Annotated in this window: 45 protein-coding genes and 3 pseudogenes (1 of these 48 running past the window's edge); 9 read left to right on the forward strand and 39 right to left on the reverse strand. The window is 62.1% G+C overall.

Features of this window, described 5'->3' with window-relative positions; genetic code table 11:
- A pseudogene (locus I9P22_RS02385) lies at positions 1 to 82 on the forward strand (IS5/IS1182 family transposase); the annotation flags it as partial.
- 203 nt (positions 83 to 285) lie between these two features.
- On the opposite strand, the pseudogene I9P22_RS24460 reads toward I9P22_RS02385, so the two are convergent.
- Positions 286 to 753 (reverse strand): annotated as a pseudogene (locus tag I9P22_RS24460) (SMODS domain-containing nucleotidyltransferase); the annotation flags it as partial.
- A gap of 512 nt (positions 754 to 1,265) precedes the next feature.
- Here I9P22_RS24460 and I9P22_RS02395 point away from each other — a divergent pair.
- The 3 genes from I9P22_RS02395 to I9P22_RS02405 all read left to right on the forward strand — a co-directional run bounded on the left by I9P22_RS02395 (position 1,266) and on the right by I9P22_RS02405 (position 4,148).
- On the forward strand, positions 1,266 to 1,910 hold the full coding sequence (locus I9P22_RS02395; protein ID WP_199257813.1) for a ceramidase domain-containing protein: 645 nt from the start codon (positions 1,266 to 1,268) through the stop codon (positions 1,908 to 1,910).
- A 182-nt stretch (positions 1,911 to 2,092) separates the two neighbouring features.
- Positions 2,093 to 2,275 carry a hypothetical protein gene (locus tag I9P22_RS02400; RefSeq protein ID WP_233253156.1) on the forward strand — a complete coding sequence of 61 codons (183 nt, stop codon included), beginning with the start codon at positions 2,093 to 2,095 and terminating at the stop codon, positions 2,273 to 2,275.
- Between the two features lie 19 nt (positions 2,276 to 2,294).
- Positions 2,295 to 4,148, forward strand: coding sequence for a recombinase family protein (locus I9P22_RS02405; protein ID WP_233253157.1), 1,854 nt, complete (start codon positions 2,295 to 2,297; stop codon positions 4,146 to 4,148).
- A gap of 19 nt (positions 4,149 to 4,167) precedes the next feature.
- On the opposite strand, the gene I9P22_RS02410 is transcribed toward I9P22_RS02405, so the two are convergent.
- The 13 genes from I9P22_RS02410 to I9P22_RS02470 all read right to left on the reverse strand — a co-directional run bounded on the left by I9P22_RS02410 (position 4,168) and on the right by I9P22_RS02470 (position 30,601).
- On the reverse strand, positions 4,168 to 6,708 hold the full coding sequence (locus tag I9P22_RS02410; protein WP_233253158.1) for a DEAD/DEAH box helicase family protein: 2,541 nt from the start codon (positions 6,706 to 6,708) through the stop codon (positions 4,168 to 4,170).
- Positions 6,708 to 8,510: a phospholipase D-like domain-containing protein gene (locus tag I9P22_RS02415; RefSeq protein ID WP_199257814.1), complete on the reverse strand. Its 1,803-nt coding sequence runs from the start codon at positions 8,508 to 8,510 to the stop codon at positions 6,708 to 6,710. Before I9P22_RS02415 ends, I9P22_RS02410 begins: the two co-directional genes overlap by 1 nt.
- The gene (locus I9P22_RS02420) at positions 8,510 to 9,724 is read right to left on the reverse strand and encodes a hypothetical protein (RefSeq protein ID WP_199257815.1); all 1,215 of its coding nucleotides are present in this window, start codon (positions 9,722 to 9,724) and stop codon (positions 8,510 to 8,512) included. The genes I9P22_RS02415 and I9P22_RS02420 overlap by 1 nt, the downstream gene beginning before the upstream one ends.
- On the reverse strand, positions 9,724 to 12,927 hold the full coding sequence (locus I9P22_RS02425) for a UvrD-helicase domain-containing protein (protein ID WP_199257816.1): 3,204 nt from the start codon (positions 12,925 to 12,927) through the stop codon (positions 9,724 to 9,726). Before I9P22_RS02425 ends, I9P22_RS02420 begins: the two co-directional genes overlap by 1 nt.
- The gene (locus I9P22_RS02430) at positions 12,924 to 15,470 is read right to left on the reverse strand and encodes a PD-(D/E)XK nuclease family protein (protein WP_199257817.1); all 2,547 of its coding nucleotides are present in this window, start codon (positions 15,468 to 15,470) and stop codon (positions 12,924 to 12,926) included. The genes I9P22_RS02425 and I9P22_RS02430 overlap by 4 nt, the downstream gene beginning before the upstream one ends.
- Positions 15,471 to 15,594: 124 nt before the next feature.
- On the reverse strand, positions 15,595 to 17,676 hold the full coding sequence (brxL, locus tag I9P22_RS02435; RefSeq protein ID WP_199257818.1) for a BREX system Lon protease-like protein BrxL: 2,082 nt from the start codon (positions 17,674 to 17,676) through the stop codon (positions 15,595 to 15,597).
- A gap of 7 nt (positions 17,677 to 17,683) precedes the next feature.
- Positions 17,684 to 20,191, reverse strand: coding sequence for a BREX-1 system phosphatase PglZ type A (pglZ, locus tag I9P22_RS02440; RefSeq protein WP_199257819.1), 2,508 nt, complete (start codon positions 20,189 to 20,191; stop codon positions 17,684 to 17,686).
- On the reverse strand, positions 20,184 to 23,714 hold the full coding sequence (gene pglX / locus I9P22_RS02445; RefSeq protein ID WP_199257820.1) for a BREX-1 system adenine-specific DNA-methyltransferase PglX: 3,531 nt from the start codon (positions 23,712 to 23,714) through the stop codon (positions 20,184 to 20,186). The genes pglZ and pglX overlap by 8 nt, the downstream gene beginning before the upstream one ends.
- On the reverse strand, positions 23,714 to 27,253 hold the full coding sequence (gene brxC, locus I9P22_RS02450) for a BREX system P-loop protein BrxC (RefSeq protein ID WP_199257821.1): 3,540 nt from the start codon (positions 27,251 to 27,253) through the stop codon (positions 23,714 to 23,716). The genes pglX and brxC overlap by 1 nt, the downstream gene beginning before the upstream one ends.
- Before the next feature lie 3 nt (positions 27,254 to 27,256).
- Entirely contained in the window at positions 27,257 to 27,862 is a 606-nt protein-coding gene (locus I9P22_RS02455) for a DUF1788 domain-containing protein (RefSeq protein ID WP_010336175.1), read from the reverse strand.
- Positions 27,862 to 28,464 carry a DUF1819 family protein gene (locus I9P22_RS02460; protein WP_199257822.1) on the reverse strand — a complete coding sequence of 201 codons (603 nt, stop codon included), beginning with the start codon at positions 28,462 to 28,464 and terminating at the stop codon, positions 27,862 to 27,864. Before I9P22_RS02460 ends, I9P22_RS02455 begins: the two co-directional genes overlap by 1 nt.
- Complete coding sequence (locus tag I9P22_RS02465) at positions 28,461 to 29,363, reverse strand: WYL domain-containing protein (RefSeq protein WP_009450526.1); 903 nt, start codon at positions 29,361 to 29,363, stop codon at positions 28,461 to 28,463. Before I9P22_RS02465 ends, I9P22_RS02460 begins: the two co-directional genes overlap by 4 nt.
- A gap of 266 nt (positions 29,364 to 29,629) precedes the next feature.
- Complete coding sequence (locus I9P22_RS02470) at positions 29,630 to 30,601, reverse strand: LysR family transcriptional regulator (RefSeq protein WP_199257823.1); 972 nt, start codon at positions 30,599 to 30,601, stop codon at positions 29,630 to 29,632.
- A 207-nt stretch (positions 30,602 to 30,808) separates the two neighbouring features.
- Between I9P22_RS02470 and I9P22_RS02475 the strand changes: the two genes are divergently transcribed.
- On the forward strand, positions 30,809 to 31,438 hold the full coding sequence (locus I9P22_RS02475; protein ID WP_199257824.1) for a TetR/AcrR family transcriptional regulator: 630 nt from the start codon (positions 30,809 to 30,811) through the stop codon (positions 31,436 to 31,438).
- Here I9P22_RS02475 and I9P22_RS02480 read toward each other — a convergent pair.
- The 22 genes and pseudogenes from I9P22_RS02480 to I9P22_RS02585 all read right to left on the reverse strand — a co-directional run bounded on the left by I9P22_RS02480 (position 31,433) and on the right by I9P22_RS02585 (position 51,610).
- A complete protein-coding gene (locus I9P22_RS02480) occupies positions 31,433 to 31,654 on the reverse strand; it encodes a DUF2274 domain-containing protein (RefSeq protein WP_038148826.1) in 222 nt (73 codons plus the stop codon). The two genes, I9P22_RS02475 and I9P22_RS02480, sit on opposite strands and share 6 nt — an antisense overlap.
- A 2-nt stretch (positions 31,655 to 31,656) precedes the next feature.
- Complete coding sequence (locus tag I9P22_RS02485) at positions 31,657 to 32,790, reverse strand: TrbI/VirB10 family protein (protein ID WP_199257825.1); 1,134 nt, start codon at positions 32,788 to 32,790, stop codon at positions 31,657 to 31,659.
- On the reverse strand, positions 32,787 to 33,800 hold the full coding sequence (gene trbG / locus I9P22_RS02490) for a P-type conjugative transfer protein TrbG (RefSeq protein WP_199257826.1): 1,014 nt from the start codon (positions 33,798 to 33,800) through the stop codon (positions 32,787 to 32,789). Before trbG ends, I9P22_RS02485 begins: the two co-directional genes overlap by 4 nt.
- Complete coding sequence (gene trbF / locus I9P22_RS02495; RefSeq protein WP_020818572.1) at positions 33,797 to 34,486, reverse strand: conjugal transfer protein TrbF; 690 nt, start codon at positions 34,484 to 34,486, stop codon at positions 33,797 to 33,799. The genes trbG and trbF overlap by 4 nt, the downstream gene beginning before the upstream one ends.
- Positions 34,483 to 35,841: a P-type conjugative transfer protein TrbL gene (gene trbL, locus I9P22_RS02500; protein ID WP_199257827.1), complete on the reverse strand. Its 1,359-nt coding sequence runs from the start codon at positions 35,839 to 35,841 to the stop codon at positions 34,483 to 34,485. Before trbL ends, trbF begins: the two co-directional genes overlap by 4 nt.
- Positions 35,842 to 35,844: 3 nt before the next feature.
- Positions 35,845 to 36,132, reverse strand: coding sequence for a putative entry exclusion protein TrbK-alt (trbK-alt, locus tag I9P22_RS02505; RefSeq protein WP_199257828.1), 288 nt, complete (start codon positions 36,130 to 36,132; stop codon positions 35,845 to 35,847).
- A 20-nt stretch (positions 36,133 to 36,152) separates the two neighbouring features.
- Positions 36,153 to 36,935, reverse strand: coding sequence for a P-type conjugative transfer protein TrbJ (gene trbJ, locus I9P22_RS02510; protein WP_199257829.1), 783 nt, complete (start codon positions 36,933 to 36,935; stop codon positions 36,153 to 36,155).
- Positions 36,932 to 39,439, reverse strand: coding sequence for a conjugal transfer protein TrbE (gene trbE, locus I9P22_RS02515; protein ID WP_199257830.1), 2,508 nt, complete (start codon positions 39,437 to 39,439; stop codon positions 36,932 to 36,934). Before trbE ends, trbJ begins: the two co-directional genes overlap by 4 nt.
- A gap of 10 nt (positions 39,440 to 39,449) precedes the next feature.
- Entirely contained in the window at positions 39,450 to 39,731 is a 282-nt protein-coding gene (locus I9P22_RS02520) for a VirB3 family type IV secretion system protein (protein ID WP_009450537.1), read from the reverse strand.
- Positions 39,731 to 40,063: a TrbC/VirB2 family protein gene (locus tag I9P22_RS02525; RefSeq protein WP_009450539.1), complete on the reverse strand. Its 333-nt coding sequence runs from the start codon at positions 40,061 to 40,063 to the stop codon at positions 39,731 to 39,733. The genes I9P22_RS02520 and I9P22_RS02525 overlap by 1 nt, the downstream gene beginning before the upstream one ends.
- On the reverse strand, positions 40,060 to 41,004 hold the full coding sequence (gene trbB, locus I9P22_RS02530) for a P-type conjugative transfer ATPase TrbB (protein WP_456299607.1): 945 nt from the start codon (positions 41,002 to 41,004) through the stop codon (positions 40,060 to 40,062). Before trbB ends, I9P22_RS02525 begins: the two co-directional genes overlap by 4 nt.
- Before the next feature lie 194 nt (positions 41,005 to 41,198).
- Complete coding sequence (locus tag I9P22_RS02535; RefSeq protein ID WP_009450541.1) at positions 41,199 to 41,660, reverse strand: ribbon-helix-helix domain-containing protein; 462 nt, start codon at positions 41,658 to 41,660, stop codon at positions 41,199 to 41,201.
- Positions 41,661 to 41,674: 14 nt separating this feature from the next.
- Positions 41,675 to 43,663 (reverse strand): conjugal transfer protein TraG, encoded by a 1,989-nt coding sequence (locus I9P22_RS02540; RefSeq protein ID WP_199257832.1) that lies wholly within the window; start codon positions 43,661 to 43,663, stop codon positions 41,675 to 41,677.
- 175 nt (positions 43,664 to 43,838) lie between these two features.
- Positions 43,839 to 45,911, reverse strand: a complete 2,073-nt coding sequence (locus I9P22_RS24910) for a relaxase/mobilization nuclease domain-containing protein (RefSeq protein WP_199257833.1) — start codon at positions 45,909 to 45,911, stop codon at positions 43,839 to 43,841.
- A gap of 310 nt (positions 45,912 to 46,221) precedes the next feature.
- Complete coding sequence (locus I9P22_RS02550) at positions 46,222 to 46,902, reverse strand: lytic transglycosylase domain-containing protein (RefSeq protein ID WP_456299606.1); 681 nt, start codon at positions 46,900 to 46,902, stop codon at positions 46,222 to 46,224.
- Positions 46,902 to 47,237 (reverse strand): DUF736 domain-containing protein, encoded by a 336-nt coding sequence (locus I9P22_RS02555; protein WP_199257834.1) that lies wholly within the window; start codon positions 47,235 to 47,237, stop codon positions 46,902 to 46,904. The genes I9P22_RS02550 and I9P22_RS02555 overlap by 1 nt, the downstream gene beginning before the upstream one ends.
- Positions 47,238 to 47,271: 34 nt before the next feature.
- Positions 47,272 to 47,817, reverse strand: coding sequence for a S26 family signal peptidase (locus I9P22_RS02560; protein ID WP_199257835.1), 546 nt, complete (start codon positions 47,815 to 47,817; stop codon positions 47,272 to 47,274).
- The gene (locus tag I9P22_RS02565; protein ID WP_199257836.1) at positions 47,814 to 48,332 is read right to left on the reverse strand and encodes a DUF2840 domain-containing protein; all 519 of its coding nucleotides are present in this window, start codon (positions 48,330 to 48,332) and stop codon (positions 47,814 to 47,816) included. Before I9P22_RS02565 ends, I9P22_RS02560 begins: the two co-directional genes overlap by 4 nt.
- Entirely contained in the window at positions 48,329 to 48,511 is a 183-nt protein-coding gene (locus I9P22_RS02570; RefSeq protein WP_199257837.1) for a hypothetical protein, read from the reverse strand. The genes I9P22_RS02565 and I9P22_RS02570 overlap by 4 nt, the downstream gene beginning before the upstream one ends.
- On the reverse strand, positions 48,508 to 49,545 hold the full coding sequence (locus I9P22_RS02575; RefSeq protein WP_233253159.1) for a replication initiator protein A: 1,038 nt from the start codon (positions 49,543 to 49,545) through the stop codon (positions 48,508 to 48,510). Before I9P22_RS02575 ends, I9P22_RS02570 begins: the two co-directional genes overlap by 4 nt.
- Before the next feature lie 114 nt (positions 49,546 to 49,659).
- Positions 49,660 to 49,941 carry a helix-turn-helix transcriptional regulator gene (locus tag I9P22_RS02580; RefSeq protein ID WP_199257839.1) on the reverse strand — a complete coding sequence of 94 codons (282 nt, stop codon included), beginning with the start codon at positions 49,939 to 49,941 and terminating at the stop codon, positions 49,660 to 49,662.
- A 636-nt stretch (positions 49,942 to 50,577) separates the two neighbouring features.
- Positions 50,578 to 51,610: pseudogene (locus tag I9P22_RS02585) on the reverse strand (IS110 family RNA-guided transposase).
- Positions 51,611 to 51,835: 225 nt separating this feature from the next.
- Here I9P22_RS02585 and I9P22_RS02590 point away from each other — a divergent pair.
- Genes I9P22_RS02590 through arsH form a run of 4 tightly spaced genes read left to right on the forward strand, consistent with a single transcriptional unit; the run spans position 51,836 to position 54,330 of the window.
- Positions 51,836 to 52,159 carry an ArsR/SmtB family transcription factor gene (locus tag I9P22_RS02590; RefSeq protein ID WP_199257840.1) on the forward strand — a complete coding sequence of 108 codons (324 nt, stop codon included), beginning with the start codon at positions 51,836 to 51,838 and terminating at the stop codon, positions 52,157 to 52,159.
- Positions 52,156 to 53,175 carry an ACR3 family arsenite efflux transporter gene (gene arsB, locus I9P22_RS02595; RefSeq protein WP_199257841.1) on the forward strand — a complete coding sequence of 340 codons (1,020 nt, stop codon included), beginning with the start codon at positions 52,156 to 52,158 and terminating at the stop codon, positions 53,173 to 53,175. Before I9P22_RS02590 ends, arsB begins: the two co-directional genes overlap by 4 nt.
- Complete coding sequence (gene arsC, locus I9P22_RS02600; protein ID WP_199257842.1) at positions 53,172 to 53,603, forward strand: arsenate reductase (glutaredoxin); 432 nt, start codon at positions 53,172 to 53,174, stop codon at positions 53,601 to 53,603. The genes arsB and arsC overlap by 4 nt, the downstream gene beginning before the upstream one ends.
- Positions 53,604 to 53,616: 13 nt before the next feature.
- Positions 53,617 to 54,330, forward strand: a complete 714-nt coding sequence (gene arsH / locus I9P22_RS02605) for an arsenical resistance protein ArsH (RefSeq protein WP_199257877.1) — start codon at positions 53,617 to 53,619, stop codon at positions 54,328 to 54,330.
- Between the two features lie 36 nt (positions 54,331 to 54,366).
- On the opposite strand, the gene I9P22_RS24470 is transcribed toward arsH, so the two are convergent.
- The 3 genes from I9P22_RS24470 to I9P22_RS02620 all read right to left on the reverse strand — a co-directional run.
- Positions 54,367 to 54,888: an MFS transporter gene (locus tag I9P22_RS24470; RefSeq protein ID WP_233253160.1), complete on the reverse strand. Its 522-nt coding sequence runs from the start codon at positions 54,886 to 54,888 to the stop codon at positions 54,367 to 54,369.
- A 595-nt stretch (positions 54,889 to 55,483) separates the two neighbouring features.
- Positions 55,484 to 57,238: a PHA/PHB synthase family protein gene (locus I9P22_RS02615; RefSeq protein ID WP_199257843.1), complete on the reverse strand. Its 1,755-nt coding sequence runs from the start codon at positions 57,236 to 57,238 to the stop codon at positions 55,484 to 55,486.
- Positions 57,239 to 57,321: 83 nt separating this feature from the next.
- On the reverse strand, positions 57,322 to 57,671 hold the 3' portion of the coding sequence (locus tag I9P22_RS02620) for a LutC/YkgG family protein (protein WP_199257844.1). It continues 298 nt past the right edge of the window; only the last 350 of its 648 coding nucleotides appear in the window; its start codon lies off the right edge, out of view; the stop codon is at positions 57,322 to 57,324.

Genomic DNA, 57,671 nt, shown 5'->3' on the forward strand with positions numbered 1-57,671 from the left:
CTACGACAAAACCGCAGACAGTTTCCTCGGCTTCATCGACATCGCCTGCATCAGGCTCTGGCTTCGCCATTTGTCAACATGACCTAAGAACTTGAAGAAGTCCCGACACATCCAGTCGTAATAGTGGTAGCTCTTGGTATTGTAATCGTCCGTTGACTCTAGAAAGTTGTAAGCCAGCGTATCTATTAAAAGGCCGCCCATGGCGACACCGTGCTTATTCTTCCAAGCACGGGCCATCTTGCACAAGCGACGCAAATTACGGTTCTTCCGCTCATTGGCCGCTCTGATCTCATCAAGTTCAGCTTGGGGCTTTGTGATCTTCCATGATCCGCCATTTGCTGTGTCAGGATACTTGTAGCTTCCGTCTGCCAGCTTAAAAGCTGGCATTACCTCAATGTGAAAGTCCTTGTAGAGAACCCTGACTACCAAGCGATCAACCTTTACGGTAGTCGAAGGGTATCGCCGCTGGATTGCAGCCTTGGCATCCCTGAGGAGTTCATACTGCCGACCGTCACTGTACGCTTCCCACTTCCCTGCAGGCATGATGTAGATCATGTCGAGGTCCGAGATACCCTTAATCGCTGTCCACCGCCCATATGAACCAACTTGGAGACTGTTCGCTGTCTTCGAATCCGTGTCGCGAAATTCCTTATTTAAGGCGGATGTCACTTCGCCGTAGCGCAACCCGATAGTATCGCCATTTGCGATCTTGATGTTGTCGAGGAAAGCCTTGAAATCGTCCGAAATGCTCATAGGTGCCTCGATAGTGGTTTCGGCCCCAAGGAGCGCAACGGCTTCTTCACTTCCGATTGTGGGCCAGCCCTGACTAGATACAACATATAGATAATGAGTTCGATGCTGCAAGGGTGTGTTTCCCTATGTCGCCAACTGCTCGCCTGCTCGGGCCTCGGCTCCTGCTCCTTGGCACTCGCTAGCGCCATTTGAATCGCAGGGAGCTCTGTCTGACCGCCCGCGAAGAGCTCATGTCTCGCGGCGGACTTTGGGTTTGCCTAGGTGGGCGCAACTGTCCGGTCCTGCATTTTTCAGCCGCCGCGATGCTGCATCACCTTCAGGCAGCTTTCCGCCCAGTGCGACGATCCACCTTCACTACAGCGCAGCACTTACCTTCCTCCGCCTGCGTCCGTATCCTGCACGGGGACGATGAGCCTGGATGGACGACAATGGATGATCACGGATACCGCCCCGGCCTCGCGGGCACTGCGCCCCGCACAGCTGCATCCTGACCTTTGTCCGGAAGGATTCCGATGACCTGGCTTTCTCCTGTCGACGCCTATTGCGAGCGGACCAGCCCGGACTACTGGTCCGAGCCGATCAACGCGGTGACCAACCTCGCCTTCCTGATCGCCGCCCTCGCCCTCTGGCCGCGGCTGCGCGGGCCGGAGATGGCGATGGGCCGGGTGCTGGCGGCGGTGCTGTTCGTGATCGGCCTCGGATCCTGGCTGTTCCACACCCATGCCAACCGGCTGACCGGGCTGATGGACGTGCTGCCGATCCTCGCGTTCATCCTGCTTTATGTCTTCGCCGCCACGCGGGACTATTTCGGGGCACGACCCTTGGTGGCCGCCCTGGTGACGGCGGGCTTCGTCCCCTATGCCGCCGCGACGGTGCCGATCTTCGCGATGATCCCCGGCCTCGGCTCCTCGGCCAGCTATGCGCCGGTGCCGCTGCTGATCCTGGTCTACGCGCTACTGCTGCGACAGCGCCTGCCCGATACGGCGCGCGGCCTCGCCATCGGCGCCGGGATCCTGATCGTCTCGCTGACCTTCCGCACGCTGGACCAGCCCCTGTGCGGCACCCTGCCCTTCGGCACGCATTTCCTGTGGCATGTCCTCAATGCGGTGATGCTTGGCTGGATGATCGAGGTCTGGCGCCGGCATCGGCTGCGCTGATCCCGGATTCCGGCAAGTCTTTGCGCGACGCCGGAGCGCGCTGCTCTACGCCGCACTGCCCTGCCGTATCCCGGCCATGCCATTCCCCACCGACTATTCCATAGCGATTTCCATTGCTTATGCGGATTTTGGCGCCGATGCTGGCGATTATGACCTTGCCAGCTTGCCGAACCCAGGCCACGATGACGCGGAGCGAACGCGAGGCGCTGCTCGACGCCCTGCTGCTCGGCGAGCCGGATCTCGGCTTCACGCCCCGCGGCAATCCCGACCCGCGCCTCGTCAGACTGGTGCGCCTGCTGGGCAGGCAGGCCGCCAGGGACAATTTCGAGGCGCAGAGCAAGTCCAGGGAACCCGGCGCCTCCTGATCCGACAGGGAGTGCCGCCATGAAGGTCGCCGTCTACGCCCGCTATTCCTCCGACCAGCAGCGCGATGCGTCCATCACCGACCAGTTCCGCATGTGCCAGCTGCGGGACGAGAAGGAAGGCTGGACGGTGGTCGAGGAATATTCCGATCATTCCATCTCCGGCGCCAGCATGATCCAGCGTCCCGGTATCCAGGCGCTGATCATGGATTCCGCGCGCGGCCGCTTCGATCTGGTGCTGGCCGAGGCGCTGGACCGGATCAGTCGCGACCAGGAGGACATCGCCGGCATCTACAAGCGCATGCGCTACGCCGACGTGAAGATGTTCACCCTGTCCGAGGGCGAGATCAGCGAGTTGCATGTCGGCCTGAAGGGCACGATGAACGCGCTGTTCCTCAAGGACCTGGCCGACAAGACCCGGCGCGGCCAGCGCGGGCGTGTCGAGGCCGGCAAATCCGGCGGCGGCAACGCCTATGGCTACGATGTCGTCAAGAAACTGGACGGCAATGGCGAGCCGATCCGCGGCGACCGGGCGATCAACGCGGCGCAGGCCGAGGTGGTGCGCCGGATCTTCCGCGACTATGCCGCCGGCAAATCGGCCAAGGCCATCGCCGTCGCCCTGAACCGGGACGGCATCCCCGCCCCCTCGGGCGGAGATTGGGGCTTCAGCACCATCAACGGCAACCCGAAGCGCGGCAACGGCATCCTCAACAACGAGATGTATGTCGGCAGAATCGTCTGGAACCGCCAGCGCTTCATCAAAGATCCCGATACCGGCAAGCGCCAGGCGCGTCCCAACCCGGAAGAGGACTGGGTGATCCAGGAGGTGCCGGAACTGCGCATCCTCGACGACGATCTTTGGAACGCCGTGAAGGCGCGGCAGAAGACCAATACCGTCGCGCGGGACGCGCGCGGCAACGCCGACGTCCGCAAGGTGAACCATCGCCGGCGGCCGAAGTATCTGTTTTCGGGGCTGACGAAGTGCGCCTGCTGCGGCGGCGGTTACTCGGCGATCTCGAAGGACCTGATCGGCTGCTCGACGGCGCGCAACAAGGGCACCTGCGACAACCGCGTCAACATCCGCCGCGACGAGCTGGAGGCGCGGGTGCTGAACGCCCTGCGCACCCGCCTCGTCGACCCCGACCTCTTCGCCGAGTTCTGCGACGCCTATACGAAGGAGACCAACCGGCTGCGCATGGAAAGCGGCGCCGGCATCGACAAGGCCGAGGCCGAGCTGAAGCGGATCGCCCGCGAGGAGGAGAAGCTGATGGATCTCTACATGCGGGACGCCATCTCGATCGAGGCCGTCAAGGAGCGCGGCGACAAGCTGCGCGCCCGCAAGGCGGAACTGCAGGATTTCCTGGCCAGTACCGACGAGCCCCCGCCCCTGCTGCATCCGTCGATGGCGCTGCAATACCGGGCACGGGTGCAGCAGCTCTACGAGACGCTGCAGAGCGACGACGAGGCGCAGCGCATCGAGGCGGCGGAGATCATCCGCTCGCTGATCGACCGGATCGTGCTGACGCCGGGGCAGGACCGGATCGAGATCGACGTTCAGGGCGATCTTGCCGGAATCCTTACGCTTTCGGCGCAACGCAAAAACCCCGCGGCGGATGCAGCGGGGTCGCAAGTAAAGATGGTTGCGGGGGCTGGATCTAATCTTCACTTGCTGCCCGAGCAAGTAAAGATGGTTGCGGGGACCGGCATCGATCACAACTTGCAATCGACGCCGGTAAAGATGGTTGCGGGAGGCTGCAACCACCATTACTTGCGACCTACTAACAGCCATTTTCCTATCAACGCCAAATCCAACGCGGGGAGAATGGTTGCTAAAAATTGCAGCTTTCATTCCGTCCTCTTCCGAACAGCAGCGTGAGTATCGGTTACACTACAACTCAACCGCCACGTTTTCCCGGCGAAAAATCCGGCACTGCGCGCCGAACGCGGTCAGCGCAGGTTCGTTTGTCATCTATCACCTCTGACCGACCTGGAACGGGACGCAGGACATCGCCATGCAACTGCGCCCTCAGTTCCAGCCAACGCGCCTTGAGAACCTGCCAGTTGTGATCGTCGTATGTGCCACTGACGACAACAGGGTGAACCCGAATGCGGGGCGGGAGACCATCACCATGATCCCTCCATTTCCGCCATTCGCGAAGCCAAAGACTGTTCTTGCGATCCACACGCCCAATCTGCTGCTCGACAATGCCGGGATTCCACTCCGCGTGCAGTAGAATCACTGTGCGACAGGCCTCATGCAGATTCAGGCCCTCACGCCCGACGCGGGATTGCGCGAGGAGCACCATCGGCCAACTGGACGACCGGTTGAATGCAGATTGCAGCATACGCCGCGTTTGCGGTGCGGTTGCGCCTGACATCATCCTGGCGAAGTTGCCCTCGCGCCCGGAATAGTCGTTCAGCCAGGCATCCAGCCGGGCTTTCTGCGTATCGTTGTTCTCTGCTTCATCATCCCCGGCAAGCTCCAGGAGCAGTTTTTCGAACAGCCCGAGCATTTCTCGCCCTGTCCAGGAAGCGCCCGCAACTTCCCGCCTGCCACCAAGTGCCTCGAGCAAAGCCCCGAATTGAAGGTCTTGTTTGCCGTCCTCATGGCGCAGAATCTCTGACAGAAATGCAGCAGTTCCTCCCTCCAGCGCAAGGTCTTCCAACTCCCGATGAAGCCGTGCGAGTTCAGCCCGGCGCTCGCTCGCCCACTCCTGATAGCGGGTTTTCAACATCACATCGATTTCGTCGACCCCACCCGCCACCGCAAGATCAGGATCCCTCATCGCCGCAATGACGGCTGCTATATTGCTTTCCCCGATCCCACTGGCAGGCCAGTGCTGACCGTCTCGCAAACGACGCAGCATCTCACGCGCGTCCAGCAGTCTGGTCAGCACATTCATCGGCGTCAGGAACCTGCCGAAGACGAGCACTTTCTCGCCGGCCCGTGTATAGGCCTCGATTTGTCTCACAGCCGCCAGGATCGCAGGGTGGCTATAGATGTCGTTGCTCTCAGCGGTGAAAGCTTCCGTCCAAAACCCCGCCGGACCAACGAGGTTTGCATCTGTCATGCCTGAAGGGCTGTCTTCCTCATCCTCTCCAAAGCCGAACCCATACCCCTGGGCAACGGCGAGCCTGACCCGTTTCACACGCGGATCATCCTGAGGGAGTAGCGACAGCGCCTCAGCCGCACAAAAGCGGCGCAACCAGTCACGGGTAAAACCCTCTGCCTCCGGTGAAACCGGGATATCGGTGACCTCACGATAATCACCATGACTGTCTTTGAAGACGCAGAATTCGGGGTCACTGCGTTTGTCCCGGCGCAGGACGTATGGTCGCAATGCTGCGTAGAACTGCCGGGCGGAGGTCTCGAATTCCCCGGTCAGCGTCTCGTCCAGTTCTTCGGTTTGAATCCGACGAACAACATCCACATAGCCGGTGATCCATTCCGTCAGCTCTGCGAGCGCAGTAATATCCTGATCGTCATCGCGACCATTGAGCCGCTCCAGCGTGTCGATCCACTGGCTGGAGTCCAGCTCGACCGGGGTTGCGGTCATGCCCAGACGAAAAGGATCATCCGCTTCCCAGCTTACCGGGCCGAGAATGCGCGAAAGGCTTGAATCTGCGCCGCGCGCCTTGTGGGCTTCGTCAACGACTATGAGATCAAACTGACCCAGGCCATAGCCGATCAGCGGCAGGATCCTGTTCTTGTAATCGTCCGCCGAAAGCCATTTCTGATCGCCGTTAATGGCATCGCGCGGCAGTTCGTGGTCCAGAATCGTTTGGGCAATGTGCCGCGCCGCACGGCGACTGGCATATACATAGCCCACCTCACCCGAATGGAAATTTTCGCGCATGAAGTTGCGCCGTCGGCCGTCAATCAGGCGGGCGACGTTGGGTAAGAGTTCCCGGCGCCAGCCTCCAGCGGGGCCTTCTCCACGATTGGGAAACTGCATGTTCGCGAAGGAATGAGAGATCATTATGATCTCTTCGGCGGCCCAGCCGTTCTCCGGCAACTCACGCTGCTTGCGGCGATCCGAAAGCCACTCCTTATGGCTGTGTAACCGTCTTGCGCTCCCCTCCGCATCGGTATCGTGCAAGAAACCGGAGATGAAACCATCATAGCTGCGCAGCGGCAGCAATGTCTTGTCGTCGGCGTTGAACCGTTTCAGTTCCTGTTGCCATTGTGCCCCAAGGCCCGCGGGCAGAACAATGGCGCTGCGTCCGCCCGCCTCCCGCACCGCTGCGATCAGCGCCGCCGCAATGCGGGTCTTGCCCATACCCACCTCATCAGCCAGCAGGGCCGAGCGTTGGCCCGCCCGGATACGGCACGCTAGTTCTGTGACACTCGCCTTCTGGCCATGATCTAGCAGGGTATCATCAGACGTCCCTGCGATACGATCCAGAATGCTCGCGACCTCGTTCCAGTCCACCATCACGCGGCCTCCCGTTCCCAGAGCGATGGGTAAGCGCTGAGCTCCCACGCGACGGACACCGCCAAAAGCGCATCTCTCAATAGGTCTGGCGAAACCCCTTCCGGGCGCATACGCGGATCTGCCAGAGCAGGCAGAGGATTTGCCCTGGCGTTCCGGAAGAACTCGAGCATCGTTTTTTCGCGAGACGCGATAGCGCAAAGGTTCTGTTGCAACTCCCGACACCACCTTTGCCAGTCCCGCGGGTCCAACCTTGCCTGTGTCTCACAAAGACGCACCAGAAGTTCCATCATCCTGCGAATGGGATAGGCAGCTGGCGGAGCTTCGGTGGTATCTGAGGCGTCGGTGAGCGGCTCTTCGCCTTCCTCACCCTCATCTTCGCTGTCAGCATCACCTGGCTCGGGAAATGAGCCAAGGCTGGCAAGGATATCTTCGACCGACATATCGGAGGGGCGAGCGACAACAAGTGCTTCGGAAGAAATGACAGGCAGCCGCCAGCCGCCCTCCGCGAGTGTCACAATCGCTGGAGCCGGTGCAGGCCATGGACAAGGTGTCTGGGCCTGAGCCGCATCGACACCAATCACCATCACCGATTTGTCTTCGGGGGCCGAGAGCACCCCGTCTTGCCATATAAGCCACGCAACTGGCGGCTGGGTTTCTGGCTCATCGGGGCGCACAAAGCCTTCCCCTTGCTGCAGGGCCTCGGGCGTCACCACATCAGTGAACTGGATCGGCAAAACAGCGGCGATACCGTTCCGCGTGTCTCTGCGTCGCGGCCATTTCAGTCCTCCCGGCAGATCGACGATCACACCTGCCTCAAGGTTTCCCCCGGCGCTTGCGGCACGCTCAAACCCGTTCATGCTCAGATTGCCGGATCCAAGATAAGCCCGTCCCGAGGCCTCGGTCTCGCCCGACGCCAGCACCACAAATTTTGCATGCAGGCACCCATCAGTTCCATGCAAGACAGAGCGCGGAGGGCGCAAGTTCCAGCCTGCGTCAATCAAGGCACCGGCCCGGGCAGCAAGCCCCTGACAGGAGGACGGGTTGAGAAACAGGTCGAGAGCCGCTGTTTTCGTCAGGGATTTCTCCTGCACCAATGCGCGGCGCAGTCGCTCTGGCAGGCCAGCAGCACCATCGCCGTCGCTCTCGAAATAGCCAGACCCGAGGATGAGACGGTCGGCCTTCTTTTTGGTACCCAGGCGCTCGACCACCTGAGGAAACAGCGCCTGATTGCGGCTGTCGATGAAGCGGGGACGCGCGGATGACGTGGGCAAGGCTGTGATCGCGGCCTCCAGCAGGGCGTCTGGCCGGTGCCCGTCAAAACTGCGTTCGATCAGGGCGCAATCTGCCCGCTCGCGCAGCCATCCAAACATCTCATGCGCAGCGCGGATATCAGCAATGTCCTGTGCGTCAGGCACAGCAGAGTCCAGATCGATCGACCAGAACAGGTCGATGCTGCGAGTAAGCGGATCCTGTGTCCAGTTCCCCGTGCTGACAGCGAGGCGAATGACATAGCCATCTCCGCCGCGCTTGCGAAAACCCAGAATCGCCACCTTGGCATGGAGAAGGTTGTAGCCGCGTCCCTCGAGGCGCATCCACATCCAGGCAAGTCCCGGAACGTCCGAGATCGCATTCATGGTTGGATGGATGAAGGCGGCCAGCACCGGGCGCGCCATCTCGCCTGTGAATGTTCGGCGGATCTGCCCCAGGACCTGCCGCGTCGCGGTGAAGCCGCACATAAGGCCAAAGTCGCCATAACAATCTTCGGGCGGCATGAAGAGGGAGTAGAGCGTCGTGTTCTGCATCAGACGGCCTCCGATCCCGCGTCACGGGTGCCCGGGTTCACCTTTCCGGACAGCTCCGTCACCAGACAATGAAGATTGTGCAGCCGGAAAAGCTGCGGCGCGAAGGCCTCGTCCTGAGGGGGCCGGTTCTCGTCCTGGGTCTCCGAGCTGCCCCGCAACTCGCTCGCAGCCGGCCCGAGAAAAATGTGGCCTTCGCGCTGACAAATCACGGTAGAATCGCGCTCGGCCAGCCTCTGGATCAGCTGCTGATCGGACAGATGTCGGATTTCCGCGATAAATCTGCGGCTAGTCTCCTCATTGCCCTGATCGACAAGCGCGCCTTTTGCCGAGGCCAGATCTCGCAATTGTTTCAGCGGCTCGGTGGCGACTTCGGCTGCCTCCGCTTCTGACAGGCGCACAGGCTGATTATCGTCGCGAAGCTTCAGCAGGTGCTGTTCCAACTGGTCCAACACCGTCAACGCGGCATCGCGAATATCCATAAAAGCCGCTCCGGCGCGCAGATCCGACCAGTGATCCGGCGCAACCCCCGCCAATGCGGTTTCCTGGTCCAAATGCGTGGAACTGGGGCCAGTGCCGAGGCGCGCCAGCTCCCGGCGCCGGGTCGAGCCGGGATCATTTCCGTCGAGCAATCGGGCAAGGATCAGTTTACGCACCGCTTCCGGGACAGCCCCAACAGGGGAAAGCACTGCCAAGGCCTCCTTCAGGCCATGTGGCTGTCTGCCATGCGCCCAGGCACCAAGCAAACGGCGCGGTTCTTTCATCGCATTCAGCTCCAACAGCTCTCTGCCAGCGCTATGTATGCGGAACGCGCCGTAGCGGCTGCCCTGCACGAATCCCAGTGCGACCAGAGGTTGCACCATCGCCATGCGGATCGGCTGAACCACATAAGTTCCGCGACGCCTGAGATTGTGGAAACTGCTATCCTTCAAGCCCTGCATCTTCCTCGCCCCTCGCACGCGGCGATCCTGCGGGCCCGCGATGACTTCAAGCATGACGCGCGCTTCGACCGCGTTGCCGACAGGCAGTGCCGGCACACCAAGTTCCTCGGCGATAGAGATCGCCAGAACCGACCAAAGGATGGGCATGGGAAACCACATGCCGCCGATTCCGGGGACCGCCCGATCATTGAAATGACGAACCGCCGCCGCAAGCCCGAGGTTCTGCTGGCGCCGTTGCGAAACCACGGTATCGGGCGCAAGTATTCCCCAGGGCATCAGTTAACTCTGGCCTGTGCGAAAGCTCCCGCTGACGCGCCCTCATCTGCCAGTTCCAGCCAACCGTGATCGACCCAGAACACCGCCACGCCCTGCAGCGGATGCTGCGGGTATAGTCCGGCCAACAGTCCGGCATAGCTGGAAAGCTGTGGCCAATAGGGGCCGAACCCGTCACCGCCGCCGCCGGATTTATGGTCGATCAGCATCGCGCCTGCCGGGCCGATGGCGAGAAGGTCGAGGGCACCGGGGATCTCTGCACCCTCGGGCGTGTGGCCAAGCACCGGAATCTCGGCGCGCAGATCCGTATAGCCCTGATCGACAAGCCAGGCTTTCAGCGCCGTGGCGCGCTCGGCCACTAGCGCAAGAGTGGCGTCGTCAAGCCCGGTCGCGAGAGCCAAAGCCGGGGCCAGATCGGGCCGGGTCAGGTATGTGCGCAGCGCCAGATGCAGTGCTGTGCCGCGGTAGGCATCGTTCAGTGCCTTTGGCCAGGGTGCTCCGATGTTGATACGGCGGGACACGGGCGGCACCCCCGCACTACGGGTTTGCGAGGGCTGCAGCCGCCAGGGCGTCAGCGGTGTCACGGGCAACGGCGCAGCGGCACCAAGGCGCAGCGCCGGGGCCGCCCCACCGCCAACATATTCGGTAAATCCCGCCTGTTCAGGCAGCTGCGTGATGACCGCCGGGCAAACCACGCCATTGATGCGCAGGCTGCCCGCCCCGATCTGCGGCGCGCAAGTATCGGACAGGATATGAAACAGGTTCGTAGCCTCGGGCGCGTCTTCTTCGCGGTCCTTCAGAAAACCCGGCCATTCCAGCACCAGCCGGTCACGGGCACGGGTCAGGGCGACATAGAGAAGGTTTTTCGCATTGGCTTCAAAATCGGCGCGACGGTCTTCGATGAAACGGCGTGTCGCCTCGGGCGCGGCAAAGCCGGGCGTGTGGATCAGGCTCGCGGACCCCAGCACCACCGCCATATCGTCGATGCGGTCCAAGGCATCGAAACGGGTCGCAGTGGCCCCCGCACGTTCCTCGATACCATAGTCGAACTCTGCGACGACAGTGATCGGCCATTCCCGCCCTTTGGAGGCATGCCAAGTGACGATCTCCACGGCCTCGGCGCTGTTGGCGGAAGGATCGGGATGACGGTCGAAATCGCGCTCGCCTCCACGGGCGTCGAGCCAGCCGAGAAAGACCTTGGCAGTCTCGCCGTGGAACCCCGAGGCGGATTTGAGATCGCGATGCGCGGCTTCGAACTCACCCGCCTCAGCCTCTAGCCGCATAAGATCGGCGCGGGATTGGGCGGCGTCAGGCTGACGTTCGGCCCAGAGGCGCAGGCCGGCGGCATCCAACACCAGATCAAGGGCCGCACCCACCGGCAGGCGGGCCAAAAGGTTCGACAGAGCGGCGAGCCGCATCAGCACCGGGTCATCCACCAACCGCCCTTCCATTTGGGCGGATAGCGCCTCCTGCAAGGACAGCGGGTCCGGGCCAAGCGTGCGCAAGAGCAGCCCGGCATGGATATCCGCCGGATTGGCGGCAAAGGCCAGCGCGGCGCGGGCGGCAACAATCACCGGACTTTTCGCCCAGCCATCCTCGGCGATCCGCACCGGAACGCCGCGCGCGCGCAGTTCCTCGGCATAGCGGGCGGCGGTGGTGTGGCGACAGACCAACAGCGCGATATCCGAGGGCCGAGCCGGTCGGGCGGCCTTCGTGTGGCGGTCGGTGATAGTCTCAGTATCAGTCAGGATACGGGCGATGCGCTCGGCGATGTGTTCTGGGGGCTGCGAATACTTTTGTGAGCGCCGTCCCTGCGTAGCGTTCAGCACCTCGATCGCGGGACCTGCGACCGGATCACGGGTCGGTGCCAGTGGGTTATAGCCCGCGCCAAAGAGGCCCGCCCCCATCGCATTGACGAATTGCATGACGGCCGGCGTCGAGCGCCAGTTGCGGTCGAGTGGCTGGGTCGCATCGGGGTTAGCCGCCGCAAGCGCCTGCGACAGGCGCGGATCGGCCCCCTGAAAGCCCATGATCGACTGTTTCACATCGCCCACAAGCAGGGTGCGCGGTGCGTGCTGGCCAAGCTGCCACAGCAGCGCGAATTGCACCGGGTTGGTGTCCTGGAATTCGTCAATGATGACGCAGTCGATCTCGTCCAGCACCGCCTGACGCACGGCGGGGTCGGTGCGCAAGAGCCGCTCGGCCCCCGTGATCATATCGGCGAAGTCGATCAGGCCGAGCGCCTTTTTGCGGGCCTCATAGGCCGCCATCACCTCTTGCGCGCAGGCGATCAGGCAGGACAGGTGCAGCTTGGCATCCTCAAGCGGGCCGGGATGCGAGGGCAGGACATCCGCCGCCGCCATGATGGCCGTGGCGAGGTCGTCATAGCCGTCGGGCGTTTTCGTGCGGCTGTTTGAGGTGAAAAGCCCGCGCAAGTTCTGCCAGATACCCCAGTCAAGGGCCAAAAGCCCCGGATCACGCGCCACCCGCCGGAAAAGCGAGAGGTTCTTTTCCAGCGTTTCCTTCGGACCTTTGGCCGCGACGGTGGCCATGCCGCCCTCGGGGAAGGCCGTGATCATGGCTTGAACGGCGGTCTCGAGTGAGGCGCCAGCCGCCGCAGGGTCCTCCAGCACCGGGCCATAAACCGCATCCAGCCGCGCCAGCGCCGGGGCGATCAGGCCGGGGTCACGCCCCTTGTCGCCAAGGCTGCGCAGCAGGTCGATCATCGACAGCACCCGGCCGCGCAACGAATCTTCGACCGTCTCGCCCTTCACGAAGTTCGGGGCATAGCCAAACCGCTCGGGTTCGGCCTTGATCGGGTCCAGCGCCTTGGCATGGGCCAGCGCCTGCCGGATCAAGAGATCACGCTCGGCATCGCCCAAATGACGCGGCTGCGGCGAGGCGCCCGCCGCCAGCGCATGTTCGGTCAGAAGGCGCAGGCCCAAGCCGTGGATGGTCGAGACATAGGCGCGTTCCACCGCCATCGCCTCGGCCACCAGCCCATCGGCCAAAAGGCCGGCGCGGATCCTCTCGCGAAGCTCGCCCGCCGCAGCCTCGGTGAAGGTCACGGCAAGAATGCGCTCGGGCCGGACGATGCCACGTTTCACCCAGTCCGAGAGCTGGGTCTTGATGCGGTGGGTCTTGCCGGCGCCGGCGCCTGCAGGGACGATGACCAGACCATGATCTGCGTTGGGGGCCATGGTCATTCCTCCTCGACCGGGCGGATGAAGGCGGTGACAAGGGCGGAGCCATCGGTCAGCGCATAGGGGACAAAGCCTGCCTCATTTCTGAAAAATGCGGCATCCTCGGTGGTGTTCAGCACGACCCGGCCTGCGCCGAGTTCGGCCAGCCGTTCCGCCAGCTTGGCCACCGCGCCGGCGTTCACCGCGTCACCCATGTCGCGGGCGGGCGACCCCTCGGGCAAAGCGAGACCCGACGTCAGCAGCCCCCCGTCATTCATCAGGTGATAGGCCACCGCCACCTTGCGGCCGATCAGGGGCCCCATCCCGTCCCCCTCGCGCCGGGTGGGCCGGGCGATCATATCGGCGTAAAGCCCGGCCTGCAGATCCCAGCCCGCCTCCATCCGCTGCCGCCGCCCTTTTGTGCCACTTTTCTTGTGGTCAACGATCAGGAGCGCGCCGTCGGGCAATTCAAGGATCGCATCGGCCTTGCCGTGCAGATTGATGCCATGCGCCTCACCGGCCAGCCAGATTTCATTGCCGATGATCCTGGCTTTCAGCGCAAGCAGATGGTCGCGCCAGCGCAGGGCCGCCGCCATGATCTCACGCTCCAGCCCGCGACGCTCCATCTCCCATGAGGGGCTGCGCAGATAACCCGCGTGCCGGGTCAGCGCCCGGCCATAGGCCTCGGGGATGGCAGTTGCCAGCGCCTCCGGTTCGGGGATCGGTTGGTCTTTGAGAAAGACATTTTCAAAGACATCATGGGCGATATTGCCCTTGGCCATCACGTCGAGTTCCTCGGCAGACCAGGACATATCCTCGGCCCCGACCTCGGCCAGAAGCCAGGCGAGAGGGCTGACCAGCAGCGTCTCGAGCCGCGAAGGCGATTGCGGTTTGGCGGTGCCGTCAACGCGCCGCCGCAGGGACAGAAGGTCATGCCCCGGGAAATCGAGAGCCTCGGGCAAGTCCGCAGGTTCCGGCACCGGAATCAGTGTGTGATATGCGACCGGCCAGTCCGCCGGGTTCAGCCGCGACAGATCGATGATCAGATCGCTGGCATCCTCGACGCCCGCCACCGCCCGCGCGACGAGCGACAGCCCCGCCGAGGGTTGCAAGCGCCCGCCTGCCAGATCGCGCCAGGGGATCAGGAATGTGACGCTTTCGGATACGGCCTGAAGCTGCTGGTCAAAGATCTGAAGGCCCTGCGCCAACCCTTCGGCCCTGCCACGGAGTTGAACGCCGGTTCCCGCGTGTATCGCAGCGATCTCGCTGTCAAGAAACAGCGGATTGGCGCGCGGGCGAGTCGGGTAAAGCCCGTCGGTGAAATCGCTGACGATCAGATGGCGGCATGGGCGCCACGGGCTTTCATGCGCGGACCAGAGGCTGACGCCTTCAAGATTGCGGTCGAGGTCCGCAACCATGGGCGGCGCGATCTGAATGCCACGCAGGATTATCTCCCAATCCGGCGTGCCTTCGCCGGGGGGGACGGTCAGCCGCGCGCGGACCTGATCGCCTTTTCCGATCCGCTCGCAGATCCGGTCCAGCAGGAATCGCAGCTGCGGCAAGCTGCCGGCCGAGGCGCGGATATCGTCCCACAGTTCCTTATGTGCGGGCGTGTCCGTGAGGATGGAGCCTCGGAAATCGCCACCCATGAGGCTTTCGGCAAGATCGCGCCCGGTCTGTGCCGCCCAGGGCATCAAGGGAGAAAGCGCGAGGCTCGCCAAGACCATAGCCGGAGTTGGCGGTCGCTTGGCCAGCGCCAGATGTAGCGCGGTCTCGCCAATGACATCTCGCTCGGGTAATTGGCCCGGAAGGCCCGAGAGCGGCACTCCCTGGGCTGAGAAAGCGCGCGCGATCTGGCGCAGATCATCGCCCGACAGCACGGCGATTTCACGGGCCGAAACGCCGGACTCAATCAGCGCCCGGGCTTGGGCGGCGGCGAAATCGGCGCAGGCGGCGGGATCGCGCAGACCATAGAACGCGAGGCTGTCATCCAGAACCCCGGCCTCGATATCCTGCGCTGAAACACCGCCCTGCAGCGCGTGCAGGCGGCTGCCGATTGCGGCCCGGGGCGTATAGGCGCTTGCGGGAACAGTGCCGAACTCGTCCCGCAACCGGGCAAAAAGCGCCTGCAGCGCCGCAGGAGCTAGAGGATCGAGCGAACCTTCAACCACCGGCAACGAGCCCAGGAACGACCCATGCGGCAGGGCCAGCACATGGGAAATCGGTGCCAGCCCCTCTGGCAGCGCATCCCCCAACCTTTGCCACAACGCGACCAGCGCCAAGAGATGCCGCTTGGCGCGGCTGTCTGGCAGGTGATCGACGTTCGGCACCTTCAGATCCGGCGTGGCCAGCACAAGATCCGTCAGCGCGGCGGTCACCGCCGAGATCGTCTCGACCGGTGCATTGGCAAGACTTTCGGCCCAGACCGGGTCAGGCGCCTCGGCAATGGCACGCCCCGGTGCCCATTCGGCAGAAATGGGGGCAAGGGACAATTCGGCAAGACCGGTATCGGTCAGGCGGTATTGCAGGCCGGAGCGCGGATCAGTGACGAGGAAGGAGTAGTGCATGAATGGCCTGCAATCTGCGGATCAGGAAAACTGTAACGAGGATGAGGGCTTGGGCATCGAGGTCGACTTCTTGCTTCCCGCCGAGCGCGTAGCCGAACCTGCACCGCCAACACGGTCGACGAAGCTAAAGGTTCTCGACATAAGTCACGTAGAAACCACGGACCATCCGGTGCTCCTGCATCCGTTCTCCCAGCGAGAAACCGTTCATCTTGCGAGGCGTTGGCTGGAAAATATCCAATCCGCGATCCAGAACCATCTTCCAGCCAGTATCCGTCGTGATGTCGCGTGCATGGAGAGTGCCGCTCCCATCGAAGGCCCATGTGAAATCGACGCCCGTGCCTGTGCAGGCTTCAGCAATCCCGTCCAGGCACTCTCGCTGCTCCTGAATGTTCCCATCGTCCGGAGCCGTGACAAGATGCACAGCGATCTGATCTTCAGGCTGTTTGCGCCTGATCAGCATCTCGATCAGTTCCATTACGTTGCGCGCCTGATGGAACTTCCGGATATAGGGGTCTGTGATGATGATCCGCGTCGCGCCATCCGTCCAAGGACCAAAGATCTTGTCGAAACTGATGCCCTTGCGGTTTTCTGTGAAAACGACATGTCCGGGAGTTGGGGGGAAGTGCAGGGCAGCGGTAACGGTAGGCGCTGCGGAAGCAGCCGCCGTTGAGACCGGCTCTGCCGGTACCGACCCAATCTCTTGTTGATTCGTACCGTCACTTCCATCGTCGGTTGATCGACGGTGGTAGAACTGGGGGAACTCCTCTTCCTCGAGCGTGGTTACGGCGCGCTTTGCGCCATCAGAGGCGATGTAATGGAAATCTGCTGCCTCAAAGGTGCTGTCGATCCGCAGGAGCTGGTCCTTCACCCGCTTGCGGCATTCAATCGCAAACCGCAGCAGCTCTTCAACTTCGGCTTCTGTCTCGCCTCCATTCGGGAAGATCAGCTTCAGCAGGCCTGACATGGTCTTGTTGATCGCGGCGCGGTCCCGGATATGGGTCTGAACCGGAATGGTGAAATAGCGATCTGGCCGGTGCGAGAAGTCCTCCGCACGCAGATGGCGCAGGATTTCGGCGAGATAGTCGACAATGAACCCATAGCCAGATGTGAACATCTCACCCCGGATGATGTCGACCTCCCATCCGGGCAGATAGGCATGCAATCGATCAATAAAGGCGCTGTCGTGGAACTGCGGCGGCAGAGCCTCGAACAGGTCCGTATTTTTCAGCATCCAAGGCACGTTATGGTCCGTGTTGCCGACAAAGGCGAAGCTGGCCTCAGCGCCCATCGGATTTACACCACGAGAGAACTGCTTGTTCGCCATGTAGTTCTTCATGATATCGACAAGCGCCTTGTTGGCCGTCTTCTCGCGGCCGGCAAATTCGTCAAAGGCCACGACATCCCAAAACCCGACCAATCCGATCCGGCCATTGGAATTGTTCACGAAAAGCTTGGGAACCGTGATTTCACCGCCCGAGATCAACTGACCATGTGGCGAAAACTCGGAATAGATATGAGATTTTCCCGTCCCCTTGGGACCAAGCTCGATGAGGTTGTAGTTGCGCTCAACAAATGGGACCAAGCGCAACAGTTGCAGAAGTTTTGACCGGCGCCCGAACAGTGACGGGTCAAAGCCGATGCTCTGCATCAGGAGATCGATCCATTCCTCGGTGGTGAACTTGTCCCGCGTCTCGCGATAGCCGTCATAGTCGACACGGGCGATCTGGATCGGCTTCAGCGTGTCGATGATCCAAGGAGAGATCCGGCTGTCTTCCGAGAATTCGTACTGCACATCGGCGATGCACCAAATACCCGTAACCAGCAGTTTCGGGTGCGCCTTTACCGTGGCGCTGTCGATGGCAACCCGCTTGATACCGAGGTTTTCAAAGACCGCCTCATAGGCATCGGTCTTTTCATTCAGCGCCACGCTAACCTGATCGATGACCTTGTAGCGGCCACGCTCCTTGATCGTTGATTGTACCAACCCAGCTTCGGAACGATGGACGTAGTGCTTGCGCAGGATGTCCTTGACCGTTTCAATGCCTGTCGCAATCGAGGCTTCGTCATCGGTCGCGCAATACTGGCCGAGAAGGTATTCGAGCACATAAGTGGGGACAATGGCGTTCCCCTTCACGGCCTTCACCAGGTCCTTACGGACCACGAAACCGGCAAAATGCTCATTGATCTTGTCATCAAGGGTCGACATCGGCACCTCAGAAATCGAAATCTGTACTGATCCCGCGTTTCAGCAGCAGCGGCTGCGAAGCGTGATCTTCGAAATGGCTGGTCTTTCCGATGCGCGTTCGCAGCTTCAGGAAGACTGTCTGATTGTTATAGACGTCTGCCGCCTTGGACAGCAGGAAGCTCCGCGACAACTCGCGCTCGCGCGGGTTCTCAGACGTGAAATCGAATTCCAACTCGGCTTCGTCTGAGATGAGTGTTTTATCGTCGGCAAAGATGGCTGCATGCACCTGCCGGGGCTGCTGCTTGTCGGTCACTGGCTCCGCCTGATAGAAGGTGACCTGGATCTGGCCCGTGGTGATCTGAGCACGGGGTGGCGGAATGATCTGCACCGAAACCTGTCCGACATCCTCCTTGCGCTGCTTGCCGACACGCAGGACCGGTAGGACAATCTCCTGCAGGCTCGCCCCGCCATGGACAAAGCGGCTGCCCGATCCTTTGACGCGCAGGCGGTTGATCGAGTTCGGGATCAGAATGTCCTGCTCACCTTCCAGCCCAAGCTGTGCGGCAGAGAACTTCTTCATGCCGCCACTGCTGTTAAGGCCCCGGCCGATCACGAAGCGCCGGTTTCGTGTAACGATCTCGCCCTCCGGCTCGCTCAGCGCGAAGCCGCTCTCTTCCAGAGCCTTGTGCTGCCACAAGAAGCCGTGATCGGCGGTGATCAGGATGTTCGAGAAATTGGCCGAAGTCAGCTTCCGCACCAGCTTCACCAGATCCTCGATGGCAGCCTCTGCCGCAGCTGGGACATTTTCCTCGGTGGTGAGCTTGTCGCCAATCGCGTCGATCTGGTTGTGATACAGATAGAGGACATCATGATCCCGGAAGAGGTCTTTGCCCTCCGATGATCCCAGATTCATGAAATCCTTAGCCGCGAGAACCTTTACCCGGTCTCCAGCCCGGCCCGCAGCAAGCGCCTTTTCACGCGCAGCGGCCCCCATGGTGCTTTCACCGTCCAGCAGCACCAGATCATTGTCGTCGCGGATCGCCAGTTGTCGGTGCGGCAACAGCGCCGCCATGCCAAGCTGCGTGTAGCTCGGCAAAACCCCGATCATCGGCTTCAGTTCAGCATCGAACCGATTGAGCTTGCGTATCTCGCGCAGTGCCTCTTCGGCCACCTCATAGCGCAGCGCATCCGAGATAATGACAACGACCTTCTGATCCTTGCGCCGGTATTCAGCAGCCTGCCCCCGGTAGAAATCCACCTGACGTGGAAAGCCCGGGACCGCCCAGTCCGTGAGGCGAGCCACCTGATCCTGCCAGGCATCGTTCAGCTTCAGCACGAAATTCGTGGTGTAGCGGTTCTCGACCGCTTCATAGAGCGCGGATAGCAGCCCCGACTGCCCGCTTTTCTGCATGTGATAGATGAACTTGCGATAAAGCTGATCCAGCCGGAACCAGCTTGCGGAATAGCGCTTCACGCCATCGGACAGGCTGGTCATCGTCAGATCGGCCTCGGCCAGCGCCTGCTGAAACTCGGTCGCATAGCCAATGGCCTGATAGACATCCGCGTAGCGGCTATACCAATGGCTCTGACGGCGATCGCGCACCCATTTCAGCACATCAGTCGCGGGTAGGCTCTGCCGGGCAAGCCCCTCAACGATGGCGACGACGATCCTCCGGTCCACTTCCTCGAAATGATCATGCGGCATGAGGGTGCGAAAATCGCGGGAGGCCAGATCGTCCCTGATCTTCAGCACGCCCTGATAATCGCCCGACAGCTTCTCGAACGCCTCACCCCACCGGCGCGAGGCGCTCCAGCGGCGGAACATCAGCGCGGCATCGGTGTTCAGGGGGGCAGCTTCTCCCATGGCTCGCGCCCAGGCGCTGGAAAACAGCGTGATGGCGAAATCCTGAAAATCCGGCGCATCCGCCGCATAGCCATAACGCGCGACCACGTCCTTCCAGAAGAACTCCGTCAGCCCGACCCGATCCATCAGCTTCAGCGCGTCATCACAGCCTTCGGCCAGTTCGGCCAGCAACGCCTCGATCACCGTATCGAGATCGCCATCCGCACCGGCGCAGACCGCCAGCATCTTGCGGCGGACATCGTTGGCGCTTTGCGAGGGCCGCTCGCGCTCAATCGCGCGCAGCGCTTCCAGCCGCTTGCCGGAACGGTAAAATTCGGCGTGATCGCGGACGGCGGCTTCATACTTCGCCGGAATGCCGAGATCAGCCACCCAGATCGCCGCTTGATCGGCGCGGAACACGGCGCTGGCCAGTTGCACATCCAGCAGCCAGTTCTCGGGCATCGGTGGCTCGGGGCCGTCCTTATAGAGCAGGAACCGCGCCTTCGGCTCCTGCCGCAGCATGCGGTATTTCAGGCCGAATTCGTTATTGGCGATCTCCACCTTGGTGACGCCGGGCAGATCAACCGCATCGAACGCGGCGCGCAGATCGCGGGCGGCGTCATACCAGAAGATGATGCGATGGCCCTGATCCTCATAGAGCCGCATCAGGCCGGCGGTGATGCGGTCAGTCATCCGCAGCCTCCAGCCCCTTGATCGGCTTCAGCGCACCGGCGAACAGCGGATAGTTGCGCTTCACCCCGTCATCCAGATCGATGGCGATCTTCTGCTGCGCCATCGGATAGACGACATCGCGCTCCCATTCGGTCAGCTCCGCAATCTGCTTGATGACCGTGGCTGTTTCCTTCTGCGCCTTTGTCTGCTGGGCGGGCGTGGCGGCAGGATCGACGGCCAGCTTTTCCAGCCGGGTGCGCTCCACCTCCAGCTTATGGATGAATTCGCGTACATATTGGTTCAGCACGACCGAGACTGTGTCGGGTCGGTAGCGGTGCATATAGATCAGCGCATTGAAGCTGCCCTTGGGGCTGGAGAACATCCAGTAAATAGGGCGCTTCTTGAAGCGGCGCACATGATAGTCGAAGAAGTCCTTCGTAAACCACTTGCGCAGATCCTTGCCGAGGGCGGCTTCGATGAAGGCGAGGTTTTCGCGGAACTTCGCCTCGCCAAAGGTGATGCGTAGGAAATCGCGGGCGCGAGTGACGATGTCATCGGCGAACCAGTCAGCATCCAGCACCGGGATGACATTGTCGCGGTCGGGTGCGAAGCTGGGTTCCGGCACGCGCGCAAGATATTCCTCAATCCCTTCGCCCTGATTGGCGAGGATCAGGCCCGGCGCGTCGAGGCTGTAGCGTCCGAACATGCAGCCCACGGCATAGTGGAGGAATTCGGCCATCGTATCCTCGCGCAGCCGCGCCTCGCGGTCCTCTTCCGAACCCTTCACGCCATAACGATAGGCAGGGTTGCAGGTGAGAGTAATTTCCTCGATCGGCACTTCAGACGTGAGTTCGTCAGCCAAGCCATAGGCGTCGATGAAGATGCGGTTATTCTCTTGCTCCAGCCGCTGCATGTCGTCTGTCATGCCCTGCCAGTCGGCGCGGAGGTTGGCGTAGGTAGCCGCCAGCGTGTCACCGCGATGGTCGGGCGCGAGCAGCGGGAGCGTGGTGAAATCCCACGAGGTTTCGTAGGCGTCCCAGTCGGATTTTGCCGTCTCAGTCGCTCCCGAAACATTCACTGCTACAGCGTCATTGCTTTGAGGAATGAACGGTAAGCTTAAGACATGAGTGAGTTTGAAATCCAAGGTCGGCGCCAGCATGCGTAGCAGGAAACTGGAGACGCGACTGTTCAAAAATCCATGAATCGAGGGGCTTAGGCTAGGGCTGTTTTCAAAGCCCATAGGCCCTTTTGCATCGAACATCGAACCGCTTGGCACAACGCGTATCGCAAAGTCGTTGCTTGATATGCCCGACCACGTGAAACCGCCTCTGAAACCGAAGTCGCCATTGTAGTTGTGCGATCTCACTCGGCCAGTTCGCTCGTCTTTGAAGTTCCTCAGTTCGATGCCGTCATCAAACCAGTTCACGAAATGCTCAAGATTGCCATACCACCGCCGGGAACCGCCGCCCTTTACGTAAGGGAACCAACGCAGGCCAGAAGCTTGAGCTTCCTCATTGCTTTGCATAGTGAAGCCGACGTTTGATCTGCTCACTTCGTGCCATTCACGGAGGAAGGTATCATTGCTTCCGGTCGCCAAGCCCTCTCGCGTAACAATCACTTCAGAAATTGATCTATTATTTGAGAAAAGGTTTCGGACATTCTCGGCGGCCCAATAGATCAATGGGTCTCCTGGTATCATTTCAAATTGCCGGGAAGACATTGAAAACTGGAGGTATGGAGCGCCCCCCCCTGCAACTCTGGCTAAATCTGCTTCTTTCTCGGCCTCATCCTGACCATCTGTAAGGCGCACAAAATCGCCTTTGAAATCCAGGTCTACGGAATTCCCGATAATGAATGCGGTCGTGGAAACCACTTCACCCCCAATCGAATCAAAGGCGCGCTCGCCAAGTTGAGCCATTCCTCGAATAGTCGAATTTGAAAGTATAGCGACTCGGATTGCTTCGTATCTCGGAGCAAACATCCAACCTTGCATGGTGATCATGCCGACGAGACCAGCGGTGAAAGAAAGTCGTATATTTCTCAGGATGAAGGCCTGATACAGATCATATTTGCCGTCTCTGAACGTTGACTCAAGATATGCTTGAAGATCGTCGTTTAGGTCTGCTTTTTTCTTATATGGTGGATTGGCCACTACTACGTGGTACTTCTGCGACAGCACCTCAGCCATGCGCAGCACGGTCGCAACGCGCTCCTGCACCTCCTTCAGCAGCAAATCGGTCCCGAAATCCCGCGCCTCGACCACCCGCAGAGTCTCGGCCGGATCGCGCAGCTTCGGCACGATCAGCGAGCCAAAGTTCTTGGCCTGCTCAAACTGCCCCAGCGTCTCGCGAAGCTCATCGGTGAACAGATCCTTGCCCACCACGGCGGCGACGTCCTGCATCTCGGCAGAGGTAAAGCGCACATCCTGCAGCACGACGATGTCGGGCTTTTCCTCCATCCGCAGGAACCGCCGCCGCCCCAGCCTTGCCGCTGCCTTCATCGACAGCGCGAACGCCGCCAAGGCACCGGCGCGGTCGTCAATCTCGATGCCGGTCAGGTTATGCTTCAGGATCAGGCCGGGGATCTCGGCCGAGTCATGGCCTTCCTCCGCATAGATTTCGTAGAGCAGGTCAAACGCATAGGTCAGCATATGGCCCGAGCCACAGGCCGGATCGCAGATGCGGATATCCTCGGGCCGGTTGATCTTCAGGAAGTCCGTCTCGGGTTCCTCTGGCGCGATGTAATAATCCATCTTCGCCGCGAGCTTCGACTGCGGACGGTTCAGCAGCCACAGCCTCCCTAGTGAGTTTTCCACCAGATAGCGGACGATCCAATGCGGGGTGAACAACTGCGTCGCGGCAGGGATATTTTCCGCCGTGATCTTCTGGTTCTTCTTCAGGCCCGCAAAAACCTGATCCTTCTTTTCGCTGATATAGAACTGGTACAGCCAGCCGATGATCTCGACATCCTGGCAGGCCTCTTCCGTCATCACCTCGCGCAGGCGGGCAAGGATGCTATCAGGCGACAGAAGATCGTCGGGTATCAGCAGTTCGGTGTAATCCTCGGCCCGGTCGAGCATATCGGCGCGCTCAAACATATAGGGCATCGCGCCGTGCCATTCGTTGCAGGCATGGATCAGCAGCAGGCGATAGGCCTCCGCCTGACCGTCATGGGCAGGGCGCGTGCCGTTCAGATATTCGGCAATTTCTGGCCGTGCGCGATCCGGCAAGTTTCCGGCCATCGCCTCGGCCAATATCTCTGGCCGGGTGGCACCATCGGCAGGAGATACGACGCGCGGGTTGGTCAGGCCCGTGACATCCATAAAGCGCAGCGCGGTGAAACGGTTGAACCAGGTATAGGCCGCTTGCTCGATCACGTGGGCGCGGTTGCTGTTGGCGGCGGCTTCCAGCTTGGCAATTGCTTTGGGATGCTCGCGGCGCGCTGCTGCGCCTTCGGCCAGCACCATGTCCAGCCGGGCAGTGACCTGATCGATCAGCAGGTTGCGCGCGCTTTGCGCAAATTTCTTCAGGGCGTTGGTATCCATCAGACAATCACTTTCTTGCCCGCGCCGATCTCGGCCAGCAGGGTCTTTTTCATCTCATCAAGGTAGCGGGTCACATCGTCCTCATCTTCGAGATAGGTTTTCGCGAAGGGGACGGTGATCGACTGCGCCTTGATATATTGGGGTTTCACCGGTGCTGGCGGCACATATGGCGCTGGCTGAGGTTCGGCCACGCCGCCAGCGGGCTGAGGCTGCGGTGCCGGTGTTTGCGCTGGTGCTGGCGTCAGCTCCGCAATGCGGGTCAGCGTGTCAGCCAGAAGATTGGAGCGCACCTCGGTCGCCAGATTGCGCAACGCCGGGATCAGGCTCTGTGCGGCAAGGTCTGATTTCCGCGCAGTAAGCCCTTCGCGGATGCGCGCCTGCTGCTCGGGCGGCAGTGCGCCAAACTCCGAAGTCTGGGCGACTTTTCCGGCAACCTCATCAATCGCTATGATGACAGCGTTGCGCTCAGCCAGAACGGTTTGCTCGATACGCTCCTTCAGGGCGTAAAAATCCGCTTTCAGTTCCTGAATTGCGGTGCCCTTGTAGCACTGCGGATCCTCAAGAACCTGACGCAGTTTGTCGGCGGCAGCACCTTCGGAATAGCCAAGGTTCTGATCCTGCTTGGTCAGGAAAGAACGCACCTCATCGTAGATGCCTTTTTGTGGTCCGCGCATGAAGCTGCGGACTTTGTCGAAGACATCCTCTTTTGCATCAAGAAGCTGGTCTTCCTGCCCGATCGGTCCGGTGATGAACCAGGTCGCCGACTGGTCGCGCATCCCATCCAGCATGGTGCGCAGGGGATCGAGGGCGGCGGCAAAGGGATAGGCTGCAATGGCGCGACTCTCCTGCTCGACATCGCCGAGCAGCTTGCGCAGTTGCGTCTGCCACTCCGCACCCAAACTGCGCGCGTCATTGCCAGAGGCAGGAAGATCGAACAGCTCCTGAAACAGTTCGCGCGCTTTGCGGATCTGGGCAGCAGTGAACTCGATCTGCGGGGAAAGCAGAATGTTGCCAAGGGCATGGCTGTTGCGCAGCCCCTGCACCAGCGCATCCCCTTCCAGCAAAGCACTGTCGGCCCGAGCCTCAAGCTTGCCGCGTGCGACGAGGCTCGCGGTCAGGCAAAGGACGGCGATGGAAGGCCAGCCATAAGGTTTTGCTCCGAACTTCTCGACCAAAGCCTTGACCGAGACCCGCGTCCCAAGGCGCATCTGAGCCTGAGCATGATTCAGCACGTCCTGCTCGGCTTCAGTCAGACCGCTGCCTTCGCCGCCGAAAAGCCCGCCATCGACGCGTCCGGCTCGCCCAAGATCTGCTTCGGTGTAAGTGGCACCGCGCAGGACAGGCAGGCTGGTATAGACCTTGTCCACCAAGACCTGGAAACCTTTGACCAGCCGATCCTGCGGATCTTCGCCACCGATCTCCAGCTCGGCACCGCGCACGAAGAGCCGAGCATCCGCGATAAGGCCGCGCAGCCGCTGCACCAGTTCCTTTTCGCGCCGCGTATTCTGGTCACGCTTCTCCGCAATGATACGATCACGACCGGGTTGGGCGTCGCCGCTGGTGACCTGACGCGCAAATTTTACGGTCTGGAGCCAGAGGACGAGATCGCGCGTAAAACGCACATCACGCCCGAGCAGGACAATCATCTCATCGCTTGCCATGCTGTTCGAACGAACCACATCCGGTGCGTCGGAATCGTCGCTGAACGGCGAGATGATATTGACGGAAAGCTCATGTTCCCGGTTCAGGCTGTGGCCATCAAGCTTGCGGGTGAAAGCGTAATCGACACCCGTGCCGGCATGCTTGATCTTGCCGTGACGGAGGATCGCGCCGAACGCCAGTTCATCGAGCTGCCGTTCTATCTCGGCGGGATCGACGGCGATTGCCTTGATCTCGGCCTCGACGTCCTTTTCCTCATTGGTGAGGAATTCATAGACTTCGCCGTTGCGCTGGATCAGCGTCTGACGCTCCAGAAGCGACAAGGCCTCCTCGATATTGCGGCGCTGCTCGGTCTGGTCCGCCTCGAACCGGGACAACAGGAGGATCGATATGTTGCGGGCAGTCGGTTTGAATTCCTTGACGTATTTGACAAGGAACAACACCTTCAGCACCCGCACGGCAAAATCATCGCCAAGGTTCTTTTCAGCCAGTTGGATTGACTGCTGAACCGATGATTTCAGGGCGGTGCGAATCCCCTCAAACATCAGGTCAAAGGTCGCCAGCCCCCCAACCGGCGTGTCGGCCAGCTTTTTGGCCACCTCCTGAAACACCCCCAGCATAGAGCGTTCGCCGACCGAGCTGTGCTTACCCTCAAACGCGTTATGCTGCGAGAGGCCCATGATCGCGCGCTGGAACAGGTCATACTGGTAGTTCGGGAACGGGTAGCTCGCGACGAACTGGTCTTTTCCGGAGAAGTTCCTGAACTTGAAAGAATTATCGCCGAAATCGAACAAAGTGCGCAGGTTGTTTTCCTCAGCATCATAAAGATTGCCAAGGGTGATCTGACCAGCCTCGGTCTTGGCCAGCAGACGGCGCTGGATAACTTCGGCCACATCCTGAGAGTTCAGCGGCATCCGGTTGGCAAAGCGCGCCTGGATTTTCGAGAAGTCATTTTCTTGCTGCGCCGTCAGATCCCCGATGACCGAACCCATGTCCTGCTGGGCGGTGACGACAATCCAGGCCTGCCCCTTGCACTTCGTGTTCAGGCTTTCGGCAATGGTTTGCAGGTTCGTCATGAGCTTGACGTTGTCGGCGATATACTGCCCCACCTCATCGACGAAGAAATTCAGCCGGAACTTCGGCCCCTGCGCATCGATCCACGACTTCACCATATTGGCGAAATCCTCGATCGAGACCTTCGTATCCTTACGATACTGGCCAAGAACATCCTTGACCTCATCGCCCGTGACCTCGGCAAAGGCGGCGGCAATGTGCTTGCCTTCCATCAGAGCCTGTTCGCGCCCGCGCTCCCAAGGCTTACCGGAAGACTGCGCAAAGGCCGCCTTGAAGGCATCGAGCTTGCCTCGACTGTCCAAATCACGCTCGAACTGCGCGATATGCGGGAGCTTGCCGTAATAACCGCACATCTCGTCAAAGACCTTCTGAAAGACGGCCAGAAGCGCATCAACATCCGTCTTCGAGATCACATCCGCCTTTTGGTCGATATTGAACAAGACCGACCGGGACGGAATCGATACTGCCTTGCGCAAGGCCCCCGCCAGCATCGGATTGCCTGCGAGCTTTCGCTCAAAGATTTCAACGGCGCGCTGCCCCTCGACCTCGTCATTCTCCAGAAGGAGGGCGAGCATCTTCAGCAGGTGAGACTTACCTGATCCGAAAAAACCCGAAATCCACACGCCGTTCGCGGTATCGTAATTGTTGTAGGCGTCGAGGAATTGCTCCAGCCGGGCGCCGATCTCGTTGGTGATGACATATTCATCAAGCTCAGTCAGGAGGCTGGCCTTGTCGTCAGCCTTGATCACCCCATCGATCGAACGGTCGACCGGCTTGGCAAAGATATCACGCAGAAAAGTAGCCATGGGTCAGACCTCGTAATTCATGATATTGAACGCGCGGTAGTATTTGTCGTCATGCAGCAAGCCGAACAATTCCAGCGATGCTCCTGTCGCCAGCGCGTGCGTGTATTTTCCCGGAAAGAACATGACCGTCGGGCGATCTTTCGCGGTGCTTTGCAGGTTGTTGAGTACGTTGTGCGACCGTAGGTAGGGGTAAACCTCGCCTACGCCTGACAGGAAGATCACGTCGTGCGGGACTTCTTCGATGTGCCGCGCAATCTCTGGAATGAGGTGTGCCTGCGGGTCCAGAACCCCCTGCAACAGTTCCTTGAGCTCCGCCTTTTCCGTTTCGGCTTCAACCTCAAGGATCTGCTCGAAGATACCCCGGTCTTCGAGGATCCTGATCGAAAGATCATAGAGATCAATATCAAGTACGCGCACACCGGCGTGGCTCAGCCGGGCGATCAGATCCTCGCGATCCTCGCCCAGGCTCAGTCCGTCTTCGGCATCAAAAGCGCAGATAAAAAAGGGAACCTCGTTTCCCAGCCCTTGCTTTTGCAAGAACCGATCGCTGGAAACTACCCTGAATAGGTGCTCGGCGCGGGCGCGCCGATCAGTTTTCGTGCCCACCATTACCCCCCATTTCCGGGAAAGACCTGCAAGTCCGCCGGATTACTCTCCTCAATCAGCCGCTTCATGCGCCCCGATAACCAAATCGGCTGAATTCTACCCTCGACGCTTATCAAACCAACTTCACGTAGTATCCGAAACAAGACCTGACGCAATTTTGCGCAGGTTGAAGCTGAAAGAGCGGCGAGGCCGGGATCGCTTTCAGCCTTCTCCGCGAGAAAGCGGTCAAAAACCTCATGGCCCAGGTCGAGCCGCCATGATTGGTAGCGTTCGCTGATCACCTCGACTGCGAATTCGTGGACAAAACGATAGGTCCGGCAGACCGCCAGCCACATCATCGCCTGCTGCTCGGCGCGGTCAGCCTCTACCGACAGGTAATGACGTTCGGCATCGGAGAGATGGCCTATCCGGTCGTACACTTCACGAAGCGCGCGGGTTTGCGAGGCCAGTTTGGGTAAGGATGACGCGCCCTGGGCCAGCAAACGCTCACGAGCAAATGCCCAGTTCTCACCGGGTTGATAAGCTTGAGCAATCACGATGCTCTCATTGAGCATCAGCCCGCCCACGCCAAAGGACATCCGATATTTCGCTGCGGCCACCATCATTTAGGTACCGCCCCGCTTGCTGTGTCAGCCTCATCGAACTCATGCTGTGCACGCTCAAGGGCGGCGGCAACCTCGTCTTCGTCAGCCGCAACGATATGCTGGGTCCGGGGATCACGCAGCCTAGCCCCATCAAGGAGTCCTAGCCGCTTGAGCACATAGAACAGCATGGCGTAGCGAACTGTCAGCACAGCGCGCCCGTCCGCCATGTTGTAATCCTTTGCGACCACCGCCTGCTGACCGACCGACAGATCAGGATGCGGCACAAGGGTGATATCGAAGGTTTCCTGCCACAGCCGGTCCTGTGCCGCAGCAGCACCTGGCTCGCCGAACTCGCCGAATCCAAGGACACGCGAGAGCAGGAAATCCTTGAAGCGCTCCGTCTCATGGCACCAGGCCCGCACATGCCAGCGCAGACCATCAAAGCCGAAGGCATGCGGGGTAATACGCCGCCATGCCGGATCGGGCCGATCGCGGTTCATGGATTGGTAGTGAAGGTCCAGCGATCTTTCCTCCCGCACTGCCGCCAGAACTGAACGCAGAACTTCGGTATCGACCTTACGGCGCAAAGTCAGAGCGATATCCATGTCAGGCGGGGCAGCGAGCCAGTTCGCCCCCGCGTCGGCGAAACCTTCCGCCATCGATCGAAGCCGCATGAGATAGGCGTCCGGGTCCGGATCTAGAAACACCGGCTGAAATTCCGGGCCGGCTACGTAGCGGCGAGCGCTTTTGTCATAGACCGCATTCTGCGGCGCACGCTCCTGATAATGGGTCAAGTCCTTTGACGCCTGCGGAACGGAGACGCCAAACGTATCGATCAGGTCAGAGCGATTAACACCCCCCTCCCAGAACAGGCGGAATTCGATGAACTCCAACCGCCTCTCGACACCCCATTTCAGCATTGCTCGTCCCGCCGCACTTGAAAGGATAAAAAGTATATGGGACACCTTGCGATGTCCGTATATTTTCTATTCTAACAAACCTCAAACTGTCAAGCCCGAGGAAGGCCGGATGCGCACCGTGTCACCGTGCACAAACACGGCGGGGCAAAAACGCTATCGAAGTCGGTCAGCCTGGACGTGGGCAGGGCCACGACATCTTCGATGCCGACACGGTCGATGTCGATTGCAGCCAATGCTACGGCGTGATCGTACTGTGCCGTCAAACACTATTTTCGCCGGGCCAGCCCTGTCAGCGATCGTGCCAGGCTCAACAACCGCCGAGACGCCGGATTGTCGTTTTGCGCGGACCAGACCATGCTGAACGGCAGCACCTCATCCGCAAGTTCCCGGTAGGTGATCCCTGGAAACTGGGCGACGGTCGTTGCTTCGCTCGTCAGAGTGAGGCCGCGACCGAGAGCGACCAGCGATAGGATATTGTCGCGGCCGACCTGCTGAGACTGAATATCGAGCTGGCGGCCGAGACCGGCAAGGTGAGCGACCAGGTAGTCGTGAATCTCCTGTCCCGGCGCAACGTCGCTCACGATGAACCGCTCGGATGCCAAATCGCCCCACCCAAGTTCGGGTTTGCCCGCCAAGGGGTGGTTATCGGGCAGCACCACGAAGACCTTCTCGCACCATAAATGCTCTGCCTCACAGCCATCCCAGGCCGCCGTTCCCGTGATGAACGCGACGTCCAGACAAAGTTTCCGGACAGCCGCTACGTGCTCGGGCGGGTTGCCATCAATAAGGTCGACCTGCACGTTCGGGTGGCGCGTACCGAAAGCACGCAGCAGATCGAACAGAAATCCTGACGCAAGGGACGAGAATATCCCTACCGTGATCAGCCCTTGCTCCGCCCGGCCAACCGCTGCCACCTTGGTCACCCCAATGTCGATCTGACGAAGAGCATGGCGAGCGTTGCGCAGGAATTCCCGCCCGGCAACGGTCAACCGCACCCCGCCAGCATGTCGCATAAAAAGCGACGCCCCGAGTTCATCTTCGAGATCACGGATTCGTCGGCTGATGGAGGATTCCTGCACAGAAAGCGCAGCAGCAGCCTTACGAAAACTCCCATAATCGACGGCGGCAACAAAATATCGCAACTGGTTCAGCCGGACCGCAGATGTACCGGGTTTCCCCTCAACGACCTTTGTGAGGCTATCATCAGGCGAGGTCTGATTGTTCCCGATCACAGCCATGGTGCATCATCCGAAACAGCGTTCGGTTTCTGACGGGCATCCCGCCATCATCAACGCGAAAATCGATCTGTGTGCGTTCATCGACTCTCCGCACATCCTCAAACTAAACGACGTTCAGTTACCGAATGCTGCTTCTTGACTTCCGCCCCGTCAACGAAAAAAGTAAATGTCGTTTAGTTTTCACGACAAGTTGCAACAGGCATCCGCATGGCCCGTCCCCGGAAAGAGCAAGAACTTAATATTGCTCGTCGCGCGATCGACGAAACGATCCGGCTGCTGTCAGAACGTGGCGACCTCGACGTACCGCTGACTGCGGTCGCGCACGCCATCGGTTGCACAGCGCCAGCGCTTTACGGCCATTTCCGCAACAAAAACGCCTTGTTGCGCGCCGTTCGGGACGAAGGTTTCCACCAGCTCTACAGAGAAAAGCTGGCCGTCTTCCAGCAGATGCGCGGCAATCCATTCGGCTATTTGCGTGATGGCAGCTATGCCTATGTCCGCTTTGCCCTCGAAAACCCCACGCTGTACCGACTGATGTTCACACCGCCGCCACGGCTCGGAGTCAGCGATGATCCATGGTCGGGCGAAGCTGGAAGACAGATACTAAATCTATTGCTGACGGGACTTCGCTGCTCTCAGGACCAAGGCTTTTTGCCCGGCATGGATCTGAGCCGTTACAGCTTCATGTTCTGGTCAACGGTACACGGCGCGGTGAGCCTCACCCTTCAGAACCGGGAAATGGATCAGACCGCCAAATGGGATGCGACACGAAAGGCCGTCGATACGTTGATGGAAATCATCGCCGCGACGCGCCATGACTCGCTCGGCACCTCATGAGCGAGACCTTCGGGCGCTGGCAAAGCCCCGATCTGTCGCAATGAACCGTTCCAGCATCGGCACAATCAGCCTGACAGGATCGGCAGCGGGCTGGCCGGTTTCGCGAGCCAGCACTTCTGCATAGGCGGCAAGATCGCGGTGCAGCGGCCCCGGCAGTTCCACCGTCACCTTCACGGGCTTGTCTTCGATGAGGGGGCCGAGTTTCAGCTTCGTCATGGTCAGTTCCTATAAGGTTCGAGTACGAGATCGCGGGTAACGATGACCCTGACCGGGTAGCCCGGCCGGATCGTCAGGGTCGGCGCGACCTGCAACTGGCGCTGGACGATCTGTTGCCCGGCCTGATTGATGGTATCCTGCGCTCCGTCGCGGATGGCGCGGATCAGACGATCCTCGTCGTCGGTCGCCAGTTCCGTGCCGATGCCGAGCAGCGTGGACAGCCCCGCCGCTTTCATCAGATCCCACCAGTGGTAATCAACGCCATCTTCCAGCCCGGCATAGCCGGAAGCGTCCGCACCGGGCTGGCGCTCCAGCACGATGGAGCGGCCGTTGGGCAGGATCAGGCGGTTCCAGACCAGCAGCACGCGGCGCTGACCGAATTGCACGCCCGCATCATACTGGCCGATGATGCGGGTTCCTTGCGGGATCAGCAGCAGACTGCCGGTCGGACTGTCATAGACATTCTCCGTCACCTGCGCGGTGATCTGCCCCGGCAGATCAGAGCGGATGCCGGTAATCATCGCCGCCGGAATCACTGCCCCGGCCTGCAGGATGTAGGGCGAGGCAGGCGCCATGATCCGATCCATGGCAACGGTCTGCCGATCCACAGGACCATTGAGGAAAGCTGTGTGCCGGTCCTGCGTTTCAGGTTGGGCACCAAGGTCCGGCCCCACAAGCCCCGGAATCGTTGAGCCAGCTGTCGTCGCCACTCTTGGCCCGGACTGGAAGAACACGGTGCTAAGACGTGCGGCTTCTTCCTCGGCAAGCCGGCGCTCTTCGGCAGGATCGCGGGCAGGCGTCGCCATGGCGGGCGGCGTGACGGGCTGACCCCGGTTCTGGGCATCCAGGATCGGGCCACCGAGATCGCCCGGCAATGCCGGCCCCAGGACCGGCCCGGTATAATCCTTCGGCAGACCTGCCAGTCCATCTGCCGTGGCGCGGTTCTCGGTCGAATAGAGTTCCTCACCGTTTCCGCTCATATCGCGCGTCTGGAGCGCATAGATCAGCGCCCCGCCGATGCCGAGGAGCGCAACAGCTCCGGCACCGGCCAGCATCTTGCGCGACAGGCGCGTGACGCGCGGCGGCTCGGCACGCAGACGCATCGGCGTTGGGTTGGTGGTAGCCTCTTCACTCATGACGGTTGCTCCCCGGTTTTGGCGGGCTGGGCAGCTTGTCTTTGCTCGATGCGAACGATCCTGACCGTCTGCTGCTGCTTGCCGCTACCAAGACGCAGCTCAGCCGCTCCGAACAGCCGATCGACGATCAAGATGTTCTGGTGAACACGGGAATTGACGATCTGGGTCTCGCCCTCGGAACCGATGACGAAGATCGGCGGCATCTCTCCCTGCACGATGCCGCGCGGGAAAACGACATAGACACGGCGGCCATCGTCGAAGACGGAAATCGGCCGCCATGGCGGCGTATCTCCGGTCAGGCCGTAACGATAGTTGCGTGCCGCCTCGACCGGGATGATGGGTGCTGCCGGAACGGTCTGGCGCTGACCGGCAGGCAGCGCCGGATAAGACCAGGATACGGACGGCATGTAGAGCGCCTCACGGGCGCGCAGTTCGATCATGTAGGTGCGCCGATCGGTCGTCACCACGAGATTGGTTGAGATGTCGGATCGGGATGGTTTGACGAGAATATGGACCCGGCGCGACGTACCGCTCCCGCTCTCGGTATCGCCAATGATCCAGCGGGCGGTGTCTCCCGCCGCGATCGGTCCCGCGCCGGTCAGGCTTTCGCCCGGCTCTAGCGCGATATTGGTGATCTGTCCTGGTGCTGCATAGACCTGATAGAGCGCGCCTTCCGACCAGGGATAGATCTGGATGGCGTTATAGTAACCCTCGCGGCGCGGCTCGACGCGGGCGGCGGCATTGGCGTTCTCGACGCGGCCTGCCGGTGTTCCGGCAGCAGTGCCGCCGCGTGCGACCGTCCAGGCCGGCGGCGTGTGAAGCGGCCGAGGCCGGTCATCGGTGACGGCGGTCGGCACGACGGGCAACGCCGGCACATCGGCATCATAGCTGAACTGCGGCGCTTTGTTGGTGGCGCAGCCGGCGAGCATGGTGGCCGAAAGCAACAAAGCCGCGAAGGCGGGCTTTCGGAAAACCGGCAAGGCGGAATTGCGGGAAAACGCGATGGTCATTGGCTCATCTCCCGCGACCATGAAATTGCATTGACGTAGATGCCGAGCGGATTGGCGCGCAGACGCTCGGCATCGCGCGGCGTCTGGATCACGATGGTGAGGATCGCGGTCCAGCGCTCGGTCGTGGAAAGCTGCCCGTTCTCGTAGTGGCGCTCGGTCCAGGCGACTCGGAAGCTGTCGTTCGAGGCGCGGATGACGCTGGAAACCTCGACTGCGATCTGCTGGCGGCCGACACGGGTGAACGGATCATTGGCGCGGGCATAGTCGTTGAGCGCGGCCGCTCCCCTATCCGTGGTGAACTCATAGGCGCGCAGCCAGTTCTGGCGCACGATGATGGCATCCGCCGGTATCGAGCGCGTCTGCTCGATGAAACGGCCAAGATGGAAGGCGATCTGCGGATCGGTCGGACGGTAATCGGCGGTGGCTGCGGCGACGGTCTGGGCTTGGCCGAGATTATCGACCTGCACCACCCAGGGCACGACGGTCCCTCGCGCCGATTGCAGAACGAGCGCGGCAGCGAAGCCCGCCGAGAGGATCAGCGAGCCGAAGGCCATATAGCGCCAGTTCTTGGCCTGCACGCGAGCCGAGCCGATGCGCTCGTCCCAGACTTGTGCGGCTTTCTGGTAAGGCGTCTCGGGTTCGGGCGATTTGCCGTAATGGGTCGCTGGACGTCTGAAGATGTTCATGAGCGGTCACTTTCGGAGATGTTGACGGAAGAGCCGCCGCCGTGGCTGTCACCGGAGCGGACGGCATGGGCGGCCATGGTCGTGCCGTGATTGAGCGCCTGGCGGCGGTGCATCTGCTGCGCCCATGCAGGCGGGCCGCCCGCGGAGGCGGGTCCGGCAGCGTCGGCCACGCTCGCACCGCCAATGGTTCCCTGCGAGGACGATCCACCGGTGACGCCGAGCCCGGCGCGCGCGCCATCGGAGAAGCTGGATTTGACGCTTTCCGCTGCTTTCGAGGCCGTCCGTTTCAGAGGCGATGCGGCGGCGGAGCCTGCCGCGCGGGCAACACCGCCGAGGCCGGAGGCAACACCGGCAGCGCCTGACTGGCCGAGCGATCCGACACTATAGGCGGCGCTCGCCGCACCTGCGGCAGCAGCACCGCCACGGACAGCCGCAGCTCCACCCGACAGCGCCGCTGCCCCTCCCTTCGCGGCCATGCCTGCCGCAGCGCCGCCGGCAAGCATCATGCCGCCAGCTGCAAGGCCGGTTCCAACTGCTGCACCTGCGCCAAGCTGCGGGCCGCCAGAAACCAGACCGGAAGCGATGCCAGGACCGAAGATGCCGAGGCCGAGAAGGGAAAGTGCGGCGAGGACGATTGCCATGGCGTCGTCGATGGTCGGCGTCACGCCGCCGAAACCGGCCGTAAACTGCGAGAACAATGTCGAGCCGATGCCGATGATGACGGCGAGCACCAGCACCTTGATGCCGGAGGAGACGACATTGCCAAGAACGCGCTCGGCCATGAAGGCGGTCTTGCCGAAGAGGCCAAAGGGAATGAGGACAAAGCCCGCCAGCGTAGTCAGCTTGAACTCGATCAGCGTGACGAAGAGCTGCACGGCGAGAATGAAGAAGGCGAGCAGCACCAGCGCCCAGGCGAACATCAGGCAGGCGATCTGGATGAAGTTCTCGAAGAACGACCAATAGCCCATCATGTCCGAGATGGATTCGAGCAGCGGGCGACCGGCATCGAGGCCGGTCTGCGCCACCTTGCCGGGCCGCAGCAGATCGGCGGCGGAAAAGCTGGTGCCCGAACCTTTCAGGCCAAGACCGGCGAAGCTGTCGAAGATGATTTGGGCGAGATTGTTCCAGTTGCCGATCAGATAGGCGAAGACACCGACGAAGAGCGTCTTCTTGACGAGGCGTGCAATGATGTCGTCATCGGCGCCCCAGGACCAGAAGAGTGCGGCCAGCGTCACGTCGATGACGATTAGCGTGGTGGCGATGAAGGCGACCTCGCCACCGAGCAGGCCGAAGCCGCTATCGATGTAACTGGTGAAAACACCCAGAAAGTTGTCGATGACGCCGGTGCCGCCCATGGTTCACTCTCCCCCGTTCTGATGCGGAGCGGCGGGCACCGGCGTCCGGCCGAGGAACCGGTCGCGGTTCTCGGCCCAGGTGGCGAGGCAGCCGGGATCGTTCACGGCGGCCTCGCCTAACTGCTGGCAGTGGCGCAGGCTCTGGCGCAGCGGATCGGCAGGCGCCTGAAGCGCCGGCGCCGCACGGGGCTGTGCTGGTTCGTCCTCGCGTGTCATTTCGATCACCGTCGCGGTGATGGCGATGGCCACGAATATGATCGCGCCCAGCCGGGCCAGCATCTTGCCGTCCATGTCGCGCCCCTCCTGTCCGGTCAGTTGTTGCCGTTGCCGAACATCCGGGCATTGCCGGGCTGATAGCCCGATCCCGGCGTCAGAAAGCGCTCGCGCTGGATGCGGCCCTGTTCGGCGGCGGTGGCGCGTTCGGCTTCGATCAGGGCTTCGGAGCGACCGTTGGCGGACATCAGCGCGATCAGGTCGGAAAGCTGCTGCGACTGGAGCGCGAGAAGTTGATTGCCCGCCTGTGTCGCCTGCAACGCGCCAGTCGCGTTCTGGCTCTGCCCGACCAGAGCGGACATCTCGGCGCGGTTGGTGTCGATATTTCCGACGACACCAGCCTGCACGCGCATGGCGTCCTGCAAGCCGCCGACCGTATTCTGCCAGCGGGACCGCGCATCGGCGACGAGCTGGGCGTCGGTCGCGGATAGCGAAACCTTGCCGTATTTCTGTTGGAACATCTGATCGACATTCTGCACGTCGAAGGCAATGTTCTGCGCCTGGGCCAGAAGCTGCTGCGTGCGGCTCACGTTCTGCTGCAAAGTCTGGAGCGAGGAATATGGCAGACTGGCGAGATTCTTCGCCTGATTGATGAGCATCTGCGCTTCATTCTGAAGCGAGGTGATCTGGTGGTTGATCTGCTCCAGCGTGCGTGCGGCGGTCAGAAGGTTCTGCGCATAGTTGGTCGGATCATAGACGATGCGGCCGAAGCCAAAAGCGTGAGCGGGGCTTGCCAGCATGGGCGACAGTGCAGCAGGCATGGCGAGCGTCAGCGCCAGCACGGATGCGCTGACATATCGGGAAACGGGGATACGGATCATGGCAGGGTCTCCTTTTCTTGGCTGTCATCTGGATGGATTTGATCTGGCGCGACCGGCCGAGCGGGCTCTGTCCGTTCGACAAGATTGGTAAGGTTCGGGATCAGATCGACGGCCCATTCGACGCCGCGATCGCGCAGCCAGGCCGCGAGAAAACCGTCCTGCCCATGCGCGGCGACGAGTTCGGCGATACGGGTCTGATCGGATTTGGATGATGCGGCGCAGAGCGCGAGGCCGACTTCGCTGAGGCCAAGCTCGAACAGGCGATTGCCGCGCCGCGATTGGCAGTAATAGTCCCGCTTGGGCGTGGCCCGCGCGAGGATCTCGATTTGCCGGTCATTGAGGCCGAAGCGGCGGTAGATTGCCGTGATCTGCGGCTCGATGGCGCGTTCATTCGGGAGAAGCAGCCGCGTCGGGCAGCTTTCGATGATGGCGGGCGCGATATTGCTGCCGTCAATGTCCGAGAGCGACTGCGTGGCGAAGATGACGGAAGCGTTCTTCTTCCTGAGTGTCTTCAGCCATTCGCGGAGCTGGTTGGCGAACCCCTCATCATCGAGCGCCAGCCAGCCTTCGTCGATGATGAGCAGCGTTGGCCGACCGTCGAGCCGGTCGCCGATCCGATGAAACAGATAGGACAGGACGGCAGGCGCAGCCCCAGTGCCGACCAGCCCCTCGATCTCGAAGGCCTGTACATCGGCTGATCCGAGATGTTCGGCCTCGGCGTCGAGCAACCGGCCATAGGCGCCGCCAATGCAGTAAGGGCGCAATGCTTGTTTCAGATCATTGGATTGCAGCAGCACGGCAAGGCCGGTGATGGTCCGTTCCCCCGCCGGGGCGGATGCCAGCGATGTCAGCGCCGTCCAGATGTGCTCCTTCACCTCCGGCGTGATGGTCATGCCTTCACGCATCAGGATCGCGGCGATCCAGTCAGCGGCCCAGGACCGTTCATAGGCATCATCGATCCGCGCCAGCGGCTGCAGGGAAACGGAAACCTCCGATCCCTCGGTCAATCCACCGCCGAGATCATGCCAGTCGCCACCCATGGCGAGCGCTGATGCCCTGATCGATCCCCCGAAATCGAAAGCGAAAATCTGGCTGCGATCATAACGGCGAAATTGCAACGCCATCAGCGCCAGCAGCACGGACTTGCCCGCGCCGGTCGGGCCGACGACGAGGGTATGGCCCACGTCGCCGACATGAAGGGAAAGCCGGAACGGAGTCGAACCTTCGGTCTTGCCGTATAGCAAGGGGGGCGCTCCGAGATGTTCGTTCCGTTCCGGCCCCGCCCACACGGCCGATAGAGGGATCATGTGGGCGAGGTTGAGCGTCGAGATCGGCGGCTGCCGGACATTGGCGTAGGCATGTCCGGGGATCGAGCCTAGCCAGGCATCGACGGCATTGACGGTTTCCGGCATGGCCGTGAAGTCACGGCCCTGAATGATCTTCTCGACCAGACGCAGCTTCTCGTCGGCGATACGGGGATCGGCGTCCCAGACGGTGACGGTTGCTGTGACATAGGCCATGCCGGCGACGTCAGCGCCCAGTTCCTGCAAGGCCATGTCGGCATCGAGCGCCTTGTTGGACGCATCGGTGTCCACCAGCGCCGATTGCTCGTTGGTCATCACCTCCTTGAGGATCGCGGCGATGGATTTTCTCTTGGCGAACCATTGACGGCGGATTTTGGTGAGGAGTTTCGTCGCGTCCGTCTTGTCCATCAGGATGGCGCGGGTGGACCAGCGATACGGGAACGCGAGCCGGTTCATCTCGTCGAGCAGGCCGGGCGTGGTCGCTGTCGGAAAGCCGATAATGGTCAGGACGCGCAGATGCTTGTCACCAAGGCGCGGTTCCAGACCGCCAGTCAGCGGCTGATCGGCCAGCAGCGCATCGAGGTGCATGGGCACTTCGGGCACGCGGACACGATGGCGGTTCGTGGATATCGTGGAATGGAGATAGGTCAGCGTGCCGGCATCATCGATCCAGTGGCATTCGGGCATGAAGCCGTCGAGCAGCGCCAGCACGCGGTCGGTGCGGTCAATGAAGCCGCGCATCAGCTCCCAGGGATTGACGCCGGATTGCTCACGGCCCTCGTAGAGCCAGGTCTCGGCGCGAGCCGCATCTTCGGCGGGTGGCAGCCAGAGGAAGGTCAGGAAATAGCCTGACACGAAATGCGTGCCCGCTTCCTCGAAGGCAGCTTTGCGCTCGGCATCGACCAGAGCGGAAGCCGGATCAGGAAATTGGCTGCCGGGATAGGTCGCGGCTTCGCTTCGTTGTGCCTCAACAAAGATCGACCAGCCGGAGCCGAGGCGGCGCACGGCGTTGTTGATACGCCCAGCGACCGCGACCAGTTCGGCGGCGACAGCGGAATCCAGATCCGGCCCGCGAAACTTCGCAGTCCTCTGGAAACTGCCATCCTTGTTCAGCACCACGCCCGAGCCGACCAGCGCGGCCCAGGGCAGGAAATCCGCGAGGCGGGTGGCGGTACGGCGATATTCGGTAAGGTTCATCATGGCCGCGCCCTCACACCGACAGATGACCGGGGATGCGCAGATGCCTACGTCCAACCTCGACAAAAAGCGGATCGCGTTTGGCAGCCCATACCGCGAGGAAATGTCCGACCGCCCAGATGGCGATGCCAACCAGCCAGAGACGAAGGCCGAGGCCGACGGCGCCGGCCAGCGTGCCGTTGACGATGGCAATCGAACGCGGTGCGCCGCCGAGCAGGATATGCTCGGTCAGCGCCCGGTGAACCGGGATGGAGAAGCCCGGCACCGCATCGAGCTGTTCAAACCCGCCCGCCATCAGATGAGCGCCCCGCCGCCGAACGAGAAGAACGACAGGAAGAAGCTCGACGCGGCGAAGGCGATGGACAGGCCGAAGACGATCTGGATCAGGCGGCGGAAGCCGCCGGAGGTATCGCCAAAGGCCAGCGCCAGGCCGGTGGCGATAATGACGATGACGGCGATGATCTTGGCGACAGGACCCTCGATCGACTGGAGGATCGACTGAAGCGGTGCCTCCCAGGGCATGGAGGAGCCGGAGGCGTGTGCGGCAGGCGCCAGCATCAGACTGATGGAAACAGTGGCAGCGGCGGTTGCCATGATGCGGCAGCCGCGTGAAATCGTGCGGATCATGAAGGGTTTCCTTTCGGGGTGGTGGCCAAAGTGATGGGATGCGTGATGGCGTAGTCACCGTCCGGACCCAGCCCATCGACGCGGGCGAGTTCGACCAGGCGGCGGGACGATCCACGTCCGGCAAGAACGGCGACAAGGTCGATGGTTTCGGCGATCAGGGCGCGCGGGACGGTGATGACGGCTTCCTGGATGAGCTGTTCGAGGCGTCGCAGCGCGCCAATACCGGAACCGGCATGGATGGTGCCGATCCCGCCCGGATGGCCTGTGCCCCATGCTTTAAGGAGATCGAGGGCTTCGGAGCCGCGCACCTCGCCGACCGGGATGCGATCCGGGCGCAGGCGTAGCGACGAACGGACCAGGTCGGAGAGCGTCGCCACGCCATCCTTGGTGCGCATCGCGACCAGATTGGGCGCGGCGCATTGCAGTTCGCGCGTGTCTTCAATGATCACAACGCGGTCCGAAGTCTTGGCGACTTCTGCCAGCAGCGCGTTGGTCAGCGTGGTCTTGCCAGTCGAGGTGCCTCCCGCGACGAGGATATTGGCGCGCGTGGCGACGTTCAGGCGCAGCACCTCGGCCTGAGGGCTGGTCATGATCCCGGCGTTTACATAGTCGTCGAGCGTAAACACCGCGACGGCGGGCTTGCGTATGGCGAAAGCGGGTGCTGCGACCACCGGCGGCAGCAGGCCCTCGAAACGCTCTCCGGTCTCAGGCAGTTCGGCCGAAATCCGCGGACTTCGGGTATGAACTTCGACGCCAACATGATGAGCGACCAGCCTGACGATCCGCTCGCCATCGGCCGCCGACAGCCTCTCCCCCGTATCGGCCAGACCTTCGGAGAGCCGATCCACCCAGATGCGGCCATCGGGATTCAGCATCACCTCGACCACAGCCGGATCTTCCAGAAACCGGGCAATCGATGCCCCGAGTGCGGTGCGCAGCATCCGCGCACCACGCGCAATCGTCTCGGGTTTCTGATGTGATGCGGTCATGGCGGCCCCATTCATGGCGGGACGCGCAAAAGACGGACCCCGGATTGGGGTCGATTAAAAGAACCTGATTTAGGGCCGTTTCAACAGATGTTTACGCGTGTGCGGGCATCGGCGGCGCGGGGCGACAAATAGGATGGATCGAAAGTTCAGAGCTGGTTTCCATCCGCTTCGGACTGGCCTTGTGACGAAAGATCGTGAAGCGAATCCATATCCCGCGACAACTCTTTCAGGAATCTGTCGCCGGAAGCCAGGCGCTTGCCCAGCGTCTGCATGAAGCCTTCGAAGCGCTCGTTGCCCTTGATGCGCGCCGATTGTTTCGCGCTATCTGACAGCGGCGGCGTCATGGTGAGCCAGAATTGTACGAACAGCGAAAGCGTCTCGCCGAGGATGGCGACATCTTCGTCCAGCATATCGAACTGGCGGCCAAGCTTGTCCAGGCGTCGCGACATTGCAGCTTCCAGCCGTTCGGTCGTGTCACCGGACAGGAAGGATGCGACCGCCGCCTCGATCACTGCGGATTTTGAAACATTGCGGCGCAGCGCCAGGCCTTCGACCTGCTTCAGCAGATCCGGGGAGAAGTAGACATTCATGCGGGTGCGGCTCGTCATGCCTGTCTTCCTTCTCAAAGGTCGATGCCGTCATTGGGGTCGAGAGATGCCTGCCGCGCGACCATGCGCATCCGCTGGCGCATGGCGCGGGCCTTGGCGGCATCGACGTCGGGCTCATCATCGAGAAAGTCGAACTCCTGCGATGGCGGCGGTGGTGGCGGAATGATTTCCTCATGCTCGGGAAGCTCCGGCTCACGCCGGATACCGGCATTGGCAGGATCGTCGCCGGACATGTTCGACGCGGGTCCGTGGCCGGCCGCGGGCGCAACAACACGGCTCGTCCAGTCGTCTGGTGCCGATGTTTCCATCTTCACCGACTGCTTTTTTAGATCGGGCGGCGGCAACACCCGTTCCTGAAACCGGGCATCGGCATAGTAGCGCGCCTTGGCGGCGCGGATGGGCGGCACACCCGCTACCATGACGATCTCGTCGGTTGGCGGAAGCTGCATGATCTCGCCCGGTGTCAGGAGCGGCCGCGCCGTTTCCTGCCGTGAAACCATGAGATGCCCGAGCCATGGCGCGAGGCGATGACCGGCATAGTTGGTGGAATCGCGCATTTCTGTCGCCGTGCCGAGCGCGTCGCTGATCCGCTTGGCGGTGCGTTCATCGTTGGCAGCAAAGGCGACACGCACATGGCAGTTGTCGAGAATGGCGTTGTTCTGCCCATAGGCCCGTTCGATCTGGTTGAGCGACTGCGCGATCAGGAACGCTTTGAGGCCATAACCGGCCATGAAGGCGAGCGCCGATTCAAAGAAGTCCAACCGCCCGAGCGCGGGGAACTCGTCCAGCATCAACAGCAGGCGATGGCGCTTGCCGGAGGTTTCCAGCTCCTCGGTCAGCCGCCGCCCGACCTGATTGAGGATGAGGCGGATCAGCGGTTTTGTGCGATTGATGTCCGATGGCGGTACGACGAGGTAGAGGCTGACGGGTTCTTTTGCTCCGACCAGATCAGCAATGCGCCAGTCGCAACGGGCCGTCACGCGGGCCACGACCGGATCTCGGTAGAGGCCGAGAAAGGACATCGCCGTGGACAGCACGCCGGAGCGTTCGTTCTCGGATTTGTTCAGCAGCTCGCGTGCCGACGAAGCGATGACGGGATGCACACCGGCTTCGCCCAGATGCGGCGTGTCCATCATGGCGCGCAAGGTTGCCTCGACCGGACGGCGAGGATCGGACAGAAAACTCGCGACGCCGGCGAGCGTCTTTTCCTTCTCGGCGTAAAGGACATGCAGGATCGCGCCGACCAGCAACGAATGGCTGGTCTTTTCCCAGTGGTTGCGCTTGTCGAGACTGCCCTCGGGATCGACCAGAATATCCGCGATGTTCTGGACATCGCGGACTTCCCACTCCCCCTGACGGACTTCCAGCAGCGGGTTGTAAGCTGCGGAATGCACATTGGTCGGATCGAACAGCAGGACGCGGCCGTGATGGGACCGGAAGCCGGCCGTCAGATTCCAGTTCTCACCCTTGATGTCGTGCACGATGCAACTTCCCGGCCAGGTCAGCAGCGTCGGCACAACGAGGCCGACGCCTTTGCCTGATCGGGTGGGCGCGAAACAAAGGACATGCTCGGGGCCGTCGTGCCGGAGATAGTCCTTGCTGTGCCTGCCAAGGACCACGCCATCGGGACCGAGCAGTCCGGCAGCATGGATTTCCTTGTCCTCGGCCCATCGCGCCGAACCGTAAGTGGCGACGTTGCGCGCCTCGCGCGCCCGGATGATCGACATGAAAAAAGCGGCGGCGATAGCGAACAACGCCCCGGACGTGGCGATGAACGCGCCCTCGGTGAAAATACCGGGCGCATAGGCGTCATAGGAAAACCACCACCAGAAGAAGGCCGGAGGATAATAGACCGGCCATCCGGCAACATCGAACCATGGATTGCCGAGCTGGGGCTGAAAGCCAAGGCGGAAGGCCACCCATTGTGTCGAAGTCCAGACCATCACCAGGACAATGATGAATACGACAATGATCTGGCCCCAGAGTATTCGGCCACCACGCATACAGGCTCCAATCGGCAAGAGAGTCGGAGCCGATCAAGGAATAGTCGTTTTCGAAAGCTGCAACAGGAAAAGCAGGGGTGCCGTGTTGCCGGATACTATCGGCGGCACATCGGACAGGCCCTTTCAGATGCCGATGTCGACAGAACAATTTGCGAGGTGCCAGATCGGCAAAGGCTCAAATCCCGAGCCCTCGTGTTCGCCCCATTTGCCACGATACCGATCCACCCTGCACGATGCCCGCAACCTCGCGGCCGAGCTGGCGGTCGATCACTGGCCGCCATGGGACAAGAGTGAACTCGTGGCTCTTTTCGACAATGGCGAACTTGCCGCTCGATAGATGTGCGGTCCCGGTGAACTTGCCGCTGATATTTTCGCCATCGGCAGCCGCCCGGAACGGCAAGCCTTTGCTGCTGGCCATTTCCGCACCGACGCGGGCCACTTCCCTTTCTCGCAGATTGGCGAGCAGATTGCGCCGATAGAGGATGCGTCCATTCTGCTGCCGCGTGGCATCGCCCTGTGCGATATGGTGTTCACGCCGCTGGTCCATAGCCTCGCGCACCTGCTGGCCGAACCCCGCCGGGGTAAGGTCCGAGGCGTCCGGTGTGACCAATCGCCGGTCCAGCCAGGTCGCGCCATCGGCGCCGATCTGCTTTTCCAGATCGAAGGTCGAGACGACACGGATGCTGGCCTGCCGGTTGCGACCGGCATCATAGGCGGTGGCGCGGCTCTCGAAGTCTTCGGGGATGCGCCACTGGTCGGCGTCGATCCGCTCGGCAATCCCGGCTCGGCGTAGCGACTCCAATCGCCGGACATGAGCATCGACATAGCCCTCATAATCACCACCCGGCACACGTCCCTCGAACTTCGCCTGTTCGAGGTGGCGGCCCGGTCGGTAGATACCATTTTCCGAGATCGCAGCGATGGTGCGATCAGAGGGACGTTGTGCTGTATCGGCGGGACCGACTTCCACGATGCTGCCGATCCGGGCATCTTCGACGCGGGCCGGATCAATGCTGGGAAGATGGTGTGTTCGCCCGTCGATGCCGTCCACCACGAGCGTCAGGTTCTCGCCCATCTCGTCGGTGAGATATTTGTCCACGACGCGGCCGGTGATGGGCGCCGCGGGTGCGGCATCGTGAAGCTGGAAGGTCATCGGATCACGTTCCTGCCCATCGGCCTTCAGCGCCTTGTGCATGTTGCGGATGATGTCACCGCGCTCACCGAGTTCACGCAGCGCCGGCTCCATCTTCGCGCCAAGCTCCCAAACGCCGGGGGCATGTTCCGTGGCCAATCCCATCTTTTCCAGCTTGGCGAGGCGGCGCAGGCGAAGCGTGCGGTTGAACTGGCGGCGCGTGTCATCGGGCTCATGGCGCAGATCGAGGATCCGTTCATCGGCCTCTTCGGTCATTGCCCGGTCGATCCGGGTGAAGCGGTCCTGGTCGATTTGGGCAGATAGCTTGCGGCTCTGCTCGATCTCGGTGGCGGGTCCAAGTTCCAGCGTGGCCAGTTCGCTCGCCCGCTCACGAATACCATTGGCGAGATAGTCGCCATTGATGACCAGATTCTCGCCCAGATCGTCCTTGCCCCGAACGATGACATGGACATGGGGATAGCCGGTATTGTGGTGATTGACCGCCACCCAATCGAGTTTCGTGCCAAGGTCGGCCTCGATGCTGCTCATCAGATCGCGGGTGTGTTCGGTGAGGTCGGAAAGATCGGCGGCATCTTCGGGCGAGACGATGAAGCGGAACTGGTGGCGGTCATCCTTGCCGCGATCAAGAAAGGCATCTCCATCAGCGCGATCGTCGGTCGCCGAATAGAGCTGGCCACGTTCGCCATCGCGCGAGGTTCCGTCGCGCTGGATGTAGCGCAGATGGGCAGCCCCTTTGCCATTCTTCCCCGCGCTCTGGAGGTACCGGGTTTTGACGACGACGCGTCGCGCTCCGGCCGTGCTGTGACGCCAGCCGCCCGACAAGGTTCGGGCGAGGACAAAGGCCGCGCCACGACCACGCTTGACGCCCGGACCTTTGCCTGCCCGCGACGCCTTCCCGCTCTTTCCGGCCGAACCAGATGAAGACGGCGAGGATGTCCATGATGCGAATGATGATGATCTGCCGGGGCTGTTGCTACGCTGGCGCGCCAGCTTCTTTGCCTGTGTCAGAAAGCTTTTCGCCTTGCCCGGCTTCGGCACGTCCGACCTGATGCGCCCAGGCTTCGGGCGAAAGCGGTTCTCGTCGTCGCCACTCATCGACGCATCCGAAGCCGCGACGGCGGAAAATCGGCCAATATTCGGTTAGAGTGCCGGTCAAAACCCAGCAAAACCAAGGCCTTGCGCCATATCGCGGCACGCGAGACCCAAAAGCATGGTGCCGTGCGCCGCGTCCCAAAACAGTGTGCAGACAAGGGCTTGCCCAGAAACCGCCCCGACAGGGTGCCGGTTTCCTTTATCTTGCCCTCCGCCTTCCCTGCCTTTTCTGCTTCTGCCGCCGAGATCGCAGCCAGGCGTGCCTTACCCGAACCTGTCAGCTCCGAGTGGCATTCCGATGCCGTGCATGCGCTCATGGTCCGCCCAATCCCGCGCCCGGGGTCACGAAAATCCCGTTTGCCGCGGCTGCGGATCCCAGCGCGCTCCCCGGCAGGCTAGACGCGATTTGCTGCTCGGACCGCACAACGAACAGCGCCGCATCGCGCCAGTCCGGCGGCAGATTTTGCCTAACCAGCTGCGCCTCCGATGCACTCCCGCTGCTGAGAAGAGGGGCGAGTGCGGCCACATAGGCGCGCGTCTCAGCCGGCAAGGCACGCCCCGTTTCGAGATAGTCGTCGTAGCGACCGGGACCGGCATTGTAGGCGGCAAGCATGGCGGCGATAGTGCCGTAGCGGTCCCACATCTCGCGCAAATAGGCGGTCCCGGCGAGGATGTTGTCGCGCGGATCATGGGGGTCATCCCCGAGCCCGTGGCGCGCGCGCAAGGCAGCCCATGTGCCAGGCATGACCTGCATCAGCCCCATGGCTCCGGCATGGCTGACGGCGCGCGGATCATTGGCGCTTTCGGCGCGCATCACTTCGACGATCCAGGGTGCCGGAATCCCGAAACGCTGTGCAGCCTCGGCAATGAAGGCGCCATGGAGATGTGACGCGATCTGGGCCGGAACGGGCTCCGTATTCGCGATGGCGGGGCCTTGGCTGAACAACAATAAGGCGCAAACGAGCGCCGCGATGTGACAGTGACGCATGGCCATCAGTCCCGGTCTTCGCGGGGTTTCGGGCGGTTCCAGTGCAGCGACCAAGCGGCACCGGCGTTATCGTCGCGAAAGAGATTGGCGCGGATCGGCTGCGGCAAGGCAGGATCGTCGAGCAGGACCGAGAGGTACTCACCGGCCTTCTCGCCGCTGCGCTTCCACGCGGCCCCGACCTCCGGGCCGTGCGCATTAGCGGCATGCACCCGGTAGGCGGGCGCGTTCTCGGCCTCGCTGTTTTCCACCGGGACGAGCGCAAGCGAGAGGTCGAGTGTGAGCGTCCGGAGCTGTCCGGTGAAGCCCGTTTCTTCGCGGGTGAACTGTCCGATCTGTGACATGTCAGGTCTCCTGTGTTTGGGGTTGGGTGGGCTGTCAGGGGTTGATGAAGCGCCCGTCGCGGGGTTCGGGTGCGTCGAATGCCACCCAGATCGGGCGCGCCATACCGATGACGGCGTCAGCCGGGAGCGGCCCGAAATAGCGGCCATCGAGGCTGTCTCGGACCTCGCGGTTCATGAGGAAGACTTCGCCGTCCTGAAGCAGGCGGCAGCCCTGCCACTCGGGCAGATCGCGACCCAGCCGATCCCGCGGCAGCGCCTCGCCGAGGACGACGGCATCGACGGTGACTGTCGCGCCGCTGCGGCAAACGCGCTGTCCCGGCAGGCCTGCGACATGCTTCAAGAGCGGGACATCCGCGCCGATGTAGCCCCGCGTGACCATGAACGCGGCAAGAGGCGCAGGAGGCATGACCACGACGAGGTCGCCGATCTCCAGCCCGGTCGGGCGCTCGACCCAGTAGAGTCCGAGCGGCACGCTGGCAGATGCATTCCAGATCAGCCACGCGGGCAGAATTGCGACGGACGGAGCTGCAAGACTCGCCAGGCCCATCGCGGCCAAGAGAAGGATCGCGGGGCGCTTCATGGCCAGATCCTGCGCCGCGCAAGCCAGGCCGCATGCCGCGCCGAGGAATAGACCGACGGGGTTTGTCCGGCGGTCAGGCGATTGTGGACATGGCGCCAGTGATCGGGCGCGACGGCGGTCGGATCGATCCCCAAGGCTTCGATGTCGTCGATGATTTCCAGCGTGCGCTTGGCTTTTGGCCATCCATCCAGCTGCAGCAGAATCTCGGCACCGGGATACACGAAGCTCAGCGTCTGGAACGGCTCGGTGCGGAAAACAGCGCGCAGGATGACGAGCCGCGCCGCGACCGTTCCGTGCTCATTTCCGGCCCAACGGATGCAGGCGAAGACCGCACCGGAGGCGAAGCCGACCCGTCGTCTTTGTCGGTCGATCACCTGTTCCCGGCACAGGTGACCGAAGCGGATCCACTGCTCGACGCGGCGTCGCTGGAACGTCAGATCGACCCATGTGATCGACGCATTGGGTCGGTCAGTCGCCGTGTGTCCATCGCGCTGCAGCGGGAGCTTGCCAGTCATGACGGGGCCCCCTCTTCGGTGGACGGGGGATAGCCGATCAGATCGCGCAACATCGCGGCGCAGGTCTGACCTTGCTGGAAGGCAGAAAGACGGACGCGCCCACGCAGCTCGGACATGATATCAACGGCAAGGCTGGTGCTGCCGATCCCGCCTTTCTGGCCGAGGAGCGCACGGGTCATTGCCGTTCCCCCGGCTTGCCGAGGGGCAGTTCCGGTTCTCGTGGAACGGGCTTGTCGGGCCCCCTTCCCCGCCGCCGATACCCGACCTTGAGCGCGGCACCCGTCCTTGAGATCAGGGTTTCGACAGCGGTCCTGCGCTCTTCAACGTTAGAATCTTTGTTAGACTCTAAGTTAAGGGCGCGATTTTCTGTTGTGGTGCATGTGGTTAAGCCTGGTTTCGGTTCCCGATAGCACGAGCCCCCGGTTCCTGATGGCACGATACCCCGGGTTCCCGATGGCACGAGGCCATTCACAGCTTGTCCACAGGGCGCGGCAGGCTCGAAGGCCAACAGCATGCGGCCGCTGGTTTCGATCTCGGCGAAGAGGACATAGCCGGGCAGCGGCTGGCGGCGGATAATGTCGCGCAGCTCGAAGGCGAAGCGCTTGAAGGGCGAGAGGCTTCCGGATTTCTGGTGCAGGTGACGGAAATCGAAGCGCCAGCCGCCCGTCTGTCGCCCGCCATGCTTGCGCACAAGGCGGTAGAGCCAGCGGTCGAGGCCGCCGGTCAGATCGAAATAGGCGCGGTCGATGGTGAGGATCAGGGCGTCGTCGAGGACGGCACGGTAGAACCAGTCCGGGACGATCAGCTCGATCCCGTCTGGTCGCCCCCTCGCGTCGCTGCGTTCATGCCATTCATTGATCCAGGAGAAGCGATGGCGCCGGCCCTCGGCGGGCTGGCGGATCGTCGTCGCCACCGTGGTCGATTGCAGCCGGTCCAGCGCGGCCTTCAGGCGTTGATAGTCCCGCAGCGACGTACCGCGCCCGGTGAAATTGAGGATCTCATAAGGTGTAGCCGCCATCAGACGTGAGGTGCGCAGGCCCGCATCGCGCGCCTCGACGATCTGGCTCGCCGCCCATATCAGGATGTCGGCATCCCAGATCGTGGCCATGCCGTGGTCGGGCACGGCCTCGACCCGGATCGCCACATTCCCCGCGACGAAATCGATGGGGCGGATGCGCGGCGACTTGGACAGGGAGAAGAACGGATAGGCCATGAGATCCTGCGCGTCACGTGGGGCGAACTCCCCCGGAAGCGCCCGAAAGAGGTCGAGTTGGCCGCGCTCGGAGGCGCTGCGGGGCGTCGGGGGCATGAGAAACCGGAAGGGCCGTCAGCGAGTCGCGCGCACAGGAACGGCATGCGGCGACGCCGTCTGGCGCTTGGCCGGCAGGACCTGACCGCGCGGATCGGAGGTCGAGGTGACCGAACCGCGGGCGACCCAAGCCGTCAGGTCATCGACCGAATAGATGACGCGCCCGCCGAGCTTGTGATAGGCGGGGCCGGTTCCGTAGGTGCGGTGCTTTTCCAGCGTGCGCGCCGACAGGCTGAGGAACGTGGCCGCTTCCTTGGTACGCAGATAGCGTGGCGGCAGAACGGCGAGATCGGGTCGCATGTATGGGGCCTCCGTGGGTCTGTGGAAGGCCGTCGGCAAAGGACGGCCTGTCCCGCGCAGGCTGGCGAAGAAAGACCGGAGAGGGGATGAGGAAGATTGGGGGCGGAAGTATCCTACCCCCTTGGGAGATTAGCCTCGGGGGATGGGGTTCAACAGCAGGCGAGAGGTTCCGACTACCCGGGCTGCTTGGTTGCGATAAACAGCTTTGCGGACCCTCGGGACCTTCGCCGCGGGGCCCGATCTCCGCTGCACTCGCGAAGGCACTCGGGAGCAAGGGCAGAGAGCGTTCATTTGGCTTTCTTTGGGTTTCGTCCTTGGCCGCCTAAAGCGGCCATTCGGCGGAGGGGATGGGTCTGACATCCAACCTTCTCTTGTGGATGCCGCCCTCATTTGCAAGGAATTTCTGAACTTTAGACATGTGATCGAGTGCGGACTCTTGTCAGGCCTGTTAGCGCGGCCCGATAGATGCCGCTGGCCGGGATGGTGATGCGCGGACCGGGGCCAAATCTCCGACAGCGAGCTCGAAGCTCTGAGAAGGTTGCTGGTTTGCCCAACCCGGATCATGTCGATCATTTGCCCATTCGGATCACGCCTTCCTCACAACTCTGCGTTCCGGTTTCGCGGTTTGCTGCCGGATCAAGCAGCGCTGGCGATCACCGGATCGCGATAGCCTTCACCGCGCGTGAGCATCGCCCAGATGCCGCGCGCCATCTTATTGGCCAGTGCAAAGGCCGCGACTAACGGCGGCTTGCGTTCCAGCATGCGCTCAAGCCAAGGGTTTTGAGGTGCACCACGATGCAGGGCCCAGCGGACCACCGCCATCGCTCCGGTGACAAGCAGTCGCCGGATGTCCCGCTGCCCCATCTTCGATGTTTTCCCCAGCCTCTGTTTTCCGCCTGAAGAATGTTGCCGCGGCACCAACCCGAGCCAAGGCGGCAAAATCGCGGCCACGCCGGAACTGCCCCATCGGCGGCGCGAAGGTTTCGACCGCGAGCACGGTGATCGGTCCGACACCCGGCATGGTCTGTAATTGCCGGGGCATGGCGGCCGCCCTGGACGCGGCGGTGAGCTTTGCCGAAACTGCGGCGAGGCGGGACGACAACAGATCGATCTGCTCCAGAACCATGCGATAGATGTCTCGCGCGAGGTCAGGCAGGCCCGAACTCGGATCATCAACCATCTTCGCCAACCGCGGGATGTATCCGACCCCTTCCGGCGCCACGTGCCCGAATTCATAGAGGTGCGCGCGCAGGGCGTTGATCGCCTCGGTCCGCTGCTTCACGATCTGCTCACGAGCGCGAAATGCCACCGCCCGGGCCTGCTGTTCTTCGGTCTTGGGTTCGACGAACCGCATGGTCGGACGCGTGGCCGCCTCCGCGATTGCTTCCGCGTCGGCCGCATCGTTTTTCTGACGCTTGATGAATGGCTTGACATAATGCGGCGCAATCAGCCGGACACGGTGCCCATGGGCGGTCAGTTCTCGTGTCCAGTGATGGGCGCTTGGGCAAGCCACCATCGCCACACCGCATGCGGAATGATCCGCCATGAAGCGCGCAAACTGCTGTCGCGACAGCTTCTTGCGGAAAACGACCGCCCCATCCGCTCCCGCCCCGTGCAGCTGGAACACGTCCTTTGCCAGATCGACCCCGATGATGCTAACTTCTTCCATGGATGCCCTCTCCTTCAGCTTGTGCTTCGACACCACGAGTATGGCACATCGCGATGCCGTCAGGGTGAGAGCGGCATCCACCCCATCTCCACCTTAAAGCATTGATTACATTAGATTATGTGAGGTTTCTTCACTCGTTTGGCAACAATTGCCACTCTGCAGCGAGCGCCATTGTGCTGGCTACTATTATCGCCTATCGACGATTAACGTACAGACGGATGGTTCATGCAGGACACTGACATCGAAATCGCTGAACTGGCCAAGGCGCTCGCGCATCCGGCAAGACTGCGCATCCTGCGACTGCTGCTCGCCACGCCCGGCTGCATCGGCGGCGACATCGTGGGCGCTGTCGGCCTGGCGCAGTCCACGGTCTCCGAGCACCTGCGCATCCTGAAGGCTGCCGGGGTCATCACGGGCGAGATATCCGGCCCGCGCATCTGCTACGCGCTGAACCCCGCTGCGCTTGAACCGCTGGCCGACTTTATCGGCACGCTGACCGGCCCATCCGCTGCGGTCTGCTGCGTGCCTGAGGAGAAGGAAATTTCATGAGCCTGTTCGAACGTTGGCTGACCCTCTGGGTCGCGCTGTGCATCCTGGCCGGGCTCGTCCTCGGCAACCTCGCGCCGGGTCTCTTCGGCGCGCTGGCCGCGCTGGAAGTCGCTTCGGTCAACCTCGTCGTCGCCGTCCTGATCTGGGCGATGGTCTATCCGATGATGATCGCAGTGGATCTGGGCTCGCTGAAGGCGGTGGGACAGCGCCCGAAGGGCCTCGTGATCACGCTTGCCGTGAACTGGCTGATCAAGCCCTTCACCATGGCGGCGCTTGCCGTGCTGTTCTTCAACCACGTCTTCGCCGGACTGATCGACCCGGAGCGCGCGCCGGAATACATCGCCGGGCTGATCCTGCTCGGGGCGGCGCCGTGCACGGCGATGGTCTTTGTCTGGTCACAGCTGACAAAGGGCGATCCCAACTACACGCTGGTGCAGGTCTCCGTGAACGACCTGATCATGGTGGTCGCCTTCGCCCCCATCGTGGCCTTCCTTCTGGGCGTGACCGACATCAGCGTCCCTTGGGAGACACTGATCCTGTCGGTCGTCCTTTATATCGTCATTCCGCTGATCGCGGGTCTCCTGACGCGCCGGGCGCTGATCGCGAAAGGCGGCGAGGCCGCGGTGACCGCGTTCACGGCGCGAATCAAGCCGGCCTCGGTGGTCGGGCTGCTGGCGACCGTGGTGCTGCTCTTCGGTTTTCAGGGGCCGGTGATCCTCGCGCAACCGCTGCTAATCGCGCTGATCGCAGTCCCGATCGTCATCCAGTCGTACGGCATCTTCGCCCTTGGATATGGATGGGCCTGGCTGTGGGCCGTGCCCCACCGGGTCGCCGCGCCCTGCGCGCTGATCGGCACGTCGAACTTCTTCGAACTGGCAGTCGCCGTGGCGATCGGGCTTTTCGGGCTGAACTCCGGTGCGGCGCTGGCCACCGTGGTGGGGGTGCTGGTCGAGGTGCCGGTGATGCTGAGCCTCGTCGCCATTGCGAACCGGACACGCGAGAGTTTCCCGGCGTGAGCACCTTCCCGGTCGTCATCCACCACAATCCCGACTGCGGCACGTCCCGCAACGTGCTCGGCATCATCCAGGCGGCTGGATACGAGCCGACCGTCATCGACTATCTGAAGGAGGGCTGGACGCGTCCGCAGCTTCTGGCGCTGTTCGCCGCCGCCGGGATCACGGTGCGCGAGGCACTCCGGGTCAAGCGCTCCCCGGCCGAGGAGTTGGGGCTCACCGCACCGGACGTCTCCGACGAGGCATTGCTGGATGCCATGACGCGCCACCCGATCCTCGTGAACCGCCCTATCGTCTGTACGCCGATGGGCGTCAGGCTCTGCCGCCCGTCCGAGACTGTCCTCGATCTGCTCGAGACGCTCCCTCCGGGTCCGCTCGTCAAGGAGGACGGCCAATTGATCATTGACGCCGAGGGAAACCGGATTGCCTGACACATTGACCGATCTGACCACACCGCAGCTCGACGAGACGAGTTTCTCCGCAATCGACTATGACCGGCTGATGTCGGCTGCCATCAGCACGCATCCGCCCCGCATCCTGATCCTCTACGGCTCGCTCCGGGCGCGATCGTTCAGCCGACTGTCGGCCGAGGAAGCCGGTCGCATTCTCACAGCGCTCGGGGCGGAGGTCCGGTTCTTCAACCCCTCAGGCCTGCCGCTGGTAGACGACGGGGTGGATGCCAGCCACCCGAAGGTGCGGGAGCTGCGTGATCTGGTGACCTGGTGCGAAGGCATGGTCTGGTCGAGCCCCGAGCGGCACGGCGCGATGACCGGCCTCATGAAGACGCAGATCGACTGGATTCCGCTGTCCGAGGGCGCCGTGCGACCGACGCAGGGTAAGACGCTGGCAGTGATGCAGGTGTCGGGCGGCTCGCAGAGCTTCAACGCGGTCAACCAGATGCGGGTTCTCGGGCGCTGGATGCGGATGCTGACTATCCCCAACCAGTCCTCCATCCCCAAGGCGTTTCAGGAGTTCGACGAGGCGGGACGAATGCGCCCGTCGCCACTCTACGACCGGATCGTGGATGTCATGGAGGAGCTGGTGAAGTTCACGCTGCTCACGCGCGATCGGAAGGCGTATCTCGTGGACCGCTACTCCGAGCGCAAGGAAACGGCGGCCGCGCTCATGAAGCGGGTGAACCTCTCCGCCGCAACCTGAGCGCAGGGCGATGTCGCGAGGCCCGTTTGCGCCGCCTCATGTTCGCCTGAGGGCCAGCAGAGCGGCGAAGGAGGCAACCCCGATCCCGGCCGTCAGCCAGATCGCCGAGAGGCCCCATGTGGTCAGCGGGGCACCGAAGATCAGGGGCGCCGCTGCTTGCAGGATGCGGGCGGGCGCATTCAGCCAGCCGATCCGCCGCCCGTATCCCGCCGACCCGAACAACGCCAGCGGCAGAGTGCCCTTGGCTATCGTGAGGATCCCGTTCCCCGCCCCATGCAGGAGCGCGAAGGCATAGGCCGCGGGACCTCCGAAGCTCACCAGCGCCACCGCGGCGACGGGATGCGCCGCTGCCGCCACGCGGGTCGAGACGAGCGGGTGGAACCAGCGCAGCAGGCCGAACTCCAGCACCCGCGCTGCGACCTGCGCCGGGCCGATCAACGCTCCTGCCGCGATGGCGACAGCCGTGCTGGCCCCGGCGGCCTGCAGAAGGCCTGGCAGATGCGCGGCCATGGCGGTCGAGTTGAACCAGGTCGCGGCAAAGACGAAGGCCAGCAGCACAGCGCAAGGCGGGATGGAGGAGGGCCGTCCTCGACCGGCGTCGCCACTCCGGCTGCCGTCTTGGTGCCTTTCGGCAGCCACGCGTTCAGCGGCAACGCCACTGCCAGATGGATCAGCGCCCAGCCGAGGCAGGCTTCGCGCCAGCCCCATGTCGCCAGCATCAGCCCCGAAAGCGGCCAGCCGACCGTGCTCGCGATCCCGGCGATGAGGGTAATGCCGGTGATCGGACCTCGCGCGTCCTTGCCATAGATCCCGGCCAGCGTTGCGAACCCTGTCTCGTAGAGCCCTATGCCCATGCCGAGCCCGATCACGGCCCAGCCGGCGAACAGAACCAGGGGCGTCGCAGCCAGCGCGAGCAGCCCGAGCCCCGCTGCGAAGACAAGGTTCGCCGCCTTGAAGGGCGAGAGGTGATTGGCCCGACCGGCTCGATCCGGGTGTCGGCGAGCCAAGCGTTGAGATCGGCTCCGCTGAGCTTGGCCGTTTCGATCAGGGTGTAGGGCGGAAAGATGGAGAAACCAGCAGCCGTCAAGCATCTCTGCATAGGGTCACGCCGTCGCGCTTACCCCCAAACGATCTCGACCGAAGCTGAAGGTGATTATCCCGCCCGCACATAGCTGCCGGGTGCCGGCTCGATCGGTTTCAGCGCTCCGCTACCAGGCACATAGGCCGGAACCTTCTTGCCCTTGCTGTGGCTTTCGATCCACTCCGCCCAGTTCGGCCACCACGACCCCTGATGCGCCTCGGCCTTGGTCAGCCAGTCCTGCGGATCGGCCGGATAGGCAGCCGCGCTGGTCCAGAACCCGTATTTCGGCCGTTTTGCCGGCGGGTTGATCACCCCCGCGATATGCCCCGATCCGCCCAGAACAAAGGTCGTGTCACCGCCCAGCAAGCCGGTCGTCGGATAGATCGAGTTCCAGGGCGCGATGTGATCCTCTTTCGTCGCAAAGACATAGAAGGGAATATCGATCTTGCCGATGTCGATGGGCAGGCCGTCCATGGTCAGGTGCCCGGCCTTGCGCAAGCCGTTCTCGATATAGATCTTTTCCAGATACCACAGCAGCATGGCCGCCGGCAGGCGGGTGCTGTCGCCGTTCCAGAACAGCAGATCGAAGGCGGGCGGCTTGCGGCCCATCAGGTAATTCATCACGTGGAAGGACCAGATCAGGTCATTTTCCCGGATCATCGAGAACATGTCCTGCAGATGGTGGTTTTCCAGATAGCCCTTTTCGGCCATGTGTTCGCGCAGAACCTGCAGCCGGTCGCGGTCGATGAAAACGCCGATCTCGCCCACATCGGTGAAATCGACCATCGTGGCCAGCGTCGTCGCGGTCTTGACCCGCTTGTCGCCCTTGGCCGCCATATAGGCCAGCGTCGCCGTCACCAGAATCCCGCCGATGCAGAAGCCGAGAATGTCGAACTCGTCCTCGCCGGTCGCATCGGTGATCGCGTCCAGCGCGTTCAGCGGGCCAAGGCGCATGTAATCCTCGAAGCTCAGCGCCGCGTGCTGCTTGGTCGGGTTGACCCATGAAATCAGGAAAACGCTGTGGCCCTGCTCCAGCATATAGCGGACAAGGCTGTTTTCGGGCTTCATGTCGAAGATATAGTATTTGTTGATCCAGGGCGGCACGAACAGCAGCGGGCGCTTGAACTGGGTCTTGGTCATCGGTTCGTAGTGGATCAACTGGATCAATTCGTTCTGATAGATCACCTGCCCCGGCGTCGTGGCCAGATCGCGCCCGACCTCGAAGGCCTCGCGGTCGGTCATGTTGATGTCCAGCCGCCCGTCGCCGCGTTCCAGATCGTCCAGAAGGTTGCGGAACCCGTCCAGCAGGCTGCGGCCATCGGTTTCAAGGAAACGCTCACGCGCGGCGGGGTTCAACGCCAGATAATTGCTGGGCGACAGCGCGCTGAGCAACTGCCGGGTATAGAACCGCACGCGCAGGCTGTCCTTGTCACCCTTGGGCAGGGTCTCGATCAGGCGGTCGGCGGCGCCTTCGATGGCCAGATGCACGTCGCGCAGGCCACGGCTGACCGGATCGCTGGTCCAGCGGCCATCGCGGAAGCGGCGGTCCTTGCTGTCCTCGCCCTCGCCCGTCCATGCGCCTGCCCAGGCCTTGGCGCTGTTGGACCACAGATCGATCTGGAACTGCGCCAGCGCAAACGGGTTCTGCGCCAGCTTCATCCCCACGCGAGCATAGGCCTGCGCCACGGTCCCCGAATCCAGCACCGAGAATTCATTGCCCGTCGCTTTGGCCAGGGCACTGGCGCTGCTGCGCTGCGCAAGCTCCTGCGCCCGTTGCATCAGGCTGGCAAATTCTGCGGTCTGTTCGGCAATTTTGCTTCGGTCCATTCCGGGTCTCCTTGGGGGTAGACAGGACGACCGGCTCTGCTGGCAACGGCCGGCGGTGGTGGGGACTGGCAACCGGCAGGTTGTCAGTCTGTGCTTGCAACAAGGATCACATGCAGGAAGCCCGGCCCATGCGCCCCGCGCACATAGCTCCCCTCGATATCGGTCGTGCCGCTGGGTCCGGTGATCAGGATCGCGTTGCGCGGATGGGGCCGATCGGCCAGCTGCGCAGCATAGTCCTCGAGATGGGACAGGATATCGGATTCCTGCAGCACCACGATATGATGGAGGGGCAGGAAAGACAGCAGGATCGGCGTATCGGCACCCGAATGCACGATCAAGGACCCGCTTTCGGCGATACCCCAAAGCGCCTTTCCGAGCGCTGCCGGCTGGTCCGGGGCAAGAGTGGTGCCGGTGTCGAGGCCCGTCCAGTCGA

This window comes from Paracoccus binzhouensis, from assembly GCF_016446475.1.
In the GTDB taxonomy this organism is placed as follows: Bacteria; Pseudomonadota; Alphaproteobacteria; order Rhodobacterales; family Rhodobacteraceae; genus Paracoccus; species Paracoccus binzhouensis.

Excerpts from the sequence above, each read along its gene's own strand:
- I9P22_RS02405 (WP_233253157.1), top strand. The coding sequence starts at position 2,295 with ATGAAGGTCGCCGTCTACGCCCGCTATTCCTCCGACCAGCAGCGCGAT.
- brxL (WP_199257818.1), bottom strand. The coding sequence starts at position 17,676 with ATGTCGACCCTTGATGACAAGATCAATGAGCATTTTGCCGGTTTCGTG.
- I9P22_RS02560 (WP_199257835.1), bottom strand. The coding sequence starts at position 47,817 with ATGAAGCGCCCCGCGATCCTTCTCTTGGCCGCGATGGGCCTGGCGAGT.
- I9P22_RS02475 (WP_199257824.1), top strand. The coding sequence starts at position 30,809 with ATGGCCCGTCCCCGGAAAGAGCAAGAACTTAATATTGCTCGTCGCGCG.
- I9P22_RS02410 (WP_233253158.1), bottom strand. The coding sequence starts at position 6,708 with ATGGTGGACTGGAACGAGGTCGCGAGCATTCTGGATCGTATCGCAGGG.
- trbG (WP_199257826.1), bottom strand. The coding sequence starts at position 33,800 with ATGACCATCGCGTTTTCCCGCAATTCCGCCTTGCCGGTTTTCCGAAAG.
- pglX (WP_199257820.1), bottom strand. The coding sequence starts at position 23,714 with ATGGATACCAACGCCCTGAAGAAATTTGCGCAAAGCGCGCGCAACCTG.
- I9P22_RS02525 (WP_009450539.1), bottom strand. The coding sequence starts at position 40,063 with ATGATCCGCACGATTTCACGCGGCTGCCGCATCATGGCAACCGCCGCT.
- I9P22_RS02400 (WP_233253156.1), top strand. The coding sequence starts at position 2,093 with ATGACGCGGAGCGAACGCGAGGCGCTGCTCGACGCCCTGCTGCTCGGC.
- I9P22_RS02535 (WP_009450541.1), bottom strand. The coding sequence starts at position 41,660 with ATGACGAGCCGCACCCGCATGAATGTCTACTTCTCCCCGGATCTGCTG.
- I9P22_RS02425 (WP_199257816.1), bottom strand. The coding sequence starts at position 12,927 with ATGACCATGGCCCCCAACGCAGATCATGGTCTGGTCATCGTCCCTGCA.
- trbB (WP_456299607.1), bottom strand. The coding sequence starts at position 41,004 with ATGCTGCGCACCGCACTCGGGGCATCGATTGCCCGGTTTCTGGAAGAT.
- I9P22_RS02575 (WP_233253159.1), bottom strand. The coding sequence starts at position 49,545 with ATGGCCTATCCGTTCTTCTCCCTGTCCAAGTCGCCGCGCATCCGCCCC.
- I9P22_RS02580 (WP_199257839.1), bottom strand. The coding sequence starts at position 49,941 with ATGCGACCCGATCTCGCCGTTCTGCCGCCACGCTATCTGCGTACCAAG.
- I9P22_RS02590 (WP_199257840.1), top strand. The coding sequence starts at position 51,836 with ATGCAGGACACTGACATCGAAATCGCTGAACTGGCCAAGGCGCTCGCG.
- trbJ (WP_199257829.1), bottom strand. The coding sequence starts at position 36,935 with ATGATCCGTATCCCCGTTTCCCGATATGTCAGCGCATCCGTGCTGGCG.
- I9P22_RS02550 (WP_456299606.1), bottom strand. The coding sequence starts at position 46,902 with ATGGCCATGCGTCACTGTCACATCGCGGCGCTCGTTTGCGCCTTATTG.
- I9P22_RS02395 (WP_199257813.1), top strand. The coding sequence starts at position 1,266 with ATGACCTGGCTTTCTCCTGTCGACGCCTATTGCGAGCGGACCAGCCCG.
- I9P22_RS02615 (WP_199257843.1), bottom strand. The coding sequence starts at position 57,238 with ATGGACCGAAGCAAAATTGCCGAACAGACCGCAGAATTTGCCAGCCTG.
- I9P22_RS02485 (WP_199257825.1), bottom strand. The coding sequence starts at position 32,790 with ATGAGTGAAGAGGCTACCACCAACCCAACGCCGATGCGTCTGCGTGCC.
- I9P22_RS02565 (WP_199257836.1), bottom strand. The coding sequence starts at position 48,332 with ATGACTGGCAAGCTCCCGCTGCAGCGCGATGGACACACGGCGACTGAC.
- I9P22_RS02465 (WP_009450526.1), bottom strand. The coding sequence starts at position 29,363 with ATGCTGAAATGGGGTGTCGAGAGGCGGTTGGAGTTCATCGAATTCCGC.
- I9P22_RS02455 (WP_010336175.1), bottom strand. The coding sequence starts at position 27,862 with ATGGTGGGCACGAAAACTGATCGGCGCGCCCGCGCCGAGCACCTATTC.
- brxC (WP_199257821.1), bottom strand. The coding sequence starts at position 27,253 with ATGGCTACTTTTCTGCGTGATATCTTTGCCAAGCCGGTCGACCGTTCG.
- pglZ (WP_199257819.1), bottom strand. The coding sequence starts at position 20,191 with ATGACTGACCGCATCACCGCCGGCCTGATGCGGCTCTATGAGGATCAG.
- trbF (WP_020818572.1), bottom strand. The coding sequence starts at position 34,486 with ATGAACATCTTCAGACGTCCAGCGACCCATTACGGCAAATCGCCCGAA.
- I9P22_RS02555 (WP_199257834.1), bottom strand. The coding sequence starts at position 47,237 with ATGTCACAGATCGGACAGTTCACCCGCGAAGAAACGGGCTTCACCGGA.
- I9P22_RS02415 (WP_199257814.1), bottom strand. The coding sequence starts at position 8,510 with ATGCAGAACACGACGCTCTACTCCCTCTTCATGCCGCCCGAAGATTGT.
- trbE (WP_199257830.1), bottom strand. The coding sequence starts at position 39,439 with ATGATGAACCTTACCGAATATCGCCGTACCGCCACCCGCCTCGCGGAT.
- trbL (WP_199257827.1), bottom strand. The coding sequence starts at position 35,841 with ATGGGCGGCACCGGCGTCATCGACAACTTTCTGGGTGTTTTCACCAGT.
- I9P22_RS02570 (WP_199257837.1), bottom strand. The coding sequence starts at position 48,511 with ATGACCCGTGCGCTCCTCGGCCAGAAAGGCGGGATCGGCAGCACCAGC.
- trbK-alt (WP_199257828.1), bottom strand. The coding sequence starts at position 36,132 with ATGGACGGCAAGATGCTGGCCCGGCTGGGCGCGATCATATTCGTGGCC.
- I9P22_RS24910 (WP_199257833.1), bottom strand. The coding sequence starts at position 45,911 with ATGAGTGGCGACGACGAGAACCGCTTTCGCCCGAAGCCTGGGCGCATC.
- I9P22_RS02480 (WP_038148826.1), bottom strand. The coding sequence starts at position 31,654 with ATGACGAAGCTGAAACTCGGCCCCCTCATCGAAGACAAGCCCGTGAAG.
- I9P22_RS02460 (WP_199257822.1), bottom strand. The coding sequence starts at position 28,464 with ATGATGGTGGCCGCAGCGAAATATCGGATGTCCTTTGGCGTGGGCGGG.
- I9P22_RS02540 (WP_199257832.1), bottom strand. The coding sequence starts at position 43,663 with ATGCGTGGTGGCCGAATACTCTGGGGCCAGATCATTGTCGTATTCATC.
- I9P22_RS02420 (WP_199257815.1), bottom strand. The coding sequence starts at position 9,724 with ATGCCCTGGGGAATACTTGCGCCCGATACCGTGGTTTCGCAACGGCGC.
- arsB (WP_199257841.1), top strand. The coding sequence starts at position 52,156 with ATGAGCCTGTTCGAACGTTGGCTGACCCTCTGGGTCGCGCTGTGCATC.
- I9P22_RS02520 (WP_009450537.1), bottom strand. The coding sequence starts at position 39,731 with ATGGCGGGCGGGTTTGAACAGCTCGATGCGGTGCCGGGCTTCTCCATC.
- I9P22_RS02470 (WP_199257823.1), bottom strand. The coding sequence starts at position 30,601 with ATGGCTGTGATCGGGAACAATCAGACCTCGCCTGATGATAGCCTCACA.
- I9P22_RS02430 (WP_199257817.1), bottom strand. The coding sequence starts at position 15,470 with ATGCACTACTCCTTCCTCGTCACTGATCCGCGCTCCGGCCTGCAATAC.